Genomic DNA, 57,671 nt, shown 5'->3' with positions numbered 1-57,671 from the left:
TCGAGAACACGAAAATCTTCGTTCTCGACGGAAACATGCAGCAGGTGCCGATCGGCATGCCTGGAGAGATCTATCTCTCGGGAGCCGGCGTCACGCGCGGCTATCACGCTCGTCCAGGTCTCACGGCTGAGCGCTTTCTGCCCAATCCGTTCTCCCGCGATCCAGCGCATGCCGTTCTTTATCGCAGCGGCGATCGAGGGCGATATCGCTGCGACGGCAATATCGATTTTCTCGGGCGGGCCGATCGGCAGATCAAGGTAAGCGGATTTCGGATCGAACCGGGCGAGGTTGAATCGGTACTTCAGCAGCATCCGCAGATTTCTGCCGCTGTCGTCGATGCCTGGCGAGACGAGAGCAACCACGCGCGGCTCGCAGCCTGGGTAGAAACGCCGACATCCCTTTCGCGGCAGGAACTTGCCGCCCATGTCGCGGCAGGTCTTCCACATTATCTCGTACCGACGCTTTTCCTTTGTCTCGAGAAGATGCCGCGCCTGCCGAACGGCAAGCTTGATCGCAAGGCTTTACCCGATCCGATTCTTCAGACACCGCTCCACTCGGCCGAACCCGACGCGCGCCTGCCTTCAACAGACATTGAAAAACGCATGGCGGCGATCTGGCGCGATCTCCTCGGCCGCACGGAAATTTTCCGCGACGACAGCTTCTTCGCGCTTGGTGGCGACTCGATTCTCGCAATTCAGGTTGTGGCCCGCGCAAGGCGGGAGAATATCGCCATCTCACCGCGCCAGCTTTTTCAGTATCCGGTGCTCGATGCGCTTGCCGCGTCGATCGAGACCAGCGCGGAAAGTCCGGTCGATTTGGCCGACGCGCCTGAGAGGGCGCCGCTCGGCCCCGCCCAGCGATGGTTCTTCGAGCAGGATTTCGCTGCGCCGGCTCATTGGAACCAATCCGTCCTCCTCGTCCCCGCGCGGCGCCTGGGCGCTGAAATGGTTCAGGCCGCGATCGCGCAATTGCAGGATGCTCATCCGGTTCTCGGAAGCCGTTTCGAGAAGGAGGCCGGCGATTGGGTCCAGACCTGCCAAAAGGATGCCGCGAAGCCGACACTCAGAGAGATCGACTGCAGCACGTCGGATCTTGAGCAGGCGATCCAGTCCGCCATGGCCGAGCTTCAGCAAGGCTTCAATCTGTCGGACGGACCGCTCTGGGGCGCCGCGCTCATCGATATCGAAGGGGGAGAACAGCGCCTTGGCATCGCCGCTCATCATCTCGTCGTCGACGGCGTTTCCTGGCGCATTCTCCTCGATGATCTCGCTACGATCTTCGAAGCAGCGGAAAACGGGGAAACCTGGAACAGTCCGCAACCGAGTTCGGCTTTCGGCAACTGGTCGGAAGCGCTCGCGCGAACCAGCCGTTTCGATGGCGAACTCGCCTATTGGGCAGAACTTTGCGAAGCGGATGCCGACGCATTTCCGAGCGACTATCCCGGCGGCTCCAATCTGGTCGCCGATACGGAGCTTGTCGAAACTCGAATTGGTCCGGACCTGACGCGGACGCTGCTGTCCGACGCGCTGACGAATTATCCGGTGAGAATCGACGAACTCCTCGTCTGCGCGCTGCTCGGCGCGGCAAGCGATGTTTGGCGCATGCAGCGCCTGCGCATCATTCTCGAGGGTCACGGACGGATCCCATTGCCAGAAGCGAACGATCTTCATCGCACCGTTGGCTGGTTCACCGCCTTCTATCCGCTGCTGGTGGAAGCGCGGACGGATATCCGCACAATGCTTCTGGGCGTCAAGGAAAGCATGCGGCGGACGCCGCAGGAGGGCGGCGGCTACGGCGTGTTGCGCCATCTTCGCGGCGCGGCCTTGCCCAGTCTCGAGGAGATTTCGGACCTGAGGTTCAACTATCTCGGCCAGATCGACAATCTCTTCCCGGCAGGCGCGCCGTTTTCTCGTGCGCGTGAAAGGCCCGGGCCTGCGCGGGGGGCGGACAATGATCGCGGCGTGCTCATCGACGTCAATGCGATCATTGCCGACAAGGAATTGCGTTTGAGCTGGGCCTATTCCGGCGCACTGCATCGGCAAAGCACGATCAAGACGCTTTCCGAGCGCTTCGTCGACCGCCTTGGCGCACTAATCGAACTGGTGACCCGTTCCGACGAAGACGGACACACGCCGTCCGACTTCAGGCACATGGACATCGATGCGATCGAACTCGAAGACCTGTTGGGGAGGCTCTGACGTGACAGAACACAAATCCAGCTCGTCCTCCGTGACGGATCGCAGGAATATTGCGGATATCTATCCGCTTTCGCCCATGCAGAGCGGCATTCTCTATCACGCCCTCTCGGAAGGCGAGACAGGCGTCTACGTTCCGCAGACCGCACAGATGATCACCGGACCAGTCGACACCGACGCGCTTCGGCGCGCCTGGCAGAGCGCTGTGGACCGCCATCCGGTTCTCAGAACGGCATTCTTCTGGGAAGAGCGAGACGAGCCGTTCCAGATCGTCTTCAAGAAAGTGCCGCTCGAATGGCATCAACTCGACTGGTCCGATAGAACGCAAACTGAGAGCATGGCACTCCGCGAGCTGTTCGCAAGAACGCGCGAAATGCCGTTCGACCTGCGGCGGCCATCGCAACTGCGCGTGCAATGGATCAACCTCGGCGCCGAGCGATCCATCCTGCATGTGAGCTATCATCACATCATTCTGGACGGCTGGTCGGTGCGCCAGTTGCTCGACGAGATTATGCGGCTCTATTGCCGCGAGACCGGCATTGCCAATCTGCCGCTTACGTCTCCGCCGCCATATGCCGACTATATCGGCTGGCTGAAATCGCGTGACGGAAACACATCAAACCAGTTCTGGCAGGAGTACCTTGCAGGCTATGAGAAGAAGGCTGCGCTTGCCTCGAAGTCTGGCGGCGACGCGTTCGAACGGCGCTCATGGAGCTGCTCTGACAGCCTTCACGCGCGTTTGAAGCATCTTTGCTCCTGTCGTAGCCTGACCATTAGCACGCTTCTGCAGGGCGCGCTCGGTCTCGTGATGGCGCGGGCGGCCGGTCGGAACGACATTGTTTTCGGAACGACCGTATCCGGACGCCCTTCCGATCTTGCTGGCGCTACCACGATGATAGGCCTGTTCATCAACACGCTGCCCGTGCGCGTTCGTCTGGCTCCCGACCTGCCTGTTGGCGATTGGCTAACGGGGTTGCAGATGCAACAGGCCGAAACGCTCGATCACCATCATGTGCCGCTCTCGCAAATTCAGGGCCGTGGTGGCGGATTGTTCGATACGCTTCTGGTCGTCGAGAATTTTCATGGCGGCGGATCGCGGATCGACTCCCTCCCATTCCGGGTCGAGAATGTCGATTTCGACGAGCGGACGCATTTTTCTCTGACGATCTGGGCGCGACCGGAAGCAAACTCGCTTCATTTGCTGGCGGGGTCGGATTGCCTGCCGTGCTCCGACCTCGACGAACTCCTGAAGAGCATCGGAGCAGCTCTTGAACGCTTCGCGCAGGAGCCGGAAAGCAACCTTGCCGAACATATGAGGACCACTGCCGCACCCAAGGTGATAGCGGACACGATCGATGATCCGACCGAATGGTTTCTCCCGGCAAATGCCGCACCATCGGCAACGCCCATCGCCACCGACACGGAGGCCGCCGTCGCAAGGGCTTTTACGGAAGTTCTCAAATGCGGTCCCGTCAACCGTGCGACGGATTTCTTCGAACTCGGCGGTCATTCGCTGCTGGCTGCCCGGATCGTCAGTCGCCTGCGAAGCGAATTTAGCATCGCGATTCCGGTTCGCGCGGTTTTCGACCATCCACACCTTGCCGATCTGGCCTCTCATATCGATGAGCTGCGGGCGGCTAACGCGGCAGACACGAACTATGTCGACATAGAGATCTGAACGAGTGCATGTGATGACGACGCGCCCGGTCCTTCTCGCCCTGCCGCCTGCGGGTATCGGACCTGCCATGTTTCGACCGTGGCAGAAGGCGGTGAGAGATTTTGACGTTCATGCGGTCTCGCTACCGGGACGCGAAGCGCGCTTTTCCGAGCCTCCAGCCCAGGATATCGGCGAGCTTGCCGACAGGCTTTCGCGCGAACTGGAGGGATATGCGCATTCCCGCTATGCCGTCTTCGGATACTCGATGGGAGCCCTTCTCGGCTATGAGATCGCGCTCAGATGGCAAAGCCAGGGGCTGAGACCGCCCGAGCATTTCTTTATTCTTGGCTGCAACGCTCCCGACCGGATGGTTCTCGATCGCGAACCACTCCACACCATGGGCTATCGCGAATTCATTCGAGCCCTTCACGAACTCGGAGGACTTCACCCGGAGATCGTCGCAAATGAAGAAGCAATGGCGCTTTTCGAGCCGGGACTGCGCAATGATTTTCGCCTGTGTGAGACCTACAGGCCCGACGAATCCAGACCGCGGCTCGCTTGCAGCGTTGATGCCTACGTGGCGATGGACGATCATTTCGTAAATTGCGATGCGGCGTCCGCCTGGTCGCTTTTCGTGACGGGTACGGTGAGCACGCACTCTATCGAGGGACGGCACATACTGGATGAAAAGGCGCTTTCCGCCATCCCGGATTTGATAGCGAAGCATTGGCCCGGAAACCGGACGGGGGGGCACCAGAAGTCCCCAGCGCCACTGCTGAAGAGCGGTGCGGGCTTTGGGTAAGGACTGCCGAGCGCGCCGCCCCAGCCCGCGCGCCGCATGATGATTGGTGTCCGCCGCGCTCGTAAAAGCGAATGCCGAAAGGCCCTTCGGTCCCCGTTGGCTCGATGTGGCAGGGCTTCATCCTTGGCGTGATTCCTGTTTGCCAACTGGAGGTGCTTATTGTGGAGTCGTGAAATCAACTTTACGAAACGATCTGAAGCCTCGAACCTCGATGAAGCATTTCTGGTTCTCGGCTTCGGCGGAAGGAAGCACGAAGGACCCTCGAAACCATGTCTGATTACCGGAGTTCATATGGTCCGGTCTCCTGGCAACGGGCCGCGGACTGCCTGAGTATGTTCGGCGGTCGCGATAGGGGCTGCGCGAGCCCAAGAAACGCCGGGATCAGCGTTCCGATCGTTTTGGTCTTTCCGCATTCGGGCGGCGCTTTGACCGTCACGGGGCAGGGCTGATGCTGGGCCCCGGCATCGCATCCATCCAGGCGAGTGCTTCGCCGCTTTCGGAGGTTTTCGCGCTTGTACGGAAGCTGGGTTTCAAGGTTCCGATCGATGTCGGAGAGCAAGAACCCGGTTGGCGCAGTGCCGACGATCTGGCGGCAGATACCGCGCTTTTGGACGAGCTGCTGACGGCACAGGCGGCCTTTACCCCCGATCTCGATCGCAAGGGGCAGGCTGCCTATCTCATCGGCGCGCTCTCCGGTCTCCTGGCACGGGGTCTGGTCATCCCGTTCCTGCTTGCCGGGCTTCTCCCGCGTACGGGGCGCTCGCTGTCGGCATTTCGGTTCAGCTATGAGAGCGCGACACGGCGCGGCCGCACAGCCGACATGCTGAAAAGCGAATGGCGCATCCTGTCGTCATCCTTCGCGACGGATCGCCCCGAGTTTCATGACCATCCTAAGTGCCAAACTCTGACGGATCGCGACGGTCTGAGAGAAAGCATGCGGCTTTCCATCGAGAGCGAGATCGAGCCGCTCATCTCGGTCATTCACGCAAGAACCCACCTGCCAAGCGCAGCCATGTGGCGGCTGGTCGGCGATTCCGTTGCGGGCGTCTTCCTCGAGGCGGGGCGGCAACTGAAATGCGAGTCCATCGCCAGAGAGGACGCCCTGGCCGTCCTCAAACAGCATGGTTCGCCGCTTCGGAACTCGCAGATGCATTATTTCGAGGTCGTAATCCCTGACCCCGCCGATCCTGACCACACACTGGCAAGCCGGGCCTATCGTTCGCGCGGCGGTTGCTGCCGATACTACACCTCGAAGGAAGGCAGCAAATGTTCGACCTGCGTGCTCGTCGCACCGGATGAACAGCGCCGAAACCTCGAACTCGCCCTGCGTCGGCAGATCGGCATCGGCACGACCAATGCCGGGTGATATCCCGTGGCGCGGTTCGAAAAAGCTCGGGAAATAGCTGGCCTTCCTTGGGCTTGGGAATCGACGGGTCGATCCGTCCGTCTCGCCTGTCCCATGCCCGGTCTCGATAGCCGTTGCGATGGTTCGTTGAGTCGGGCGCTCGAACGCCGGCGGGCGCACCGGTGCGCGCTTCGATCTGCATCCCGATCATTCGCCTGGCTGCGAAGGCGGGCCTATCGCGGAGAGGATCGATATCGGCCTCTTGCTCGATGAGGGTCACGATCGCAGTTTTCGTAGCGGTCATCGTGGTCTTCCTGCCGGGGCAGGTTTGCGATCCCAACCCTGCCGAAGATCGACGATGACCACCGCAAAACCGCGAACTCGCTACAGCGCCATGAGAAGGGCGCTCGATCGCCGATTTGCTCAACTCCCGCACCACAAAACCGCCCTTATGTATCAGACGCACCAAGCCCGGAGACCGGGCTATGAGGGCGCGTGCATCTGATCGCCTGACTCCACAACCGCTAGGGGCGCGGGTAGGGTTAGGGGTATGCGGAATCTCACACGAAAAATCGCAACATGGTTTTTGGTCGCTGTCGTTTTGGCGATTATCATTACCGTACTCAGCGAGTTTTTTATCGAAGTGGCGAAAGACAAGGGCTTTTACGACAACGCTGGCAAGCGATGGGACCGCGTGATGGGTGCGGTCGCTGATCTCGTTACAACAGGATACGTTTTGTACCCCGTTACTGCGCTTTCCGGCTTAGTCGCTGGCGTGTGGCTGCATCATTGGGCGGGCAAGTGGGACGCAAAACGCAAAACCCCTCACCCGTGGGATCGGGCGGCATATGTTGATCCGATTACTAAATCTCGACTTGCTGAAATCAGCGCGACCAAAAGCATAGAGGTTGCCGAGGAGGCCGTCAGGATTGCGCAATTGACAGTCGGCCACGAAAGCAGCGCGGAGGACGTAAGGACTGCATTGGAAAGGCTGGCAACAAAAGCCTCACTGTTAGAAGGCGAGCCTAATTTCCGGTTTGCTTGGCGGCGATTCCATTTCCATGTAACCGCATGGACCCAAGGCAAAGCGCAGCTTGAGCGCATTTCGGGTAAGAAGCCGTTCGAATTGTTGTCGCCTTTGATGGCAAATCAAATGTCTGCAAAGGAGTTCGCGTCAGCGATCAGCTTTTGCGTAATGTCGAAGCCCTTTTCGCCAGAAACGCTGAACGCGCGCGTTGCAGAGTTCCACCAGATGGCAGACCGCGTTTTCCCGGTTGATCGCTAGTTTAAGCGCACCGAATCCGACCCGATCGCCTCATAGCACGCGGCCATAAACACCGCCGTCGACTTGCCCCCGCGATAGCTTGGTGCGTCTGATACATTAGGGCGCACAAAACCGGGACACGGGAAAATTGCGAAACGACCCGATCGGTAAACTCATTTTAAATGCGCGATGGAATAGCGATGCGGAGCACACCGGTTTTTCCTGCCCGCCTTCGCCTCTCCCACACGTTCGGCAGGGTGAAGCTTGCTCAAAAGATCGAAGAACGTTTGACCTCAGAAAGATAACGACATGCCGCAGGTTCAAAAATCCGGAGAGGAATTCCTCGTCGACTCAGTGACCGCCATCAATCGGGAGGAGCCGACGATCGCAGGCCTCAGCAATGGTGGCTTCGTCGTCAGCTGGCAGGATTACAGCAAAGACGGGCGAGAAATATGAAGGGCAGCTTTCCGCCAGCTTTGCTCCAAAGCCGACAATCTCCTTCCGGTCCATCTCGACAGATTCATGAATGGCTCCGACGGTTGGAACGCAGGCAAGCAGCATCTGACTGTCTTGGTCGCATGGCTGCCGTCGCCAGCGCTCATCACCGTTCGCGAATAGCTGGGTTCCACGGAAGGCCCACTCCTACAATCTTCGGCCTCGTCCAAGATTCCCGTAACGTTTTGATGAGATTGTCGGCCCATGTCACTCAAGTCGACGGATAAACGTTCGGAGAATGGCTTGCGCCCTAGTCCGATCGAAAATTGCAATGGCTGAACTACCGTCCTATCCCATACCTTCGAACGAGACCGAGCGCCTGGCCGCACTCAAATCCTACAAGTCGTCCAATAGTGGCCGCGAACGAAGTCTCGACGTCATTCTGCAGCATGTGAGACGGGTCTTTGGTGTTCCAATCGCCATCGTCTGCTTCGTGGAGGAGCACCACGAGCATTTCAGGGCATGCCTAGGCATAGACTCGTGTGGCTCAGACCGGGAAGGCTCCTTCTGCGCACATACGATCCTTGAGCGCGACGTCATGGTCGTTCCAGATGCGACGCTCGATGCGCGTTTCCGTGGTTCGCCGCTCGTCACGGGTCCGAGCGGCATCCGTTTCTATGCCGGCGCTCCCCTGATCACGCCCAACGGCTTGGTCATCGGTACGCTCTGCATCAAGAACACCGTTCCCCGGCCCCAAGGGCTGCAAATCGGCGAGCGGGAATCTCTGGCCGAGCTGGCTGAGCTGGTCATGGACAAGCTGGAGGCCCGTCGTCTTTCGACGGTCGAGGTTGACGGCCATCGTCGCTTCGACGCAGTGGCGGAATCAGCGGCCGACGCCATCATCTGCGGGGATGGCGACCACCACATTCTTTACTGGAACGGCGCTGCCGAGCGCATGTTCGGATACACGGCGGCCGAGGCCATCGGGCAATCGTTGGACATCATCGTGCCCGAGCGATACAGATCCATGCATGCGGCAGGGGTGCGCCGGGCAGCCGCCGGACTTCCCACCAAGTTGGTCGGTTCCCTGGTGACATTGCCCTCCGTTCACCGGGATGGCACCGAGTTTCCGATCGAGCTTTCCCTTTCGCATTGGATGGAGGCTGGCGAGCATCGCTTTGGAGCCATCATCCGGAACATCACCGAGCGGCTCAATCACGAAGCGGAGCTGAAGCACGCCGCTGAATACGACGCCCTGACGGAGCTTCCGAACCGCAGAGTCCTGCATGAACGCCTTGAAAGGGCCAGCGCCGAGAACCGATCCGTCTCGCTGATCATGCTTGACCTCGACGGCTTCAAGGACGTCAACGACAGCCTCGGGCATGCCGCCGGGGATGATGTCCTAAAGCTGGTCGCCGCTCGCCTTCAGAAAGGCCTTGGAACGGAAGGGCTCGCATGCCGCCTGGGCGGCGACGAGTTCGTCGTGTTGCTCGAGGACCGCGCGGATCCATTCCAGGCGGTCGAGCTGGCAAAGCGCCTGGTCAAGGCGATCGAGGCTCAGATGGAGATGGGGGAACGAGCCGTCTATGTCGGCGCCAGCGCCGGCGTGTCGATCATCACTGGAAGAGGGTGGGACACCAGCTTACCCATGGAGCGATCCGACCTCGCCCTCTACCGGGCGAAGTCCGATGGCCGTGGCACGGTGCGGCTGTTCACCCCAGACATGATGCCGACCCAACAGATGCGCGTTTCCGTGAGTTCCGGCCTGCGGCAGGCATTCGAACAGGGCGAGTTGGAGCTCTATTATCAGCCGCAGGTGCGCCTTTCGGACGGCACCATCGCTGGAGCTGAAGCGTTGATACGCTGGAACCACCCGGAGCGGGGACTCTTGGCGCCCGGAGCCTTTATCGAGACGCTTGAGGCCAGTCTGATCGCCGTACCAGTGTCCGAGTGGATCCTGCGGACCGCATGCAGCCAAGCGGCCGAATGGCGGCGCTCAGGTCATCCCGCTTTGCGGATCGGCGTAAACCTCTTTGCCGCTCAGATCAGAAACGGCGACCTCGCCACCGTGGTGGATGGCGTTCTCAGGAAAACCGGTCTCGCTCCCAGTGGTCTCGAGCTGGAGATCACGGAGAACACCATCCTTCGCAACGAGGCAAATATCGACAGGTCGCTCCGCGAATTGCGGGAAATGGGAGTGGGGATCGCGTTCGACGATTATGGTACGGGCTATGCGTCCTTGACCATGCTGAAGGATTTCCCGGTGACCCGGCTCAAGATCGACCGTTCCTTCGTCAGCGGTCCGGACATTGGTGATAGAAATCGGTTTATCGTCAAGACCATTTCCCAGCTCGCTCAGGGCTTCAAGCTCGATGTCATCGCCGAAGGCATCGAAACGGTCGAGCAAGAAGAACTCATGCGCTCCTATTGCGGGGAGGGCCAGGGCTATCTGTTCGGTAGGCCGATGCCAGCCGCAGCCTTCACATCGATCCTTGACGTTTCGGCGGCGGTGAATCACGGTTCAGTGGTTTCGACAGCTTTCGGGTAGCAGAAGGACCGGCGTTGACTGCTCCGATGGTCGAGAACGAAACGGCAGCTTTCCGACTGCTGTGCCCCAAGCCGGACGGACCGCTTTCGGCCCGTTTGATCTGCGCTGAGGATCGTCGATCATTTCTTCCGCCATTTCGGCGAAAGGAGAACGATAACGGGACATTCTCGGTATGATCCGGCGGGCAAGGCTCGTCGAGCATGTGAACTGATACGGTGAATGCCCACGCCGGTCGGCATCTTGTATGCCATGACGTGTGTGGATGGCCCCTGTTTGGCAATCAGAATCTTCTTCGGTTTGGCAGGGTTTTCGGTCGGACGTGTGTCGTGCCTCTCGATGTGGCCTTGATGATGCCACGGCTGGGTCAGCCGTTCGGAAAGCGGGGTTCGCATCGGTGCAGAGAGCTGCATGCGCTCGAGCCCCGGGTCTGAATGTCCACGCCTTGAACTTCGAAGTCCGTTTCGCCTACTTCTCGTAGATCGCTCACCCCGGTCTTTCGGCCATGTCGTGCCGTTTCACTCGAAGGGTTGCGGTCATGCCTTTTGACCATCTTCCTACTTAATGCTCAGCGCCCAGATATTCCGCGCGTTCGCGGTCCGCCCGTCCCGATGGCGCGTGGCCGCTCACTGATCGCGAGCGTGACCGCCAACATCTTGCTCTCGGTCATCAATGCACCCGCCGCTTGGTGCCTATAGAACCGTCATGGCAGACAAGATGCCGACGGGGGGATCCTCCGCATCAGTTCATTCCTGATCGCTCCGGCTTCGGCCAGGTGCTCGCGAAACAGCCAGATCGTCTTGGCGTCCGGCACTCTGTCCACGAGCCCGAGACCGATAAAGCGCATGAGCGACAACCGGTCTTGGATCTGAAATTCGGCCAGATCATTTGACAGACTGTAAAGCGTCTGCAGGACCAAAACTTTGAACATGAGGATCGGACCGTAGGACGGCCTCCGGCCCTTGGCGCCGTCGGACCGCTTCAGGGCCTTCGACAGTGGCTTGCGGAACACCTCCCGAAGCACGTGCGCGTCCAGCTTCTCCAGCGGGTCGCCGCCTTCGCTCAAACGGCCATAGCGCTGATCGATGTCGCAAAATCCCGAATGTCCGCGCATCGCTGCCTCCCGATTTCCGTCAGCTCGATGGAACCAAAAATTGGGCCGGAGGGGGAGGTTTTCAGAGGCGTCCATTTCGCAACTGCGAGGGCGTTAGATCTTTATCAACGGGTTTATACCAGAACGGGTACTAGGGTTGTGAAACGAGCGAGTGGGAATTGTGATTAGCAATGGACAGTATCAAACACTGAAACCTCCCGGTGCATCTCGCGATATCTCTCTTGTCGATGATTGCGGGATCCGGAACATCGTCGATTTGGCCGCCGGGTTCCAGCGCATCGGCTGCGAAGGTCCGATCCGGGTAGACGCGACCGGTCTGACATCCGTCGATGTCTCCGTGCTGCAACTCCTGGTTTCGGCGAAGCGGATGGTTTTGGCATCGAACGGCGAGTTCACGATCGTCGACAGACCAGAGGGCGTTCTTCGCTCCGCGCTCGAGAGGGCCGGTCTCGGCCATGAGTTCGAGGCGAGTTTAACTCTGCCCTGAGCCGAACCCGGGCGTTCGTACACTTCTTCATCGTCTGGACCCTGAGGATGATCCTGCAGGTCCAAGGAGCGCTTTGCCTTTGTGAAGCAGACGTTCCCCCTGTCCGTCTCCCTGCAGGGAAAACTTCAACACTTGTCTTTCCGGGAATTCGCATGAGCAAGACGATCCTTATGGTCGATGATTCTGCCTCCGTTCGACAGATGGTCGGCATGACCCTCAAACAGGCGGGATACAGCGTCGTCGAAGCCTCCGACGGTAGCGAAGCGCTGCAGAAGGCGACGGCGAGCCGCGTCGACGCCGTCATCACCGATCTGAACATGCCTGGCATGGACGGGCTGACCTTCATTCGCAAGTATCGGGCAAGCCCGTCTAGCAGCGGCGTGCCGATCGTCTTCCTGACGACAGAATCCGATGAGGGTCTGAAGGCGCAGGCCAAGCAGGCGGGCGCGACCGGCTGGATGGTGAAGCCCTTCAAGCCCGACCAGCTTCTCGCCGTCATGCGTAAAGTCGCTGGCGCATGAGCAATCTCGATCCGACCGAAGTCTTTCGCCAGGAGGCTGCCGATCTCATCGAGACGCTGGAGCAGGCGCTACTCGATCTGGAAAAACGGCCCGACGACGAAGAACTCGTCGGGCTGGCCTTTCGGGCACTGCACACCCTCAAGGGCTCGGGGGCGATGTTCGGCTTCACCGCCGTTTCGGAATTCATCCACGAGTTCGAGACCGCTTTCGACCGCGTCCGCAAGGGCGAGGCGAAGGCCGATTGCCGGCTGATCGCGACCGCACTCAAGGCGCGCGATCATGTCTCGCAGCTCATCGAAGACCCCGACTGCGATCCCGAGCGGGGCGCGGCGATTCTCGCGGCCTTGAAAGAGGCAGTCAGCGATATGGCGAGCGAGCCCGCGACTGCGGAGGCATTGGAAGTGGTTGTCTCAGCCGAAACGCCGTCGGCGGTCGGTTGGCGGATCACCTTCGCTCTGCCGTCCGACGCCTTGATGCTCGGCACCAATCCCCTGCTTCTGCTCGACGAGTTGCGCGATCTCGGCCCCTGCGAGGTGCGCGCGCTGACGGACAACGTGCCTCGGCTCGATCTCTTGGAGCCGCAGAACTGCTATCTGGCGTGGGACGTCAGCCTCCACGCGGCCGCACCGCAGGAGGCCGTCGACGACGTCTTCATGTTCGTGCGCGACGACATGGAACTCGTCATAGCGCCGCTTTCCGAAGACGAAGGGCACGAAAGTGCCGATAGCGCCTCGTCCGTGGGCCAGAGCGAAACGCCTGCCAAGGAGGAGCCGGCTGAGGTCGCCGCCGACACATTGACCCCTCGGGCGGACGGACGCACTGCAGGCCCGGCCCGCAAAACGCCGGCCACCGAGCGGGCAGGCGCGACGAAGGTCGAGCGCAATGCGACGCTGCGGGTCGCGGCGGAGCGGCTCGACGAACTGATGGACCGGGTGGGTGAACTTGTAATCGCCCAGGCGCGGCTGAGCCAGCTTGCCGAGACGATCCATGATCCGGCCCTGATCAATGTCGCCGAGGAGATCCAACGGCTGACGTCCAGCCTGCGCGATACCACCATGGGCACGCGTATGGTCCCGATCGGTTCGCTGTTCGGACGTTTCCGCCGGCTGGTCCACGACCTGTCCGAAGAGCTCGGAAAACCCATCAACTTCGTCACCGAGGGGGAAGAAACCGAACTCGACAAGACGGTCATCGAACAGCTCGCCGATCCGCTGATCCACCTGATCCGCAACTCGCTCGACCATGGTCTCGAAAGCCAGGAACGCCGCGTCGAAGCAGGCAAGTCAGCGACGGGCACGCTGCGCCTGTCGGCCAGCCATCGCGGCGCGGAGGTCGCGATCGTCGTTTCTGACGACGGGGCGGGTCTGAACCGGGATCGCATTCGCAAGAAGGCCGAAGACGCTGGGCTGCTTGCCGCAGGGCAGTCGATTCCCGACTCCGAACTCAACCGGATGATCTTCCAGCCGGGCTTTTCGACCGCCTCCGAGGTGACCTCGCTCTCGGGTCGCGGCGTCGGCATGGACGTGGTCAAACGCACCATAGACGGCCTGCGCGGCACCATCGACGTCGACACCGCACCGGGCACGGGAACGAGCGTCACCCTGCGCCTGCCGCTGACCCTTGCCATCATCGACGGCCTTCTCGTTCGGGTGGGTGAGGATCGCTACACGATCCCGCTGGCGGCCGTGGAGGAATGTCTGGAACTCACCGCCGGAGCCGATTCCGATGGTCGCGGACGCAGCTTCCTCAATCTGCGCGGCGAACTCGTGCCCTTCCTCAGGTTGCGGGAGCTCTTCAGAGCGGAAGGCGAGCCGGATCGTTTCCAGAAGGTCGTGGTGGTCTCGTCCGACGGAGTGCGCACGGGTCTCGTCGTCGACCAGATCATCGGCAACAACCAGACCGTCATCAAGCAGCTTTCGCGGCTTCATTCCGGGCTGAAGATCTTCTCCGGCGCGACGATCCTCGGGGACGGCACCGTCGCTCTCATTCTCGACATCCTCAACCTCGTCGCTTTCGGTCAGAGTATCGAGGCGGACAGGCGCGCCGAAGCGCTGGGGAGGGCGGCATGAGCGATGATCAGAAGACGAAGGGCATGCACGCCCTTACCATCCGGCTTCACGACGAGATCGTCGCGCTCGAGGCGACACAGGTGCGCGAAATTCTGGATCCGGTGCCGATCACCCGGGTCCCCAATGCCGGTGCGTTCGTCGGCGGGCTGATCAACGTTCGCGGGAGCGTCGTGCCCCTCGTCGATTTGCGGGTGAGCTTCGCGATGGATCGCCCGCCGCAGACGCCGGACACGCGTATCGTCGTCATAGAGATCGAATTGGACGACGAGCCGCTGGTCGCCGGCATCCTGGCCGACAAGGTTTACGATGTGACCGACATCGCCGCGGCATCGATCGAGGACGCGCCGAAAGTCGGCATGCGCTGGCCGGCCGAATTCGTCCGCGGCATCGGCCGACGCGACGAGGACTTCGTCATCATCCCCGACATGAATCGAATCTTCAAGGCTGAAGGGGGCCAAAACCCCTACCTGGCAGCAAATGAAAGGACAGAACGGTGAGACTCACATTAAAGGCAAAGCTGGGGGCGACCTTCGCGGTCATCGTGGCGCTGTCCGGCATCAGTATGTTCATTGCCATCGAGAATCTTGGCAAGATCGAAAATTCGATCGACGAGATCGTCAATGGCAGTACGGTCCGCACCGATCTCGCGGCCACGATCAACGCCCACTCGCTCCGCATTGCCCGGGACGAGAAGAACTACATCCTCGCCGAAACGCCCGACAAGCTTGAATTCTTCGGTAATCGCATCGAAACCGAGGAAGCGGCAATGCGCGACCGGATCGCGCGGCTCCGTGAGCTTTCTAGCGAAGAATTCGGCAAGCCTCGCGTCGATGCCTTCATTGCTGCCTGGAATGGCTTCATGGAGGAGCACAGAAAGGTTCGTGCCCTCGCCGACAAGAATTCGAGCTCCGAAGCCCGCAAAGCGGTGGAAGATGCGGGCAATCTCGCCACGGCTGTTCTCGCGTCCCACGGCGAGATCGTCGACAAGGTGCGCGCCTCCTCGATTGGTGGCAATCCGCGACGCAGCGACACCCTGGAGAAATTGGCCCTGATCGAGACGACCGCCAACCGGATCTCCGTCGAACTGCGCAACACATTGCTGACGATGGACAATCTGGAACTGCAGAAGCAGTATCTGGGGCGTCTCGATGGCCTGATCGCCGAACTCCGCCAGAAAACCGATGTCGTGGCGCCGCAGATGCCGGCTGGCGAGTCCGAGACCTTCGCGACCTTCAGGACGGATCTCGACAAATGGCTTGCGAAAGTGAATGAGGCTCGGGGTTTCGCCCTCGAGAACGGTGATTTTTACGCCTACGAACTGGCCAATGGCGCCGCTGCCACGGCGCGCCAGGAAGCAGTGGACGCCCTCAATGCGATCATCGATCTGAACGAGACGCAGAGGGCCGCCTCGGATCAAGCCGCCGGCGAGCTTTACAGCTTCTCCCGCAATCTTCTGATCGCTTTGATGATAGGCACGACGCTGATTGCCGCAGTGGCCGCGACCTGGATCATCCTCAGTATCAGCCGCGCCCTGTCGAGTGCCGTCGGTCTGGCTCGCTCGGTGGCGGATGGGGATCTCAACGCTACGGCCAAGGTCCGCTCCAATGACGAGATCAAGGATCTCGTCGATGCCCTCAACCAGATGGTCGCCAAGTTGAGGAGCGTCGTCGGCGAGGTAACCAGCGCCGCCCGCAACGTCTCGACGGGAAGCCAGGAGATGTCCTCGGCAGCCGAGCAGCTCAGCCAGGGCGCGACGGAACAGGCGTCGTCCACCGAGGAGGCTTCCTCCTCGATGGAAGAGATGGCTTCCAACATCAAGCAGAATGCCGAAAACGCTTCTCAGACGGAAACCATCGCACGCCAGTCCGCCAAGGATGCCCAGGCGAGCGGCGAAGCCGTCGACAAGGCCGTCAAGGCGATGGAGACGATCGCCGAGAAGATCCTGATCGTTCAGGAAATCGCGCGCCAGACCGATCTTCTCGCGCTCAACGCGGCTGTCGAGGCCGCCCGGGCGGGCGAACACGGTCGCGGCTTCGCGGTGGTTGCCTCGGAGGTTCGCAAGCTTGCCGAGCGCAGCCAGGCGGCGGCTCAGCAGATTTCCGGCTTGTCCGGCGACACCGTCAAGGCCTCCCAGCAGGCGGGCGAGATGTTGACCAGGCTGGTTCCGGACATTCAGCGCACGGCCGAACTGGTGGCTGAAATCTCCAATGCCAGCCGTGAGCAGAACGCCGGTTCCGCCCAGATCAACGTGGCGATCCAGCAGCTCGACAAGGTGACGCAGCAGAACACCTCTGCCGCCGAAGAGCTGGCCTCGACCTCCGAGGAACTGGAAAGCCAGGCCAATCAGCTGCAACAGGCGATCGCCTATTTCCGTGTCGATGGCTCGGTGCAGGTCGAGGCGGCGCTCCAGACGCAGCCGCGGCAGGCTGGTCAGGGCAAGGAGTCGACCGGTCGCGCGGTGGCCGAGATGCATAATGCCATCCGCGTCGCCGCACCCGGCTTCTCCAAGCCGCAGGCGTCCGCCCGCGGCGGCGGCTTCGATCTCCAGATGGACGGCGATGACGACGATCTGGACAGCCGCTTCGTGCGAAACGGCCGGGCCGCCTGAAGGCAAGCCCGTCCCGCCTCCCGGCTTATCGGCCGGGAGGCATGCCAACACCGCCATGATGAGATCCACGATGGCCGAAAAGACGCAATATGTGACCCTGGGTGTCGCCGACTCTTTGTTCGCGGTTCCGGTGACCCGGGTGCAGGCGATCCTTGAACCGCAGCCGCTCTCGAGGATGCCGCATGCCCCCGCCGATTTCCTCGGCATGATCGACGTTCGCGGGCGGGGCATCGCCGTTGTCGATCTGCGTCTGCGTCTTTCCCTGCCGGCGGCCGAAGACACACTCGATACCCGCATCATCGTTCTGGACGCCGTCTTTGAAGATGTGATGCGGGTGGTGGCGTTGCGGGCCGATCGGGTCTTCGAAGTCGCCGAACTCGACGGCCCCCTAGAGCCGCCGGCGGAGATCGGCACCCGCTGGCGCGCCGAATGTGTCGCCGGCATCGGCCGGCGCAACGGCAGCTTCGTCACGGTCTTCGACCTCGATCATCTGTTCTCGGCGGTCGACGTCGAGGTGGTTAAGTCCGTGGCCTGACCCGCGATCGGCGCTTTTTCGCCGAAGGAGTTCTGAATGAATATTCAACGGGCCGCGATCGCCCGATCGCATGAGGCCATCGGCCTGCTACCCATGCCCGACGAGATTGCCGGGGCAGATTTCGAGCGGCTCGCCAGCCTCGTCACCAACCAGACCGGCATCAAGCTGCCGCCCACGAAACGGATGATGATCGAGGGCCGGCTGCGCAAGCGGATGCGGGCCTGCAATCTGCCTAATCTCAATGCCTATTGCCGGTATCTGTTCGACCAGAACGGGCTCGAGAGCGAGATGATCCATGTCATCGACATGGTCACGACGAACAAGACCGACTTCTTCCGCGAGCCCGACCATCTGCACTTTCTCGAAAACCGCATGGTGGGCGAGCTTCTGGAGCGCAGCGGGCGCGGGCGAACGCTCAAGGTGTGGAGCGCGGCGAGCTCGAACGGCGCAGAGGCCTGGTCGATCGCGATGGTGCTTGAGGATATCGTCCGCAAACGCCGCGACTTTCGCTACGCCATTCTCGGAACCGACATCTCGACCGTCGTCCTTCAGCAGGCGCGCCGCGCCATCTATCCGGTCGAGGCGATGGAGCCGGTGCCGCAGGACAAGCGGCAGCGATACGTCATGGCAGCCGACGCCCAGGAGTTCTGCGGCGAGGTCCGGATCGTGCCGGAGCTTCGTCGGCAGGTGCGTTTCGAGCGCATGAACCTGATGGACGCGCGCTACCCCTACGACCGCGACGTCGACGTGATCTTCCTGCGCAACGTTCTGATCTATTTCGAAAAGTCTGACCAGGAGGCGGTGATCGCCCGGCTGGTCGGCCATCTCCGACCGGGTGGGTTCCTGGTGGTGGGGCACTCCGAATCGATGGTGGTGCGTGAAGAGAACATCCGCCAGGTCGGGCCAACCACCTTTCAGAAGGGCTAGAGCGACATGACTCAAGACCGCGCCCCGGAAAAGGCGAGCAAAATTCGAACCCTGATCGTCGACGACTCAGCTTCCGTGCGAACCACGCTGAGCACGATCCTTTCCGATGATCCGCAGATCGAGGTCATGGGAACGGCGGCCGACGCCTATCTCGCCGCCGAGAAGATCCGACGTGAAGTCCCGGACGTCCTGTTCCTCGATATCGAGATGCCGCGCATGGACGGGTTGACCTTCCTGAAGAAGATCATGGCCCAGCGTCCGATTCCGGTGGTTATCTGTTCCAGTCTTGCGAACGAAAAGTCCGACGTAATGATGGAGGCGCTCGCCGCTGGCGCTGTCGACGTCATTACCAAGCCGAGAGTGGACACGGCGCAGTTCCTCAACGAATCGCGCATGCTGATCTGCGACGTTGCCAAGGCCGCGGCTCACGCCCGGCTGCGCCGTGGACCGCGTCTCAACGTAAAGCCGGTCATCGAGGCGAAGCAGTTCGCCGATGCCGTCATTCCTGCGATTTCGGAAACCCGCGCCGCTTCGCTCAGGCGCTCGATTCCCCAGACCGAGCCGATTGTGTGCATCGGCGCTTCCACCGGCGGTACGGAGGCGCTGGCCGCCGTCCTGACGAAGCTGCCCGCGGAGACGCCTGCAATCATGATCGTCCAGCATATGCCGGAAGGTTTTACCGCGGCCTTTGCCCGCAGGCTCGATGGAATCTGTGCCGTCGCCGTGAAGGAAGCGGCGGACGGGGATCTCGTGATGCCGGGCCGGGTGCTGATCGCTCCGGGCAATCATCACATGCTTCTGCGACGATCCGGGGCGCGCTACACCGCTGCCGTCCAGGGCGGAGCCTATGTCTGTCGCCATCGCCCGTCCGTCGACGTACTCTTTCGCTCGGCGGCACAGAGCGCCGGAGCCAATGCCATGGGCGTTCTCCTCACCGGCATGGGCGACGATGGCGCCCGCGGTCTTCTGGAGATGAAAATGATGGGGTCTCATACCGTCGCCCAGGACGAAGAGACGAGCGTCGTCTTTGGCATGCCGCGCGAGGCAATCGAACTCAAGGCGGCGCAAAGGGTACTGCCGCTCAACAAGGTGGCGGAGGAGATCGGTCGCTATGCCACGACGGCCTCCAAAGGCAAGCGGATGGCCTCGTGAGCGCGCTCGCCCAATTCACCGCGTTCGATGAACTCGACGAGGCTCCGCAGATTTCTAGCGCTTCGAACCTCGACGGCTATCGGGATGAGTTGAACGCGACGATCGGCGGGATCGAGAAGATCTTCACCGCGATCGGCGAACGCCTCATCGGCTGTGCCGGCCTTCTCGGCGACATGCAGAGCGCCTTTGCGGCTGTGACCGAAGCCCACAACAGCCCGGAACTCGCTTCCGCGAACGACGCGATCCGTGCGCTCGTTGGCGAGTGCGCCCATCTGATCGCGCGTCTGCAGCAGGAGCGTGGCCTGACCCAGAGTCTGACCCGGACGGTCACGGCGGCCGCGCCGCAGATCGACGATCTGCGGCAGACCGTTTCGATGATCGCGGCGATCGCCGTCAATGCGCGGGTCATCGCGGCCGGGATGCGCAAGGAGGGCAATTCGGACCTCACCGTCTTCACCGACGACGTCCTCGAGCTGTCGCGGCGCGCCTCCAACGTGGTCGATCGTCTGCAGGCGGGACAGACGCAATTGCGCACCGTCCTGTTGGATGCAACGCAGCGCAACCAGAGCTTCGAGGAGAATTTCCGAAAGGCGGCGCAACGGCTTGAACAGCGCATCGAGGCGGACATCGTCGCCGCCGACGCCGAACGTGACAAGGCCGGTCAGGTGAGCACCTCGGCGGCAGACGCCACGGCTAGCCTTGCCCAGGAAGCTTCGAGCATCGTCGCCTCCATGCAGATCGGCGACAATACGCGCCAACGCCTGGAACACGTTTCGGCGGCTCTGGCTATGATTGCCGAGGAACCGGCCGCAAGGTCGGCGGTCCTCGGTCTCCAGGTTGCGCAGATCGGGAGCACCCGCGAAAAGCTCGCCGAAGAATTCGCTAGCATGCGCGAGGCAATCCTCGTTCTTTCGGGCGGGATCGACCGGACCTTCACTACGCTCAGCACCGAACTCGAAGGCGGCAGAAAGAAAGGCTCGAACGGCGCCGAGCGTCTTGCCGTCGGCGTCGAGCAGGCCGCTGCGGAACTGTCGCGCTCGGAGGTCGAACACCGGCATGTCGTCGCCCTTGCCGAACAGCTCCGCCGCGAACTTGAAACGTTCGGCGCCTGCTCGAACGAGATGCAGATGCTCGAATTCGAAATGCGTCTGGTCAGTCTCAACACTGCCATCACCTGCTCCAAGCTCGGTGAGGCAGGCAAAGCGCTCGGCGTGGTGTCGCAGCAGATGCGCGAGCTGGTGGCGGAGATGGTCGTGCGTTCAAAAGCCGTCGCAATGGCGCTTTCCGAACTCGGCACGATCGCCGATGAAATGGCGGAGATCCAGAAGCGGTCCGCCGAACGCAGTCTGGCGACGCTGGTCGAGGATGCAGAGCGCAGCCTCAAATCCCTTAGGGCAGCCGATGGCAAGCTGCAGGGGGCCGGGAATGTGCTTGGCAACCTTGGTACGCGGATCGCGGGCCTGACGCACGATGCCGGCGCGGTCCTCGATCGTCTGCAAGGACTCTCGGAGAAGCTGAGCGCGATCGAAACCGATCTCGCCACGCAATTGCCCGATGGGCGCAACCTCGGTGAGGACGACATGACGCGGCACGAGGACCTGCTTGCCCGGCTGCGCGCCGCCTACACTATGGAGGCCGAGCGTCAGATCCATGATTGCGTCCTTTCGGCCTTCATGCCGGATACGGGCGGTCATGGCGATGCGGCGCCAACTGAAGAAGCCAAGGCGGCGGACGATCTCGACTCCATCCTGTTCTGACCGTTCGAACAGCGCGGTGACCAGCGTCGGAGACCAAACCAGAGCGTCCTTTTTGCGTCTGGTTGGACGCGAGGGCGCTCTAGACATGGTCTCTCAATAGGTTGTCCATCCGATCTGAACCGAAGAGACTGAGGTTTGATTTGTGTTTCAAGATGCTGGCTGAGCGGAGACCAGCATCTGATGACAACACCTCTTTCCAATGATCTACGCGAGCGGGTGTAACGGCGATTATGGCTGGGGAGACATGCCGGTCGGCTGCGGCTCGGCTCGGCGTAGCAGTGTCGTCCGCGGTGAAGTGGTCGCAGCGACGATCGGTACGGACGACGCGGCACCGTTTCGATCGCCATTCGTTCCGCACATGAGGACGACTTTCTTCCGTGTGAACCGGTCCATTATGTCACACAGCATCTCCTGCAGGGGATGGAGAGGGATCATTGCCGGGTGAAGAAGGCGATGCCACGGATCGGCGGGTTCCGCTCCTTCAACACCACCCGGCGATCCATCAAGGGGTTTCAGGCCATGCTCCGGCTGAGAAAGGGCCTCGGCTTCCCCGGCGAGTGGGCGGTCCACAACCAGAATGATTTCGTCGCGCAGAGCTTCGGGCTTCAGAAAGTTAACAAAACCTGAAAATTCCCGCTAAGTCGGGGCTTTCGCCCGTCAGACGCAAAGTTCCGACAAGCCCGACTATCTTGAGGCTGCAAAAAGGGGGCAAGCATACCTTCGCGGTCCGCAACGTCACGATCTGCCATCAGGCACGGGGCCGCTAGACTGACGGGGGAGCAGGGTAACGCCCAGCCCGATGCGTTCAACTGGTGCTTCCCGGTCCTCGGCATGGTCGACGAGTGCCCCGATGGCGAGTGCTCCGAGACGGCGGCGGTCGACATGCATCGTCGTCAGGCTCGGCGATGAATGCGCGCCGATGGACAGCCCGTCGAAACCGACGACGGAAATATCATCGGGTGCGGTCAGTCCCATTGAACGCATCGCCTGTATGGCTGCCAAAGCCACCGCATCCGACATGCAGAAAAGTGCGCTGGGCAACGTCTCTCGCGACCTCAGATATGCCTCGATCACTGGCTTGGCCGACAGTCCGATCATGTCCGGGGACCCGAGATCCAGAAAATGGCGATCTGGATCGTAGGCCAGCCCGGCTTCGGTCATGGCATCGTGAAATCCTTCGAGTCGTCGGCGCAAGGATTCACGATACACATGGGTCAAGTGCACGATATCCTTGTGGCCCAGATCGATCAGATGCTTTGTCGCAGCCCACCCGCCGAAGTGGTAGTCGGGCGAGACGCTTGGGAAGCGCATCCGGCGGTCCATGCCGTTGACGATGACGGCAGGCAGACCGCTCGCCTCGACCATGTCGAGATAGGCGGGGCGGTCGACGCCCATCAAGATAACAGCGTCTGCCCCCTTCGCGGATATCGTGTCCTCGTGCGGTCCGTTCGTCTCGTCCAAGATCTGGATAACCACGGAGAGGCCGATCTTGGCGGCCTCGCCCGTGATTCCATCGACGATTTCTTGATAAAATGCATCATTGCTGACCATCGGGCCGAGCGTGACGAGAGACGCGCAGGTGAGGCCCGCAGTCCCTTTTTTCATGTTTCGGTCCAGGTAGCCAAGCTCTGCGGCGGCCTTCATGACAAGCGTGCGGCTGCGATCGCTGACACCTTCACGATTGTTCAGCGCCTTGGAGACGGCCGCGACGGATACGCCGGCTGCCCTCGCCACGTCTTTCAGCGTCGGACTGGCGACCGCGATGCCGGCATCAGAGAGCCCCGCCTGCACCTTTGGCAACGTCCCGACCTTGGCGGCGGAGAGCTGCTCGGAGGGCGGTTTCTTTGCGATTGCCATCGGTCGTTAAACTTTCGGGTTCGTTCGATCTCACCAGTTAAGTCACGCCGGACCCTTAGCCTTCAATAGCAGCCTGCTGAATTGCCGAAAATAGCACGCGGAAAGTTTCAGAGATTTCGAAATTTTCGAAAAAGTATTTGTTTTCCGGCTGCGGCGCCGTTATCGTGCCTCTATAATTTGCAGCCGCGGTTTCCCCGGATGCCAGACGCAACGACACGAGGCTTCAAGCGTGGACAAACTGTTTCAACGACGCGACGACGCGATCGCTTCCGCGCCGCCGAGGGACGATGAAGCCGCTTATCTGACGGAAATCCTCGATGACGTATTGTCGAGCATCGAACGCAATTCCCGGGTGATCGGACAGCGCAACCCGATGATCGGCGGCCATCAGGATGCGGTGTGGCGGTTCCCCGAGAACGGATATTTCTGGACGGACTCGTTCTGGACCGGAGAGCTTTGGCTCGCTTACATGATCACGGGTCGGTCGCAGTTCATGAACTGGGCGCGGATGCGCTACGATCACCTCGAAAGACTGCTTCAGACCCCGCTGTGGTTGAGCCACGATCTGGGTTTCCTGTATTCCCTGACCGCCGTCGCCGACCACAAGCTGACCCGCAATCCTCAGGCCCGCGACCTCGCGCTGCGCGCGGCGGAAGCTTTGCGCGCCCGGTTCAACTGGGCCGGCGGATATCTTCTGGCGTGGACGGCCGACGACAAGGATGACCGGGTCAGCCGCGTACAGGGCAAAATGATCATAGACTCGGTCCAGAACCTGCCGCTGCTGTTCTGGGCTCATGAAGAGACCGGTATTGCGTCGTTCCGGGACGTGGCGATACGCCATGCGGAAAATCTGGCGGAACACATCGTCCGTGCAGATTACAGCACCTTCCATACCTTCGATTTCGACCCCGCGAACGGCCTGCCTGTCGAGGGCAAGACATGGCAGGGTTACGCGGACGAATCATGCTGGAGCCGCGGGCAGGCGTGGGCGATCCACGGGTTCGCGCAGATGGCTGAGATCACAGGCAACCTCAACTATCTCGATCTTTCTGCGAACCTTGCGGACTTTGCGCTTGAGAAAATGGGCGACGATCACGTGCCGGTCTGGGATTACAGCCTGCCGCAGGGTGAGGAACGCCTGAAGGACACGTCGGCGGGCTCCATCACGGCAGCGGGCCTGTTCATGATCAGCGACATCTGCCACCGGATCGGCAAGTCCGATGCCGCGCTGCGCTACCGCACGGCCGCGATGAATATGATCAAGGGCTTGCGCGACAATCACGACATTTCCCGCAAGCCGCTGGCGCAGGGGCTGCTGTCCGACGGCGCTTGCGACGTGCCTCGCGCAAAACGGTGCGGGGAACCGTATCTCACCAGCGCGATGCTGCCTTACGGAGACTACTACTACGTCGAAGCCCTGCTTCGAGGATTGGGGCATCGGCAATTTTTCTGGCACTGACACGTGCCGTTCTACCCAAGGGAGGATACCATGAAACACATAGTCATACCGACGGCGACCGCTCTTGCCATCTGTCTGACCAGCACCGCGCTGCAGGCTGCGACCTACAAGATCGCGACGAACGGCCCGAGCGACGCAGGCCCCGGTCTGCTCTTGGAGCAGTTTGCAGACGCCGTCGAAGATCGCACGGACGGGCGCGTGGCATTCCAGATCTTCGCGAACGGAACGCTCGGCGATCAGAGCGAATACCTTCAGCAGATCCAGTCCGGCGTGATCGACATGGGCATCGTGAACAGCGCGACGCTCGAGAACATCTTGCCGGCGTTGGGCGTCATCAATCTGCCCTACATGTTCCGCGACCGGGAAGAATATGGTGAGGTCATGTCCGATCCCGAGGTTCTGGAGATGCTGTTCGACGGGGCCGAAGATCAGAACTTCCTGCCCCTGGGCTTCCTGTCGAACGGCTTCCGCAGCCTCTATACGATCGAACCCGTTGAATCGATCGAGGATCTTCAGGGCATGAAGATCCGCACCATGTCGAGCAACACCTATATCGAGATGCTCGAACTGTTCGGAGCCGCGCCGACGCCGATGTCCTTCGGGGACGTTTTCCCCGCCCTGCAGCAGGGCGTTATCGACGGCGCCGAAGGCACTTTGAGCACGCTGTACGATCTGAACTTCGGACAGGCGGCAAAATACGGCATCCTGACCGAACAGACGCGTCTGACGGACTTCGTCGTGACCAGCACGCGCTTCCAGGACGCACTGTCAGAAGAGGACCTTGCCGTCGTCAAGGAAGAGTTCGCCACCATCAGTGAGCGCTCCGTTGAAGAAATCGATCAAGCCTTCGCGGAAAGTGCCCAGCGGGCGGTGAAAGAGTTCGGTGTCGAAATCATCGAGATCGACAAGCAGCCGTTCATCGACGCGGTACAGCCGATGTATGTCGAAGCCGCTGAAAACGAGTATCAGCGCCCGGTGATCGAGAAGATCTTCTCGATGACGGATCGCGAGCTTCCGTAAGAATAGTGGCCCGATGCAGGGAATCCCTGCTTCGGGCCGTCTCCGCGCGCCGGCCTGTCGTCCGCGCCCGGCGAACACTCACGTTTCTGTTTAGCGCAATGGCAGCCGTGGCACGATCTGCAACGTTGTTCGGAAGCGCGCCGAAATCCGGCGGGAGGAGCCCATGTCGCAGATAGATACCGGACCCAAGCGCCCGGCGATGACGTTCTATGACACGATCCGGCGCAACTTCGAGTATGTGCTGGTCGCCTGGATCATGCTGATGGTCGTACTGATCGGCTATCAAGTCGCGTCGCGGTACTTTCTGAACGCACCGAGTATCCTTACCGAGGTTCTGCTTCGGTTCAGCTTCATCTGGGTGGGACTGCTTGGCGCCGGGCTATGTTTCATGGACAAGCGCCACCTGAACCTGCCCATCCTCCCCGACATACTGTCCGAGCGGAACGAGGCACGGCTTCAGATTCTCATCTGCATCATCGCGCTGGCCTTTGGGTGCGGACTCACCTGGGCGGGCTACGAGTTCTTCAGCCGCAACCTGTCGATGCACGTGCCGATTATCGACATCCCCATCGGATATCTGCAAAGCGTCCTGGCTCTTACCGGCGTGCTGATAATCCTGGCGCAAGTGATTGAGATCGTGCGCCTGATCATCGGGTCACCCAATCCTCTGTCCGATATCGGCATAGTTGCCGCCATACTCGCGGTGCTCGTCGGCGGAGCGTGGGTGCTGACCGGGACGCAAGTTTGGCAAGACTTCAACGCGGACCACCCGCAGCTGCTCGCAGTTCTGGTTCTGTTCGGTTCCTTCGCGGTGTTCCTGATCCTTGGCGTATCCATCGCGATCGCGCTGGCGATGGCCGGGGTGCTGACGTTGGCGCTGCAGATCGATCCGTTTCTGCTGGCTCCGACAATCGGATCAAAGGTTTTCAGCGGCCTCGACAACTTCGGCTTCCTGGCCCTGCCGTTCTTCGTCCTCGCCGGAAACATCATGAACCAGAGCGGAACCGCCAGACGCCTGGTCGATTTCGCCATGCTGCTGGGGCGGCGCATTCCAGGCAGCCTTTGGCAGACCAACGTCGTCTCGAACATCTTTTTCGGTGCGCTTTCGGGATCCGGCATCGCCTCTGCAACCGCAGTGGGCAGCATCATCACGCCGATCGCCAAGGACAAGAACTACGACATGCCGACTGGCACGGCGATCAACGCCGCCTCTGCTCCGGCCGGCATGCTGATCCCGCCGTCGGGTCCGGTCATCATCTACTCGCTCATCACAGGGGGCAGTGCGTCGATCATCGCGCTTTTCCTCGCGGGATATCTTCCCGGTCTGATCATGGCCGGCTCGGTGATGATCGCCGCCTTTTTCTACGCGCGGAAATTTGGCTACAAGGCTGACAGGTCGGATATTTCCATGTCCGAATTCGGAAGCCTGGTGTTCCGCGCGTTGCCCAGCCTTCTGCTGGTCGTCGCCGTCATCGGCGGCATCACCGGTGGCGTGTTCACTGCCGTCGAAGGCTCGGGTGTCGCGGTGATATACGCGCTGATCCTCGCCGCCTGCTATCGCAGCCTCACCTGGAGCCAATTGGTCCGCGCGACACGCGACACCTTGGTTACAACCGGCGTCATCGCTTTTCTCATCGCCTGTTCGGGGCTGATGAGCTGGAGCATGACGTTCGCGGGCATTCCCGCGACCATCGGGGACCTGTTGACGGCGGTGAGCGAGAACAAGATCATCATCCTGCTGATGATCAACATCACGCTGCTGGTGGTCGGCATCTTCATGGACATGACACCCGCCCTGCTGATCTTCACGCCGATCTTCTATCCAATCGTCACCGCAATGGGCGTCGATCCGGTGCATTTCGGCATGATCCTCATCTACAATCTGTGCATGGGCGTCGTAACTCCGCCGGTGGGTACGGTTCTCTTCGTCGCCTGCAGCGTCTCCGACGAACACCTGACCCGGGTCGTCAGGCCGTTGCTCCCGATCTTCGCGCTGCAGATCGTCGGGCTCATGCTTGTCACCTACGTGCCTGCAATCAGCCTGTTCATTCCCAGCCTGTTCGGGTTCTAGAGCACGACCATCGCGTGTCTTTCCACGTTACCGCAGGGCGAATCCGGCCAATTCCACGAGACTACGCGCGCATAGGAAAGCAATGACCTTCTATCCATCATTTCGGGACAACCCACTGGAGACGCGCGGCGATTTCCAAAGGGCGGTACGAGATCTGTTCGACCCCTTGCGCCCCTATTTCGAGGCCCAAGGTCCGCGTGTCGATTTCCACGAAGGCGGTGCTGCATTCGACATGGAGTCCAGCGCGCTCGAAGGGGTCGCTCGCCCCCTGTGGGGGCTCGTGCCGCTGTCGATGGGCGGAGGGGCTTTCGATCACTGGCCGCTGATGCGCAAGACAATCGCCGCGGGCTGCGATCCGGCACACCCAGGCTACTGGGGGCGCGCGCAGGACCGATCGCAACGTTGTGTCGAAATGGCGGCGATCGGCATGCTGTTGATGATGCTGCCCGAAGAGGGGTGGTATCCGCTGACCGAAAGCGAGAAGCAAAACCTGCTGACGTGGCTCGCGGATATCCAGACCGTCCAGCTGGTGGACAACAACTGGCTGTTTTTTGCGATCCTCGTGCAGGAGGGGCTGCGGAAGATCGGTCATGCGGACCTCATCGACGAGGATCTCCAGGCGCGGTACCTCGACCGGATCGACCAGTGGTATCTGGGCGACGGGTGGTATGGCGACGGGCCGGAACTCCCCATCGACCACTACAACGGCTTCGCGATGCACTTCTACGCGTTGCTCTATGCGCAATACGCCGTGAACCCCGACCCAGAGCGGGCCCGTAGATACAAGGCCCGCGCGGGCCACTTCGTGCAAGAGTTCATCCACTGGTTCGCCCGGACGGGCGAGACGGTCATGGTCGGCCGGTCGCTGATCTACCGCTTCGCCACGGCGGCGTTCTGGGGGGTGGCCCCGTTCGCCGACCAGGACAGCCTGTCGGTAGGGGCGATGAAGGGGATCTGGGCGCGCCAGATCAGAAGCTGGCGGTCCAAGCCGATCTTCACCAGTGACGGATTGCTCACACGAGGTTACGCCTACCCCAACCTTACCGTGTGCGAGGAATACAATTCGCCGACCTCGCCCTATTGGGCCATGAAGGCGTTCCTTCCCTTGGCCTACGGGAAGGACGGCGCATTCTGGCAGGCTGAGGAAGAACCCCTGCCTGACCTGCCCACGGTCCACCCGATGCCTCGCTCAAGCGGGCTCATCCAGCGATCCAGCGGACATGCGATCCTGCATTACGCGGCTCCGGTCCGATCAGCTTTGCAGCGGGACAAGTACAACAAGTTTGCCTATTCGACCAACTTCGGTCCCGACCTGAGCGCTTTGGTCTATTCCGAGCGGTTCAGCTTCGGTGACAACATACTGGCCTTCAGTTTCGACGATGGCGCGAACTGGCAATTCTGCAATGCGCGCAGTGCGGTCGAAATCGGGGACCGGTCGGTTCGCTCAACCTGGAAGTCCGGCTGCCAGAGCGTCGAAACGGATGTGCAGATCGACGGTGAGGCGTCCTTCCGACGGCGTCACAGGTTCACGTTGGAAAGACCGGCGATCGTCGTCGATACCGGCTTCGCGGTCGATAACTGGTACGCCGCGCCGGACATCCTGCATGCTGACGATCCGTCAGGCGTCCAGGCAAGCCCCGTAGATGATGCGGAATTCACGGCCCGGGCCCGGTTGGGTTCAACCCTTGTGGTGCGCGGTGAGAACGGCATTTCAGGCGTTCGCAGCCTGGATAAGACCGAAAAGATGATGCTGCTGTCCCAGCGGGTCAATTTCAACCTGACCTCGCCCAAGACGACGGTTCCGTTTGCCCTGACCTGGCTTGGTCGCGGCGATCATGACCTTGTTCATGGCTTCCTCGCCACACCGGACCCCAATGTGGACCTCTCTGAATTCCTGAGCTCAGGCTGCGGCAGCGATGGCGGCTGACATCCGCCAAGGCTGATCTCTTCCCAAGCCACCGCTTCTTCTCAGGAACAAATGCAAGCACCCAGATCCGAAAGGAAAATATGATGCTGACAGTCAAGACCATGCACGCCGTTCACCCGGAGCAGGCGCGGACCCTCGACACCGACGGCCTGCGCCGTCACTTCCTCGTCGAGGAGAGCTTCAAGTCCGGCGAGATCCGGCTGACCTACACCCATTATGACCGTTTTGTGCTGGGCGGTGCCGTGCCCGATGGCGGCAGCCTGACCTTGGGCGAGGTGAAGGAGGCCGGAACGCCCAGCTTCCTCGACCGGCGCGAGATGGGCATCGTGAACATCGGCGACACCGGAGACGTCGCGCGCGGTGGCGAAAGCTGGACCCTGAACCGCGGCGACGTGCTCTATCTCGGCATGGGACCGGGCGAGGTGACATTCTCCGGGAAGGGCCGGTTCTACATCGCCTCGGCTCCCGCGCACCGCACCTGTCCCAACCGGCTGGTCACGATCGACGACGCCAAGGAGGTCAAGCTGGGCGATGTCCAGAACTCGAACAAACGCACCATCCGGCAGTTCATCCACCCGGACGTGATGGAAAGCTGCCAGCTCACGCTGGGCTACACCTCGCTCGAGGACGGCTCGGTTTGGAACACTATTCCCAGCCATACCCATGACCGCCGCATGGAGGCCTATATGTACTGGGGCATGGATGATGGGGCGCGTGTGCTGCACCTGATGGGCGAGCCGCAGGAGACGCGGCACCTCGTGGTCGCGGGAGAACAGGGCGTGGTCTCGCCGCCATGGTCGATCCATTCGGGTGCGGGCATCGGGGCCTACACCTTCATCTGGGCCATGGCCGGCGACAACATGGACTTCACCGACATGGACTTCATCCAGCCCGGGGACATGCGTTGATGTCCGGGCTGTTCTCTCTCGAGGGCCGCAAGGCCCTCGTCACCGGGGCCAATACCGGCATCGGGCAGGCCATCTCGGTCAGCCTCGCCGGGCAGGGCGCTCACGTCGTCTGCGCGGGGCGCAGATCCTGCGCCGAGACGGTTCAGCAGATCCGGAAGGCGGGCGGCGCGGGCGAGGAGCTGATCCTCGATTTCGCCGACCCGATGGCGGCCACCAGCCTCTTCGATGGCGCGGGCTTCGATTTGCTGGTCAATAATGCCGGCATCATTCGCCGCGAGGACAGCACGGAGTTTTCCGAAGCCGACTGGGACGACGTGATCGACGTCAACCTCAAGGCGCTCTTTTTCACCTGCCAGGCCTTCGGCCGTGCACTGATCAAGCGCGGGGCCGAAGGGGCGATCGTCAACATCGCGTCGCTCCTGAGCTTCCAGGGCGGAATTCGCGTCCCGTCCTACACCGCGTCCAAACACGGTGTGGCGGGGCTGACCAAGATCCTTGCCAACGAATGGGCGCCGCACGGAATCACCGTAAATGCCATTGCACCGGGCTACATCGCCACGAACAACACCGAGGCATTGCGTGACGACCCCGAGCGGTCGAAGGCGATCTTGGACCGGATCCCAGCGGGGCGATGGGGCGAGCCGTCGGACATCGGCGGCACAGCGGCCTACCTGTGTTCGCGCGCCGCGCGTTATGTGACTGGCGCTGTGTTGAACGTGGACGGGGGATGGCTGGCGCGCTGAGCGCGTAGCTGACCGCTTACGGCGTTCTTTGGTGGGCGCGATGACAGCGTTTCCGCCTTGATCAGCGCCGGTGCCATCGCGCGTGCGGTCGTGGTCCAGCCGCGTGGTCCGGGGTAAAACTTAGTGCAGGGTCAGGACACCACCGCCCCGTACTGGTTGGTCGAGGGGCAAGCAAAGAGAGCGAGTTTTCGGCACTTTTCGAGCGCATTTGCGACTGAGGATGAAATTGAATCGCATTTTTCGCAGTTGAAGATAAAAGTTGCGTCCTCGTAGCAGCAGGTCATCTGTTTTTTGTCAGGGACTTACAGGTGGCCTATGGCCGATCCCGTCAATCGGCTCAAGATTCGAAAAATGCTCTTCGACGCTGACCCATAAGAGACAATTTCTGTAGAAAATGTCGAACCTGATCTCCAGGGCTGGGGATCAGATCACCCTTATTTGCGGGATGCGATCGTGGAGTTGCGCCCAAAAATTATTATTGAGGTTGATTCCTGGAAGGGAAGATCGGCGGTGCGCATGGGGACCGTTTGTCGAGAAAACGAAATCGAAGCAGAGATCGTTTGCGTCGACAAATGGTGGGCCCGGAGGGACTCGAACCCCCAACCAAGCGGTTATGAGCCGCCGGCTCTAACCAATTGAGCTACAGGCCCGGCCGAGCCAACCGCCTAAACCAAACACGCGCGGGCGACAAGCGCGAATGCGTCAGCGTGCGGCGGCCTTTTCGGAATAAACGGCCGGGGTGGCGTCAGGCAGCTGAGCGCTCCGCATCGCCGGTGCAGCGGGAGCGGCTTTTGCTTCACGGCTCTTCGCCACCGTCTTCTGATACGAGCCCCACCATTCGAGCCAGAGGACAAGAGCGAACTGCAGCGCAAGGCCGGCCAGCAGCAGGCCGGTGTCGAAGAAAAATTCCTGCTCGCGGCCGAATTTGATCACCTGGCAGATCAGCGACAGCATCGTACCGAAGGCGAAAACCGGCAGAGAGTGCCGCCCCATGGCCGCGACGATGTTGCTGCGATCAATATTCGCGAAGGGCGAGTGGCTTGCCGCATTGGCGAAGACATAGGCGAGCGCGAGCACGTGGAGCACCCGTGGCACGGCAGCGAAGGTCTTGTCGAGACTGGCGATCGCCGGGGGAAGGGGATCCAGCCCGTAGATCAGGAACCACAGGCCGTAACGCGTCGTCACGAAGGCAAACAGCAGATAGGCGAGGGCCAGTCCCAGAAGCCAGGGCTTGTAAGGTACCGAAGGCTTGCCGCTCGCCTTCCTCAATCCGCCGTAAAGGCCGGCTGCGAAGATCACCTGCCAGGCGATCGGATTGAAGAACCAGCCGCCGGGGTTCGGGAAGGCGGGAATGTTCAGATAGAACGCCCAGGATGCAGCCCAGAGCGCGATGGCCGAGCCCAGCATCAACTCGCGACTGATCGAGGCGAGCCAGAGATGGACCGGCGCCATGATGAGCAGCGCGATATACATCGGCAGGATATTCAAATAGCCGAACTGGTGGCCGAAACTCGCGAGGCCGAAATAGGCCTCCAGCGGCTCGTCAGACAGCGCGGCAAGGTTCATCCGCCGCATCAATTCGCCTTCGCCGAAGGCAAGCGCTGCCCAGGCGAAGAGGCCGATGGCGAGCACGGTCAGTGTCATCTGAACGAGAAGCAGCGTTCCCGCCCGGCGCAGCGCCTTTACGGTCGCAAACAGCTTCTGCCCGGCCAGGAAGGGCCGGCCATAGGCGAAGGCGGCGGCAAAACCGGCAAGGAAGACGAAAAGCTCGGCCGCGTCCGAAAAGCCGAAATTGCGCGAGGTGTATCGCTCCCAGAAATTACCGGGCACATGATTGATGAAGATCATGATCAGCGCGACGCCGCGCCAGAAGTCGATACGGTTGTCTCGGGAAGTGGCAGGCTTAGGGGCGACGATCGTCATGGTTTGTTCGATGCAGCAGGCGGTGAGGCGAGAGTGGATGCTCCCGCTTCGCTAGCGGCCTCGATCACGGCTTTTTTGGGAGCGGCCGGATCATCCGGGCCGGACAATGCCTCCCGCCAGCGATCGGCCGAGAGGATCACTGGATGGGGCTCGATCTCGAAAGGCGTCCGGAAAAGGCCGATCCGGTTCATGACGTCGCCGAGGAGCGGGCTCGCAGTGATCGAGATCAGGAGCGGCGCAATCACCAGCGGCATGGCTATCGGCAATGTCCAGAGGAGGATTTCCGGCGCGTAGTAATAGGCTGCGTAGAGAACCGCGGCGCCGGCGGTCACCATCCACCAGCTGGCGGCAAAGGCGGTTTTTAGTGGAACGCCCTGATCCTCGCGATCGGTTGCCGGCCAGCCTGAGTCGGCGCCGATCAGGATTTCCCCGATCGCTTTCGACTGCATCATCATGGTGATCGGCGCGAGAAGCGAAGTCAGAACCAGTTCGACGGTGGCACTGGCAACCACACGGATCGTTCCACCAAACGCCTTGCGCCTTCGCGAGAAGGCAGATGCGAAGGTGATCAGCGTCTTTGGCAGCAGCAGCAGAACGAAGATACCGAAGAGAAGCAGCAGCGCCTTTTGCGTTTCCGGCTTGGGAAAAACAGGGAAGAGCGAGTCGGCAGGGAAGTAATTTGGCTCGGGGGCAATGATCGGGTCGATCAGGCTGACGATCAGAAACATCAGCCAGATGGGGGATGCGAGATAGGCCATGATGCCGGCCGAAAGCTGGATCCGGTTCCAGGTCTTCAGCCCGCGTGCGGCAAGGAGACGGCCATGTTGGAGATTGCCCTGGCACCAGCGGCGGTCCCGTTTGGCATATTCGATGACATTAGCCGGGGCTTCCTCGAAAGAGCCCGGCAAATCCGGGTCGACGCGGACAATCAGCCCGGCCCGTGCAAGGAGAGCCGCCTCGACGTAGTCGTGACTTAAAATCTGACCGCCAAGAGGCGGTTTGCCCGGGAGGCCGGGCAGGCCGCAATGGGCTGCGAAGGCCCGCGTCCGGATGATTGCATTATGGCCCCAGAACGGTCCTTCCCGGCCCTGTAGCGAAGCCAGGCCGCGCGAAAAGATCGGCGAGAAGATTGCCGCCGAGAATTGGAGAGCCCGGCCGAACATGGTTCGGCGATTGATGATGAGCGGTTGGGACTGCAACAGGGCGAGGTCCGGCTCGTCGTCCATACGGGCGACCATTTCCAGGATTGTCTCTGGCACCATCAGGCTGTCGGCGTCGAGCACCAGCATGTACGAATAGGCGCCGCCGTGATTGGTGACGAAATCGGCGATATTGCCGGCCTTGCGCCCGGTATTTTTCGCACGATGGCGATAAAATAGCCGACCAGCGAGCTTCAGCTTGCGTAGAAGGAAGCGAAATGCCCGCTCCTCGTCATCAACGCATTCGGGTTTTGTGGAGTCGCTCAGGATGTAGAAATGAAAGGAGTCGAGGCGCCCGATCTTGCGAAGGCCTTCCGCCATTGCGGCGACTCGCGCGCACACCGAGTCGGCGTCCTCGTTATAGACCGGAACGAGAATGGCGGTGACCGAAATCGGTTGATATCGGCTGCGTATCCTGCCGGGGGGGCTCTTCATTGCGGCGATCATGCCGAAACATGCCGTCATGAAGCCCCAGGCGAGCCAGCCACAACAGATCAGCAGAAGCGCCGTCTGCAGAATGTGGAAGCTGGTCGTGCCGTTAGCGGTAATGACGGTGAAGAAGAGAAACGCTGCAACAAGGGAGAGGAGCGCCGCGCTGACACAGAATGCCGTACGGAGAATAGCGATCAAGTGGTCATCCACTCCCGACTGAAGGTGAGCCTCGATTGCTGCTCGCCCTGAAATGTCCCTTCAAAACGTGCTGCTTGACCGCTTTTAACGAGGGTTAGGGATCTTACGCAACTCCACCGACACAAAGCGTCTTTCCAGGCGGTTCATCTGTCAAAGGCGCGTTCGCTGCGGAGGGAACGCGCCCATAATCGGCGCATCTCATCTATCGAAGTATTGTTGCGCCCTACTGCGCTGCAATCGGCTTACGCGTGACGCCTTGAGGTCGGCACGAGCCTTGTGAAAAGGTTCGTTAGCCAAGCATGGAAACGACCCGTGCCGAAATCCTGCTCGGGCATCGGCAATCTTGCCGTCGGTGCGGGCAGTTCGACGGTCTCGATGATATCCGTTGCCCATTTCTCGCCGGCTCTGGCGTCGGAGATCACCTTGTCGACGGGCTGGTGTAGTTCGGATTCCGAGAGACGCTTGCCGATCGCGCGGTGCACATCGATCGTATCAGGCGAATACGAACCCAGGACGACATCCACTATGGAGAGCGGAGTTTCGTCGTTGTTCCAGGATAAGACACTCACGCTTCTGTAGTCCATTGATAAATCCATGTCTCGCTTATAGTGCGCCGCAACATGGTGAGTCTAACGCGAAGTTCGACAGGTCGTTCCTCGACACGTTCAAGTTCTAGTGAAACGCGCCAACCCCCGTCCGGAAGGCGCGAAACGGCACTGTTCACAAGCCTTCCCGCCGATGTCACTTCTATCTCCGGTTCGACCTTGGCGTTGTCCGGCAGATCAGCGGCGGGGCCGCCGGTGAAATTGACGACCAGACGCCGCGTCAGCTGCTGTTCGTCGGTGTCCGCTGCATTGCCGCCAACGCCCGACAGGGTCGAGGAAACGCGCGCTCGGTCCTGAGCGGGTTCGACGTCGAGACCCCAGCGCATGCGATAGGCGAACTCCATCGACGAGCCCGCCTCCGCGCGTTCCTCCGGTATCCAGAAGGCGACAATATTGTCATTCGTCTCGGTGGCAGTCGGAATTTCCACCAGCTCGACGGTTCCCGCGCCCCACTCGCCAATCGGCTCGATCAGAAGGGACGGCCGAAGTTCGTATCGCGATTCAGTGTCCTGATAGCTTTCGAAGGAACGATCGCGCTGCAGCAGCCCGAAACTTTTTGGATTGATCTCTCCGATGAAGGAGAGAGACAGCTGCTGCGGATTCTGGAGTGGTCGCCAGAACTGCTCGCCATTCGCCCGTTCGATGAAGAGCCCGTCGCTATCGTGAACCTCCGGACGGAAATCGTCATGGTCCGCGCGATCGTTCTCGCCGAAGGTAAACATGGAGGTCAGCGGCGCGATACCCAGTCGTGCGACGGTCTCCCGGAAATACAGTCTCTGCCGGCATGTCATCACCGTCTGCGGGCCGGGCGTGATGACGAATTCGTAGGCGCCGGCAACACTGGGGCTTTCAAGCTCAGCCATCAGCCGGATCGAATTCTCACCAGGCTTTGGAGCATCGATATAGAACGCGGTGAAGTGAGGAAATTCCTCGGTCTCTTCTGACGTCGCCGTATTGATGGCAAGCCCGCGTGCCGACAGGCCGTAGCGCGTTCCCATGCCAAGCGCCCGAAAATAGCTGGCGCCGAGGAACGTGACGAGTTCATCGAAGTAGTCAGGTCGCTCCAGCGGGGCATGGATGCGGAAACCGGCGACGCCCGGAAAGCTGATATCGTCGAAGTCGGCGGGATTCAGTGGGGGACGATATTCAAAATCGTCGGCCTGAAAGATGTGGGGTTCGTAGTGTCCATCCCGACCGATGGCGACAGTGGCGGTATCGTTGAAAACCCAGCCCGGATAGAAGGCCTGAAGGTGGAAATCGACCGGCTCGGCGCGCCAGAGCGCATGATCTGGACGGTATGCGATCGCCCGATGTTGATCGTAGGTGAGATCCTGAACGATTTCAGGAAGCGGGCTTTCCGGCTCGACGTAAGGCTGTTTCGCCTTCTCAGCCATTTTTTCGCTGAGCCGATCGAACGTCAGAGGTTCGGACGCTGCCGTCTCTGCCGAATTTCCAGCCTTGCTTGCAGCTTTTTCGTCATCTGCTGCGAAACTCGACGAAAACGGAAAAAGCATGGCGGCGAAACCGCCACCGAGTGCTTGGCGGCGCGTGATATGAAGTGGTCTGAGCACGTTGGCCTGTAGGTCCCTTGTTTGAGCTCTGCCGCCAAGATAGTCGGCAGTGAGTGCCGCGAAAAGTGCACCGCAGCACAAATGGATCGCATAATATGCAATCCTTGCTCAACAATTTTGCAGGGCTCAGAAGAGTCTTTTGCCGGCTTAAGGTTAGCGAAGCCGGCGCAGGCGCTGGGAGAGGAGAGTCTCGATTTTGCTGAGGGACTCGCCGAGCACAACACGCTCTTTTTCGTCGAGGGCACCGATCAGATCGACGTCGAGTTTGCGCCAGACCTCGTAGACCTTATCCCGTGCCTGCTCGCCCTTCGGCGTGAGCTGGACCATGGTGCGCCGCAGGTCGACCTTGTGCGCTCCGCGCTCCACGAGACCCTTCTCGATGAGTCGGTCGAGCATCTTCGAGATGGTCGAGGGGCGAACGCTCAGGTCTTCCGCGAGAACGGACACGCTGACGGGTTCGTTTGGCAGCAAACGGACGAGCAATTGATCCTGACCGGGATGCAGGTCAATGTCGGACAAAAGAAGCGCGATGAAGGCGCGCGTCGACTTGGCGATGGCGAGCAGCGAGGTTACCGTCTCGGTATCTGACGGTCGATCCTCGGTGGTCGCGATGAGGGGGTCGATGTTCAAATCCATGTCGCCACCTTCGCGCAGTTTTGCCGGGTACACATTAAACTAAGTTATATTCTCCAAACGATTTTTTCGGTCCGGAGGATGTGTGACAGACGCGGAAAACGTGTCGATTTTGGGGGAATGGCATGGCGGATATCCGCGTGATCTGCGCGATCGGGCAGAGCGGGCAACTCGGTCTCGACGGCGGAATGCCGTGGGAGGGAAACAGCGATCGCGCCTATGTCGAGGACGTCGAACGCTTCTTCGAAATCACGCGCGGCCATGTCCTGATCTGCGGCCCCAAGACAGTCGCGTCCTTTCCGGATTTTGCGCACGAACACCGGACGATCGTCACCATTCGCTCCTCCGACGACCCCGAGGAAGTTCTGTCGCGCTTCGGCGAGCGCGTCGTCTTCGTCGGTGGTGGTCCGTCAGTCTGGGATGCCTATGCGAAATACGTAAGACATTGGGATATCAATAGGTTACCCTATGACGGGGAGGCCGATACCTGGTTCGATCCGGCCTGGCTTCTTGCCGGAGGCAACCACTCCGTCAGGCGCTGAGATCGGGGATTTCGGCGCCGAGTTCGCGCGGATCGGTGCCGCAGGCCTCACGAATCGTGAGACATGTCCGATCCATCAGCGACCGGACAAACTCATTCTGCTCGGCGCTAAGCGGCGGCGATCCGGATACACGCGCTGGCGAGATCAAGCGGAGCGAATTCGTCAGCAGGAATCGGCCCGTTCTGGCTGCGTCCCAAACGATCGGCTCCACCCGGACAGCGCTCTCAACCTCCTCGATCGTCTCTATTAGAAATCTGCGCATCACGCCGTCCAACGTCCCCGATGTGAGTGGCGGTGTCACGATATCGTGTTCAGCCATTAGAAAGACATTCGCCAGTGCAGAGCACGCGATCTCGTTTTTCGTGTTCAGAAACAACGGCTCGTCGGCCCCGGCCTGCTTCGCCCGATTCGTTTCGAGGATCGCGTCGAGATAGGAGAGCGTCTTCAGCCGTGCCGTCGGCGACGTCTCGTTGCGCCGCGTTTCGGCCAGAACCAGCGTCATCGGCTTGAACATCAGCTGCGGTGCGAGCGGCGAGGCCGAGCCGAAGAGCGTCGGCTTCGGATCGGCGGGCAGGGCAAGGCCTCGCGCTCCAGTCCCGCGCGTCACGGTGAGCCGGATCGACCCGTGCACGATCTCGCCGGCAAGCGCGGATTGCGCAGCCTCCAACGTCTCGCGCGCCACCGGCAGCGAAAGCGCCGCACAGGTCGCCGCCAGCCGATCGAGGTGTTGGTCTGCCCGAAAAACCCGTCCGTCTATTGTCAGGGCGGTATCGAAGCATCCGTCGCCGAGTGTGAAGCCCCGATCGGTCGGATCGATCCATGCGTCCTCTGCCGCAACAAGCCGGTCGCCAAGCCAGACCGGCGCGCTCATGCCCGTTCCTTGGCGAAGGTCCGAGCGCGTTCGAGGAAGTTGGAAAGGATCTTTGTTCCGTCCTCCGTCAGGATCGACTCGGGATGAAACTGCACGCCGAAAGTCGGATGGCTGCGATGGGTCAGCGCCATGATCTCCCCATCCGGCGAGCGGGCATCCACACTCAGGTGCTCGTGCATCGCCTGCGTTTCTTCCACGATGAGTGAGTGATAGCGCCCCGCCTTCGTTTCGGGCGCGAGGCCTTGGAAGAGGTTCGCGCCTTCGTGCATCATGGCCGAAGCCCGACCATGCATCGGCCGCAGTGCCCGGGTCACATGACCCTCGAAGACGTCGCCGATCACCTGGTGACCGAGACAAACGCCGAGGATCGGCACCCGGCCGGAAAGTGTCCGCACGACATCGCAGGAGATGCCTGCCTCTTTCGGCGAGCAGGGACCCGGCGAGACCACGATCGCGTCCGCCTCCAGCGCTTCAGCCTCCGCCACGCTCACCTTGTCGTTCCGGCGCACCACGAGCTCGGCGCCGAGGCGCTCAAGATATCGTCCGACGTTGAAGACGAAGCTGTCATAGTTGTCGAGAACGAGAACCTTCATGCCTCTTCCTCGAAGGCGGCGAAGACGCGGGTGGCCTTGGTGAAGGTCTCTTCATACTCCGCCTTCGGATCGGAGAGGACGGTGATGCCGCCGCCAGCCGCCAGACGTGCGGTTCCATCCTCGAAGGTCACCGTCCGGATCGCGATGTTGAGATCCATCGCGCCGTCGAATCCGATATAGCCGATCGAGCCGCAATAGGGCCCACGCCGTGTCTTCTCGATCTCGGTGATGATGTCCATCGCCCGGATTTTCGGCGCTCCGGTAATCGATCCGCCGGGGAAGGTCGCGCCGATCAGCTCCGCCGGCCCGAGCTCCGCCTGAAGCTCTCCCGTCACCACCGAAACGAGATGATGGACCGCAGCATAGGTCTCGAGCCCGCACAGCACCGGCACTTCGACCGAGTCCGCCTTGCAGACCCGCGACAGGTCGTTGCGCATCAGATCGACGATCATCACGTTCTCGGCCCGGTCCTTTTCCGAGGCGAGCAATTCGGCCGAAAGCGCGGTGTCCTCGGCCTCATCGGCAGAGCGCTTCGCCGTTCCCTTGATTGGCCGCGTCTCCACATGGCCGTCGGCCGTGAGGCTCAGAAAGCGCTCCGGCGAAGAGCTGGCGACCACCATCTCTCCGCAATCGAGAAAGGCGCCGAACGGCGCTGCATTAGTTTGGCGAAGCCGAGCATAAAGTGCCAGCGGATCGAAGCCCTCGGGGAGACGGCTGGTGAACGTCTGGGCGATATTCGCCTGGAAGATGTCGCCCGCGAGAACGTATTCTCGCGTCGCCTCGATCGCCGCTTCGTAATCCCTGGCGAAGAAATTCGAGCGCCAGTCGAAGCCTTCCGGGATCGGCGGCAGGTCGGGGAGGGGGGACCCTAGAGCCGCGAGGATATCGTCTCGCCGCAGCTCCGCCTGCTTGCGCTGTTCCTCGCCTTTCGCCGGTTGGCCGTTTGAGAAACAGTAGGCTCTACTGGTTTCGTGATCGAAGGCGAGCACCACGTCGTAAAGCGGAAAGACCATGGTCGGCTTGGCTGGATCGAAATCCTGCGGCGGTTCAAGGTCCTCGAGGTGATGAGCGAATTCGTAAGCGATGAAGCCCATCGCACCGCCCTGGAACGGCGGATAGCCCTCGACCGTCGGCATTGCGAGGCGCGCGAGCACTCCTTTGAGGGCCTGAAGTGGAGCGGCGTCGATCCGCTCGCCGGAGAGCGCCGGGCCGTCGGCATCGACCGTAAAGACGGCAAAAGGGCGTGCTGCCACGAAAGAGTAGCGGCCCAGAGTCTCGTGCGCCATCGCACTGTCGAGGAAAGAGAGACCACCGAACGCGTAGAGCTTCCGCGCCGCTTCGAATGGGTCTTGCCAGGCAATTTCGGTCACGAGGGGCAGCGATGTTTCCATGACATCGCAGATGCCCCCTTCGATCGCTTTCGTCAAACGCGGCCGTCGCTCTACCATGGGCTACGGAGGCGGGTGCCGGAAAATGGATCGGATTCGCCGTGTACAGAGTTCTTCCCTCGAGTGTCAGAGTAAGTCGCTCTCCCGTTGTTTTGAATTGCAGGACGAGGCCCGGATCATGCCCATCCATTCGCTGAAATCGAAACAATGCCGATCGCGCCTGTTTCTTGCGCCGTTCGGTCTCCTCGCTCTCGCAGGCTGCAACACGGCGACACCCTATCCGCTCGAAAATCCGATCAGGGGAGCAGCGGTTTCGGCAAACCCCTATCGGCCGGGAACTCCGGAATACTGCCGACAATATGCGCGCCAGACGGCCGCGAATGCCTATGAGGGCCGCGTCGATCGCGGTGAGGATGGTTTCGGCGTCCGTGCGCTGACGGAACAAGACGCGCGGCGTGACGGTGCCCGCGCCTACGAGCGCTGCCTCAATCGCCGCTGACTGGTTTGACGAAACACAATGAAAATTCGGGAGCCGGTATGATCGACGAAACCGACCGCAAGCACTTGTCCCGTTGCGTGCAACTGGCGCGCCAAGCTGTGGAGGAGGGGCACAAGCCGTTCGGCTCGATCCTTGTCGCGGGCGACGGCACTGTACTGAAGGAAGACTTCAACCGCACCGGTACGGGCGACTCGACGGCCCACCCGGAATTTGCTCTCGCCCATTGGGCAGGGCTCAATATGGAGCCGTCCGAGCGCTCCAGCGCGACCGTCTATACATCCGGCGAACATTGCCCGATGTGCGCGACCGCTCACGGCATCGTCGGCCTCGGGCGCATCGTCTATGCGAGTTCGACCGAACAGCTTCTCGCCTGGCTCGACGATCTCGGGGTCGACGGTTTTCCGTTCAAGGCGATACGGGCGCACGAGGTTTTGCCGAACCATAAAGTCGCGGGTCCGGACGAGACGTTTGCCGATGAAATCTACGCGCTCCACGAGCGGGTTCACCGGCGCTGACCGTCGACTTCATGTATTCCGCCGATCTCAAATTTTCAGCCGATTTCGATGGCTGGCGCGATGCTGCGCGTGCTGCGTTCTCGAACGGAGTTCGACCGGAAGATCTGTCTTTCACGATAGAAGGCGAGGGCGCCGGCCTCTTTTCCGGACCGTTGCCGCCTCACGATCCGAGCGGTCCGCAGCCGACTGTCCCCAGAGCCTTCGTGGATCTCGCTCGCAAGATCGTCTGCCATGCGGCCACGGACCGCTTCGTCTTCGCCTATAGCCTGCTCTGGCGCCTCCAGAGCGAAAAGCGACTTCTCGGCATCGCGTCCGATGCCGATGTGATCCGCGCAAACGAGATGGAAAAGGCCGTTCGGCGCGACGCCCACAAGATGAAGGCCTTCGTTCGCTTCCGCGAGATCGAGGGTGACGAGGGCAACAAGCACTATGTCGCGTGGTTTGAGCCCTTCCATCATGTCGTCGAGGCGACCGCTCCCTTCTTTGCGCGCCGTTTTACCGGCATGACCTGGACGATTCTCACGCCCGAACGGACGGCGCACTGGAACGGCGCCGAGCTCACCTTTCTCCCAGGTGCGAGCCGCGAGATGGCTCCATCAGGCGACGACATGGAAGACCTCTGGCTCACCTACTACGCTTCGATCTTCAATCCGGCCCGCCTGAAAGTGAAGGCCATGCAGGCGGAAATGCCGAAGAAATACTGGGCGAACATGCCGGAAACGGCGCTTGTCAAACCACTCGTCGCCGGCGCCGAAGCGGCGCAGCGCCGCATGATCGAAACTGCTCCGACCCTTCCGAGTTTGCGCCACGAGAAGATGAGCGAACGCCGGGAGATCGACATGGGACGGGAAAGCGCGGAAGAGCCGATGCTCGAGCTCGGTGCAGGTCTTGCCGAGCCGGGCTCCAACCTGCCGAAGACGATCGAAGATGCGCGCCGGGCGGCGGCAAGCTGTCAGGCCTGTCCGCTGTGGGAGCCGGCGACGCAGACGGTTTTCGGCAAGGGGCCGGAGAACGCGCCGGTCATATTCGTCGGCGAGCAGCCCGGTGATCAGGAGGATATTGCTGGCGAGCCCTTTGTCGGACCGGCCGGCAAGGTCTTCGACGAGGCGCTTTTGGCGGCAGGCGTCGATCGCTCTCAAGCTTATGTCACGAATGCCGTCAAACACTTCAAGTTCACGCCGCGTGGCAAGCGGCGTATCCACGCGAAACCGAATTCAGGAGAAATCCAGACGTGCCGCTGGTGGCTCGATATCGAACGAGAAGTCGTCAAACCGAAGTTGATCGTGGCTTTAGGGGCAACGGCGGCTCACGCCATTCTCGGCAAGACGGTGACGATCCGCGATACGCGCTCGAAACTGATCGACCTGACCGAGGAGACGCGGTTTCTCGTCACTGTGCATCCGTCCTACATTCTGCGTCTCCCGGATGCGACTGCTCAGGAGCGGGAACGTGAAGCCTTTCACGCCGATATGGAATTGGTGCTGAAGACGGTGCCGGAACTGGCTCTTTCTGGAAACGTCTGAAAATCAGTAATTCTGGGACCCGGCCATAGATGGCGTAGTGGGTTGGAATTTAGGCCATCCGCTTGCGGGCGGTTTCTTTCTCGGCCGCCGGCGCGATGCGATTCCGCCGGAAATGGGCGAGTGCTTCGACAGCGATTTCCGATGCGGGAGCAGGACGTCCGAAATAATAGCCCTGAATCTGGTCGCAGCCGCAGTCGCGCAGCAACTCCACCTGCTCGGCCTCTTCGACGCCTTCGGTCACCACCTTCATTCCCATGTGATGACCCATTGCGACGATCGTGCGCACGAGCTGATCGACCTTCTCCTCACCGCGCGCCATCGCGAACATGAAGCTTTGGTCGATCTTGAGCTTGTCGAACGGGAAGCGCCAGACATAGCTGAGAGAAGAGTAGCCCGTTCCGAAATCATCCATGGCGACGGAAATGCCAAGGGCTTTCAGGCTCTTGAGCTGCTCCAGAACATCGTCGGAACGGTCCAGAACGAGGGACTCCACCACTTCGAGTTCGAGCTGCTTTCCTTTGATGCCGGCCGCGGCGAGCGCGTCCGTGACGATCGAGACGAGATCGCCATCGGCGAACTGAACTGTCGAAAGGTTGACCGAGACAAAGCAGTCTTCCGGCCAATTTGCGGCCTGACGGGCGGCTTCCTGAATGACCCAGGTCCCGATCCGCTTGATATAGCCGCGTGCTTCCGCGATCGGGACGAACTCGCCTGGCGAGATCAGATTGCCGTCTGTGTCGCGCAGGCGGATGAGCGCTTCGAAGCCGAGAATCTGGTGTGTCGAGCCGCAGACGAGCGGTTGATAATGAAGCTCGAAGCCGTCGTTTTCGACGGCGTAGCGGACCTGCGCCTCGACAAGCCGTCGGCGATGGTTGTCCTCGTCCATCCAGGCTTCGAAGAAGACCAGATCGTCCTGTTTCGACGACTTGTGCCGGAAATGAGCGAGCTCGGCATGCTTTACGAGTTCGGTATGGCTGCGTCCGTCGGTCGGAACCATCGCGCAACCGATCGAAATAGAAGGCTCGATCCGCTCGCCGCATTGTTCGATCGGTTCGCCAAGCGCATTTGTGAGCCGGCGGGCGAAGGACCTGACATCGTTGGCGCTCGAAACGCGACGCTTCAAAATCGCGAAATCGTCCGGTCCGATACGGGCGACGAGATCGTCCTTCTGGGCAATGAAGCGGATCCGCTTGCCAAGAACCTTGAGAATTTCGTCGCCGTTCGCCTGCCCCAATCGAGCATTGATCTCCCCGAGCTCGTCGAGATCGATATAAATGTAGGCCATGCGCTCGCGCGTTGCGCGCGCTGTCACCATCACCCGGTCCGTCTCTTCCTGCATGCGTCGGCGATTGAGAAGCTGGGTGAGGCTGTCGTGATTGGCGAGAAACTCGATGCGTGCGTCGGCTTCGGCAATTTTCCGGCGGCGGAAGAGATAGGCGGCGAAAGGCACCCCGGTTGCAATGAGCAGAATGAGGGCGGTCAGCGAGAACGCCTTGTAAAGCGTGCCCGTGTAGAGACCGCGATCAGCCGTCACATCGGCCTGCACCGAAAGGAATCCGATGCGCTCGCCATCGCGGAACAACGGCTTGATCACCGACGGCGGCTGGTCGCCGTTCTTGACGAAGACACGCCACTGACCTTTGCGAGCGATCGTGCTTTCGGCAAGGGAGTCCCCGTTCGACATCCCGCCCGGCCTGTCTCGCATCAACCAGCCATAGCGTTCGGAGCGGGACTGATAGATTTCGTGGCCGTCGCGGTCGAAAAGTGAAAAGCGCTCAATTCCGGATAGGTTCGAAACCTTGCGGATCGTCGCTTCGATGTCGGGGGTGCGGCTGATGCCCGTCATGAAGGCATCGAGTGCGCCGGGTTCGGTGAGAAGGAGCTCGGAGAAATTATCGGCTCTGCCGGAAATCTCGGTTTCGACGATGTCGCCGACGGCAATCGATCCGACGAACAAGACGCTGACGATGACGAAGCCCGCGATCGCAAGTGCTCCGGCAAAAACAGCAGCATGTTGTCTTAGCGTGTGAAGCACGTCCTGCCCGCTTGCTCTCCGTTGAATACCGAGAACTACCGGCAAGAAGTAAACAAATCGAAGCCTCGTGAGCAAAAGACCGGGGGATTGGCACTGGATTGCTTAGCGGTTGCGCGATTCATCCGCTCTTGGAAATAAGTGCTATCCAAGATTGCATCTGTGCTGGATTCGAACAGCTTCGGCTTAGCCTGCGGCATATGGCCGAGCAGGATGGTTCACAAAGAATCGCGAAGTGTGGAATCAGTCTAGACTTTGGCAAAAATTAGGCCATTATACGTCAGAAAAGCGGCGGCAAGTCGGTCCAAACACTAATGGCTGGAGGCCTTCATGAAACATTTTGCTGTCTGTCTTGCGTTTGCGCTCGGAATTCTGACATTCGGTTTGACTAACGCTGCGGAAGCTCGCCTGGTCGCGAAGATCGATCTATCCTCACAGCGCATGACGGTGATCAACAACGGCAAGGTGCTCTACAACTGGCCGGTCTCGACGGCGCGCAAGGGTTACCGCACGCCGACCGGCACCTGGAGGCCGAAGCGCCTGCACCGCATGTGGTATTCCCGCAAATACGACATGAGCCCGATGCCCTATTCGGTCTTCTATAGCGGCGGCTATGCGATCCACGGCACCGGCGCGATCTCGCGGCTCGGCCGTCCCGCCTCGCATGGCTGCGTGCGTCTGCATCCGGCCAACGCCAAGCGCTTCTACAACCTCGTTCGCCGCCACGGCATGGGCAATACCCGTGTCGTCGTCCAGCGCTGAACTGCCGTCTCGCTCGAAAGCCAAGCAGACACTGTAGGCCGTCGGATTTCCGGATCCGGCGGCTCGATGCATTGTGGCACGGACAGCTTACTCCGCGGATAACCGAGGTATCATGGTCGAAAATTTAATACCCCATTAGCCATGTACGATTACGCTCTGGTCGCACTAGCAGCGACGGCGGGCCATGCAGCAGACAGTCTATCCTTCCCAGCCAATAGGGCTTTCGCTGGAAGAGCGCGCGCTATCGGCGGGACGAACCCTGCTTGCCGTCGGCCTGATGACCGCCCTCGTCATGACGCTGATGCCGTTCCCCGCAGGCTATGCGACATTTGCGGCTGTCGACGGAAATCCCGTCAACAAATACGGTTACAGCGCACTCGCGATGCTGGCGCTGCTCGGCCACTTCATGTTTGCCGACCGGCGCGTTGCTTTGACGTTGCTGCGGCCGGCCTGGCTGATCCTCGCCGCGTGGCTCGTCCTTTCCTCCGTCAACTCGATCATGCCGGAACTCGCCTTTCGCGCGGCGCTGTTCACGATCGCGGCGATGATCGCGGCGACGGGCGCGCTGTCGCTGCCGGCCAATGCTTCGGCGTTCCGGCTCTGCCTTACCGTGATGGCGCTTGTCGTGCTCGGCCTCTGCTATTTCGGCGTCGTCGCGATGCCGAGCCTTGCGATCCATCAGGCCTTCGAGACGGAGAGCCAGCATTCCGGGCTCTGGCGCGGTATTTACAGCCACAAGAACGTGACGGGTCAGGTGATGGCCCCGCTGTTCTTCATCGGGTTCTATCTCTGGCGCGCGGGCCACTGGAAGGCCGGCGTGCTGATCGCGGTTCTCAGCTTCATCTTGGCCTACAAGACCGGCTCGAAGACGACGCTGGCGCTGATGCCGGCGGTGATGCTTTTGGTCCTTTCGGGCCGCATCTTCGGCGGTCGGATCCTGCCGGTTCTTCTCGTCTTCGGCGCGGTGACGGCGGTTGGCATGATGACGCTCGGCACGGTGTTGAGCGATACGCTGAATTCGATCCTGCAACTCGTGCTGCCCGGCACGACCTTTACCGGACGGACCGATCTCTGGCGCTTCACGCTCGACCTGATGGGCCCGCAGCAGTGGATCGGCTACGGCGTCGACACCTTCTGGTCGACCCCGATCGTGATGACGGCCGAGGCGCCGTTCGAGCTCACCTGGGACCCGCGCGGCATCGTGAACGCCCATAACGGCTATCTCGACATCGCGATCACCATCGGCTGGCCCGGCCTGTTGATGGCGATGATCGTGCTCTTCGTCCTGCCGCTGGTCGACTATGTGAAGTGCCGGGAGACCCGCGAGAACCATCTCGCGGCCGATCTCTTCCTGATGATCCTCACCTTCATGCTGATGAATTCGTTCCTGGAATCCTTCTTCTTCGCGCGCGGGCACCCCGGATGGATGCTGACCTGGATCGCGGTGGTGGGCTTGAGGCTCACGGCGCGCCATCAGCTGAAACCGGCCGGCTGACCGCGCCGCCAGCCGCTTCGTCGGGCGTCTCGCCCAGGCCGAACCGTTCCTTCGCCCGTCGCATCACCTGCCGCTCCAGCGCCTGAAAGTTGTTGCGCTCGCGAAAGACCTGCGGCGCGTTCTGGCGCACCATCATGAGATGGAGGGCGTGGGCGACGTCGGCGGGCAGCTGCTGAAGGCAGGGGAGGCCGGTGCGCCCCCAGGTCTTGGCGGTGAGGGGCGTCTCGCCGGCGCGGGAGCCGAAGCGGCACTGGAAGGCGCGGCGGCATTCGGGCCGCTTGCAGTAGTGAAAGAACCTCTGCGCGAGCTCCGACAGGCACTGGTCGAAATCGTTGGGATCGTGCGGCAGGGCGCGGCGGCTTTCGTCGCCATCGCCGATCTTTCCGGCAGGCCGGCGACGGCGGGGCGGATGAACGGTGCGGCCGGCCTCTTCGAGAAGGTGAAGGATGTGGCGGAAGTGCTGGTGGGCGATGCGCTTGCCCTCGGCGAGTTCCGCCGGCGTCGGCGGCAGGTCGCCCACGGGATTTGCGTTGGGGGCCGGATGCTTCGCCATGGTCCGTCTCCTTGTCTCAAGCGGTCCGGCGATGGGACCTCGGCACCGGACGCGGGTTCGCGTTCCCGCGCTCGTTCGAGCCGGGGTTTGAAGGTCTTTCCTGATCCTCCCTCAAGTGGCAGGCCACCGGGACGATCCCTGTCTGGCTTTGCCCTTGAGCCTCTGAAGCCGCTGGCAAAGCCGGGTCGCTGCCATGAAGGGCGGCAGCGGAGCGCCGGAGGCAAACCCTCCGAGTATGCAATTCTATCCGGTTCGCCTCCGGCGCACCGCGCGGGATTTATCGTCCACGCTTCACCCAAGGTTCCTGCCGCGCCCGTTCCGCCGGCCCCGCCGTCCGCTACGTCTTGCCCGAAGGATCGGGTTTGACGGCGCGCGCGGGCGGCAGCGGTCGGGGCGAAGCCCAAACCTTCGGTGGCTGCCGGCGCTTCACGCTGGCCTTGGCGGCCATGCGTTCAAGGGGACCAATCCGCACCCGTGCCGTAGTACACGAGGGGCCGGCGGAGCCGCGGGACGTCCGGAGCGTGAGGGACTCCGGAAAAAGCCCCCGCACTGCAGACACCGCCCGCACCCCCGAACGATCCCGGCGATCGTCCTTGCCATTCGGTGGCGCGGTGAGGGGATGATAGGAGAGGGTGTCGGGGTGGGGATAAGATTTTAGCGGGTTAGCGATGGCTGCTGGTCTACTAAAGACGTGTGGCGCTTTGCCGAAATTGTTTGGGGGTCGTAACGTATATTCAAATGCCCCTCTCGTTCGAGGATCGTACTACGAAAAGGCTGCATCTCTTCGAAATTTGCCGATCCGAAGAGTATTGCACTAGCGACGAACAGTGTGGGATATGTCAACCGACTCTATCGATCGACGATCTACATGGAACGTAAAATCAATTTGCATACAGAAATAGCGCACCGAATAGAGGTTCTATTAGGCCAGAATGTAGCCATTCGTGGGAATCAGAATGGGCCGGGGTTTGCTATCTCAAGCGTCCAAGGCCCTCGCGAGGAGAACCAGGATAGGGCGGCGGTCGCACAGGTTTCTCTCCCGAACGGAGAGCGTTATCTCATAGCCATCGTATGCGATGGAATGGGAGGTATGTCTAAGGGCGGAATAGCAGCCGACTGCGCCTTAAGTCATTTCGTCGCCAGTGTTATTAATTTTAACCGCAGGAATGTGAAGCACAGTATTCTCCTTGGGATGCGCACGGCAAATTCGGCGGTATACAAACGTTTCGGTGGAAGTGGCGGCACTACGCTAAGTGCCGTCATTATGTCGGAACATAATGAGATTTGGATCGCGAATGCAGGTGATAGTCGGGTATACGGTCAAGATGAACTAAATGGTTTAACCCTTCTCACTCGTGACGATACCATTGGCGGTCAACTAAAAACCGAACCCGAAGACGCTATGCTCGATAATAGACTTATACAGTTCATAGGAATCGGAGATGTGCTTGAGCCGCATATAATCAGGGTCTGTAAGGAGCATTTCTCTTCAGTTTTGATTACTTCAGATGGAGCCCATAGTATAGGTCGCCAGGTGTTGTCTGGAATATTTAAATTTGGAGCGACTCCTGCTCAATTCTCAAGGCGAATTGTTTCAGTTGCCGAAAGCATAGGTATTGAAGATAACGCTTCTGCGATTTCGATCGATCCGGCTCAAATGAGATTCAATGCTAGTTATGGGTCGGCGATAGAGCTTTCGATTGTCTCGCCTTATGACCGCTTGGAGTTGTGGATCGATCCGGCATACGCATCTAGCGAACGTACATCGAAGGCATCCGCCGTTGAAAAAGAGCTTTCTAAGTCGGAGATCGAGCGAGATAAGAAGCCCAAAAGGAAGCCAAAAGGTAATATGAAAAAGCGGAATACAAAAGTGGAACCAGACGCTGAAGTTAGGCCGCAATTAAATATTGAATTTCAGAACACGTCAGAAGACAAGTCATGATTAATCTACCAGACCGGTATTTAGACGTAATACAATATTTAACCGGCGGGGGAATGTCGGATACATTTATCTGCAAAGATAAGAATCTTTCACGTCGTGTCGTGATAAAATCTTTAAAGCATGGAATTGAAAAATATCGTCTTATAGATGAGTTGACGGCTCTTGCAAATATTAGATCGCAATATGTGGTTCAAGTCCTTGATGTGATAAAGGATGGCGACGATGTCGTTGGTTTTGTCGAAGAATACATAGATGGAACGGACCTTAAGCCATTACGGTCTGGTGTCTCTGAAATAGATATATTGAAGTTTTTATATCCAATAGCAGCTGGTATTTGCGATATTCATAATAGCGGAAGGCTTCATCGTGATCTAAAGCCTGACAACATGAAACTCGATATCGAAGGAGTTTTAAAGATATTTGATTTTGGTCTTGCTAAAATGGCCAACGGAGCAAAAACTAAGCAGTTTTTCTACACGCAAGGATATACGGCACCAGAGGCATTTCAGCAGGACGCTTTCGGTGTTCATCATTTCACCGAAGCAGTCGACGTTTATGCGTTCGGCATGATCGCTTTATGGGCTTTGAGCGATGGGGTTCTGCCATCAGCGCTCTGTGAGGTGCCGCCAAAAACTGTAAAGGTGCCAAAAAATTTTCAGCAAAGTCATGTCGCGTTAGGCGCTGACTTAGTTCAGCTACTCGACAGTACCCTTAGCAGTGACCCGTCGCTGCGGCCTTCTATGTTTGAAGTAAAAGAGCAGTTGGGAGCTCGGCTCCTCCGAGATCGGCACCGTATGCTAATAACTCACCAGGGCACTACATATGTTGTCGAAGCATCAAACCGAACAGTGAAGCTAAGTGCTGGTCAAGATGTAGTGACGATATACTATGATGGTGTGAAATTTTTTGTTACGAGCGTTACTGGTCACGTGCGACACAATAATCAACAGATGTCCAATGGCTACGTGCTTGAGGGCTCTTCAGTTATCGTCCTAGGTGACCCAAGTGCCGGTTATCGTACTTCGATTACAGCAGATATTTCTCATCCGGAGGTGACTTTATGAAGGGGCCGTTGGGAACTCAAGAATTGGCGGTGAACGGCAGATATGCTGCGACTAATTGGATTGGCGCAGGCGGAATGCAGCACGTCTATTCTGCTAGAGATACATTATTTGAAAGACGCGTTGCGCTTAAGACACCTAAAGACGATGCTGGTAGCAAACGATTCAGGATGTCAGCTGAAGTAAGTGCAAAAATAAATCATCAGAATGTTGCAAAAACTTTGGACTATTTTGATGACGGTGATAGGCAGTATATAGTTGAGGAGCTAGTTGAGGGTTTAGACTTATTTGAGGTAATGAGCCGCAGCTTGCCGTATCTACCGCCGTCGGTTTGTGCCAAAATTCTTCATCGATTAGCAAAAGGCCTCGCTGCTTCGCACACCGTTGGTGTCGTTCATCGAGATCTAAAGCCAAGCAACATCATGGTTGTGGGGGGCTCCCTTTTCGTAGACGTCAAAATTACCGACTTTGGAATTGCGAAAATGGCCGAAAATGAGATCGGACAATGGGCAGAAGTTGGGGGGGCTACATCTTCAAAGACCGTCTTAGGTGCGATCCCGTATATGTCGCCGGAAGCGATAAACGACTTCAAAGAGCCGAAAAAGTCATCGGACGTATGGGCAATAGCCGCCATCGTTTATGAGTTGCTGTCGGGGGCACCTCCTTTTGGAACTGGGCTTAAGTGTATCCCCAAGATTGTTGATGCAAAGCCCCCAAAGAAGCCAACACAAATTGCCGTAGCCCAATTTCGGGCTCTAGGTGACGAGCTGTACGATATTATCGTTAGTTGCCTGGAAAAAAACCCAGAGGACCGGCCGACGGCTAACGTATTGGTCTCAATGTGCGAAAGGCTCTGTTACGGTGATAGTAATTATAGCTTTGGGACAATTAGTAGCTTTGGGGCGCACACTGGCCGTATATTAGACTCGAACGGTGTGCAGCTTATGTGGCACCCGAATAGTTTTTACGGCACTAGAAGCAAAAAGATCGGAGCGAAAGTTTGGTTCGGGCGCGATCCCGGCCAGCCTTACGAGCGTGCGTTTCCGCTAGTGCTCGCTAGATGAAAAAAATTCGTAAAGATTACATGGCCTGTCATTGTGGCCTCTAACTAGTTTTGCGTCTTTCGCATCCGGTCTCAACACCCCTATCATTCCCGCCGCAATTCGCTTATATGCCGCCGCGTGCGGGCTCGGCGCTGCCGTGGCTCGCAACATTCAAGGCCGTCGCTGGACGACATCCCGGCGACCGGCGTCCCGAGCTCAAGATCCTCATTCTGAACGATCGTTGAGACCCCATCATCTCCGGGCCCATTCGGCTTGGCGTTTCGCTTGGATGAGCGGACGCGGGCAGGGCTCCGGATACACGAACAGAAAGGCATATCCGATGTCGATTACCGCCGAACGCAAGGCAGAGCTCCTGAAGGAGTATGGCACCAAGGAGAACGACACCGGCTCGCCGGAAGTTCAGGTTGCCCTTCTCACCGAGCGGATCACCAATCTGACCGAGCACTTCAAGGGCCACCACAAGGACAACCACTCCCGTCGTGGTCTTCTGAAGATGGTTTCGACCCGCCGCCGCCTTCTCGACTATGTGAAGGGCAAGGATCAGCAGCGCTACCAGACGCTGATCGAGCGGCTCGGTATCCGCCGCTAAAGGCTGGATCATAAGTTTCCCGGCGGGCATCGCTTGAAGCGGCGCCCGCCGGTTTCACATTCGCCGGATGATCCTTTATAAGGTCAGGCGGCGGACAAACCGCTGAATTTTGATGTCATGGGGCAGGATCATAAAGGGCTCGCGCCCGGCTGCGATTTAGCCGGATAGCCGGCCGCATTTTCAGAAAAAGTTGCACGACTTTTTCGCCAGGAAAATGCGCCCACCAAGAGAGCCTTTCATCGTCTTGCCCGTGGATCAAGGTTCGCACCCGATGTGCGATCCGTTCCGATGTGAAGCGCCGATTTGAAACTGGTGACAGACCAGGCGGCGCTGAAGGTGAAGGGGAGGGAATCTCCCCCGGATCGCCTGACAGAACAAAGGCAATGACATGTTCAATTCCCACAAGGTGGAAATCGACTGGGCCGGCCGCCGGCTGACTCTCGAAACCGGCAAGATCGCCCGGCAGGCCGACGGCGCGGTGCTCGCGACCTATGGCGAGACCGTGGTGATGGCGACGGTCGTCTCCGAAAAGCAGCCCAAGGCCGGCTTCGACTTCTTCCCCCTGACCGTCAACTACCAGGAAAAGACCTTCGCGGCGGGCAAGATCCCCGGCGGGTTCTTCAAGCGCGAGGGACGCCCGAGCGAGAAGGAGACGCTGACCTCGCGTCTCATCGACCGGCCGATCCGCCCGCTCTTCGCCGAAGGCTACAAGAACGACACGCAGGTCGTGCTCACGGTTCTGCAGCATGACCTGGAGAACGATCCAGACGTCGTCGCGATGGTTGCGGCGTCTGCCGCGCTGACGCTTTCGGGCGTGCCCTTCATGGGCCCGATCGGCGGCGCGCGCGTCGGCTATATCAACGGCGAGTACAAGGTGAACCCGCATGTGGACGAGATGCCGGAATCGGCGCTCGACCTCGTCGTCGCGGGCACCAAGGACGCCGTCCTGATGGTGGAATCGGAAGCCCACGAGCTTTCCGAAGACGTGATGCTGGGCGCGGTGATGGAAGGCCATCGCTCGTTCCAGCCGGTGATCGACGCGATCATCAAGCTTGCGGAAGTCGCTGCCAAGGAGCCGCGCGAGCACAATGCGCCGGATCATTCGGCTCTCGAAGGCGAGATGCTGAAGGTGATCGAGGACGACCTCCGGGCCGCCTACAAGATCACCGACAAGCAGGAGCGCACCAGCGCCGTCGCCACCGTCAAGGAGAAGGTGGTCGCCCACTTCCTTCCCGAGGGCGAGGACGAGCCGAAGTTCACCAAGGAAGAGGTGAACGCGGTCTTCAAGAGCCTGCAGGCGAAGATCGTGCGCTGGAACATCCTCGATACGCAGTCGCGTATCGACGGGCGTTCGCTGGACACGGTCCGCAAGATCGTCTCGGAAGTCGGCATCCTGCCGCGCACCCACGGTTCGGCGCTGTTCACGCGCGGCGAGACCCAGGCGCTGGTGGTGGCGACGCTCGGCACGGGCGAGGACGAGCAGTTCGTCGACGCGCTGACCGGCACCTACAAGGAGCGCTTCCTGCTCCATTACAACTTCCCGCCCTATTCGGTGGGTGAGACGGGCCGCATGGGTTCGCCCGGACGCCGCGAGATCGGCCACGGCAAGCTCGCCTGGCGCGCGATCCGTCCGATGCTGCCGGCACCGGAGCAGTTCCCGTACACGCTGCGGGCGGTCTCGGAGATCACCGAGTCCAACGGTTCGTCCTCGATGGCGACGGTCTGCGGCACCTCGCTCGCATTCATGGATGCCGGCGTTCCGCTGAAGCGTCCGGTGGCGGGCATCGCCATGGGCCTCATCAAGGAAGGCGATCGCTTCGCGGTGCTGTCGGATATTCTCGGCGACGAGGACCATCTCGGCGACATGGACTTCAAGGTGGCCGGCACGGAGGAGGGCATCACCTCGCTCCAGATGGACATCAAGATCCAGGGCATCACCGAAGAGATCATGAAGGTGGCGCTCGACCAGGCGAAGGGCGGCCGCGTTCATATCCTCGGCGAGATGAACTCGGCGCTGGGTGAAGCCCGCTCCGAGCTCGGCGAGTTCGCGCCGCGCATCGAGGTGATGCAGATCCCGACCGACAAGATCCGCGACGTGATCGGCTCGGGCGGCAAGGTCATCCGCGAGATCGTGGAAAAGACCGGCGCCAAGATCAACATCGACGACGAGGGCACGATCAAGATCGCCTCGTCTTCGGGCAAGGAGATCGAGGCGGCCCGCAAGTGGATCCACTCGATCGTGGCCGAGCCGGAAGTCGGAGAGGTCTACGAGGGCACGGTCGTGAAGACGGTGGAGTTCGGCGCGTTCGTCAACTTCTTCGGCTCGCGCGACGGCCTCGTCCACATCTCCCAGCTCGGCGAAGGCCGCGTCGCCAAGACGACGGACGTCGTCAAGGAAGGCGACAAGGTCTGGGTCAAGCTCATGGGCTTCGACGAGCGCGGCAAGGTGCGCCTGTCGATGAAGGTCGTCGACCAGGAGTCCGGCGAAGAGATCAAGAAGAGCAAGGAAGACGACGCGGCCTAAGCTGCGCCTGTTTCAAAACTCGCAAAATTCGAAGCGCGTCGGGGGTGACCCCGGCGCGCTTTTCGTTTGAGGGCGGCTGCCCGGATTGGTCGCCTCGTTGCAGGTTCCTGCAAGCTGAGATGGTATCCACTGGGGCACGGATAGATCTGCATTTATGTCTCTCGGGTTGTGGATTCGCTCGTTTTGGTGCAGGGAAAGCCGTAGAGCAGCACGCGATGTTTTCGCGAACGTCCCGCCAAGTTGGAGATGGAAAATGCCGCCAGCCCATCGCAAGGGAGACATCGGCTCCGGCCACGAATGCCACTTCCCGCCTACGCCCGCTTCCGGCGGAAGCCCGAACGTTTTCGTCAACGGGCGGCCGCTGATGCGTGTCGGCGATGCCTATGTTCCCCATGCCTGCGTCGTCGGCCATGCGGGTCCGCATGGTCGGGCTCTCGCAGAAGGTTCGGCGACGGTTTTCGTGAACGGTCAGAAAGCGGGCCGCAAAGGCGATGCGATCGACTGTGGCGGGCAGGCGCAGACGGCGTCTCCCAATGTATTCATTGGAGACAAGGGAGCCGATGGCAAAGCCGGCGGGCCGGCAGGGTGCCAGAAAGCGATGGCCGGGCAATCGATGCCATTCGTCAAGGGCTGATAGAGTGCCCCCAGCGAAAGAGGAAACGTCTAACAATCCTGGACCTGCAGATAGCGGTTCGCAGCGGCGCGAAGATAAGTCCAAGCCTTTTGCCGATGCCTTCGCTCGCTTGGTGTCAGAAGCCCGGCGGCTTCTAGCTGAACCAAAATTGCGGCTACGCCTCGTGGTGGACGGAGCCGGTTTCGAGGATGCGCCGGAATTGCTGGACGAGGCAGGTGTTTATCATCGGCCTCTCTATCTCGGCTCTGACAAGCTGCTTATCGCTGCGGGTCCGCACCTTGTCGATCTCTACCGCGAGCGGCGGCACGCGAACTCTATGGCTGAACCCGAATCCGACGTGGCCGGCGATCTTTCAGACGCAGCTTTGGAGGCCGAGGCAAACCGCGTCGCGCAGCGGATGAAGGACGCTCTTGCCGCCGGAGATGAGACGGGCGGCGGTCTTCTGCCATCTGATCAGTCGGAGTTGGAGAACGCGGATAGCGGTGCCGATCCGCGGACCCACGAAGCGGCGCAAGACCGTCTCGACCGGGTTGTCGCCGCGCTGGGGCCGACACCCTTTGTAGTATTTTGGGTCGGCGAACGGGAGATGTCGGACGCGGTTTTGTTCAAGCATCTGCGAACCTTGAACAAGGTTCTGATCCCCAACTCGAATGTTGAGGATGGCGAGGACGCACCCTTTTCCGATGAGACCCCACCGATCGGCGAGGAGAAGGCGAGCGTTCCAGAACCTGCCGAAAGAGCCGGTTACGAGGCGGTTCTCTTCCGCCATGCAGATGGCAACGCTCTCGCCCAGGTTCTTCCGGCTCTGGAGCCGACCAATCTGTCACGGATCTTTGGGCCGTCCGATATTCTGCTCTACGCCTCGCCGGATTATCCAAGCCCGTCGGGCCAGCGCTTGACGCGGGCTGCCCGCGCCGCCGATCTGCCGCCCGCCCCGCCGGGCATGATGAAGCTGTCGAAAGCCGAGATCGAGAGAATTGAGTTACGCCGGCTGGAGAGGATGGTGGATTCCAGGGTGAAGTGCAACGTGATCATGAGAAGCGGATTTGGACGTCTTTGCCAAGTTCTTTGAGCATGGCTTGGAGAGGCGTGACGAAGCCGAGGCATTTTCTCGGTGTCGTATTG

The 57,671-nt window shown here is 60.4% G+C and carries 46 protein-coding genes, 1 tRNA gene and 4 pseudogenes (1 of these 51 running past the window's edge); 37 read left to right on the top strand and 14 right to left on the bottom strand.

Annotated features, from left to right (window positions below; genetic code table 11):
• The 4 genes from ABRA89_RS15650 to ABRA89_RS15635 all read left to right on the top strand — a co-directional run.
• A protein-coding gene (locus ABRA89_RS15650; protein WP_349942424.1) for an amino acid adenylation domain-containing protein crosses the window boundary here: on the top strand, positions 1 to 2,198 show its end. It extends 5,548 nt beyond the left edge of the window; only the last 2,198 of its 7,746 coding nucleotides appear in the window; its start codon lies off the left edge, out of view; it ends in the stop codon at positions 2,196 to 2,198.
• A gap of 1 nt (position 2,199) precedes the next feature.
• The gene (locus ABRA89_RS15645; protein ID WP_349942423.1) at positions 2,200 to 3,873 is read left to right on the top strand and encodes a condensation domain-containing protein; all 1,674 of its coding nucleotides are present in this window, start codon (positions 2,200 to 2,202) and stop codon (positions 3,871 to 3,873) included.
• A gap of 13 nt (positions 3,874 to 3,886) precedes the next feature.
• Positions 3,887 to 4,654 (top strand): thioesterase II family protein, encoded by a 768-nt coding sequence (locus ABRA89_RS15640; protein ID WP_349942422.1) that lies wholly within the window; start codon positions 3,887 to 3,889, stop codon positions 4,652 to 4,654.
• Between the two features lie 448 nt (positions 4,655 to 5,102).
• A complete protein-coding gene (locus tag ABRA89_RS15635; RefSeq protein WP_349942470.1) occupies positions 5,103 to 6,020 on the top strand; it encodes a (2Fe-2S)-binding protein in 918 nt (305 codons plus the stop codon).
• Between the two features lie 16 nt (positions 6,021 to 6,036).
• Here ABRA89_RS15635 and ABRA89_RS15630 read toward each other — a convergent pair.
• A pseudogene (locus ABRA89_RS15630) lies at positions 6,037 to 6,303 on the bottom strand (transposase); the annotation flags it as partial.
• A gap of 246 nt (positions 6,304 to 6,549) precedes the next feature.
• On the opposite strand from ABRA89_RS15630, the gene ABRA89_RS15625 reads away from it, so the two are divergent.
• The 3 genes from ABRA89_RS15625 to ABRA89_RS15615 all read left to right on the top strand — a co-directional run bounded on the left by ABRA89_RS15625 (position 6,550) and on the right by ABRA89_RS15615 (position 10,246).
• Entirely contained in the window at positions 6,550 to 7,284 is a 735-nt protein-coding gene (locus ABRA89_RS15625) for a hypothetical protein (protein ID WP_349942421.1), read from the top strand.
• A 288-nt stretch (positions 7,285 to 7,572) separates the two neighbouring features.
• Positions 7,573 to 7,719 carry a hypothetical protein gene (locus ABRA89_RS15620; protein WP_349942420.1) on the top strand — a complete coding sequence of 49 codons (147 nt, stop codon included), beginning with the start codon at positions 7,573 to 7,575 and terminating at the stop codon, positions 7,717 to 7,719.
• 310 nt (positions 7,720 to 8,029) lie between these two features.
• Positions 8,030 to 10,246, top strand: coding sequence for a sensor domain-containing phosphodiesterase (locus ABRA89_RS15615; protein WP_349942419.1), 2,217 nt, complete (start codon positions 8,030 to 8,032; stop codon positions 10,244 to 10,246).
• 700 nt (positions 10,247 to 10,946) lie between these two features.
• Here ABRA89_RS15615 and ABRA89_RS15610 read toward each other — a convergent pair.
• Positions 10,947 to 11,432 carry a transposase gene (locus ABRA89_RS15610; protein ID WP_349942418.1) on the bottom strand — a complete coding sequence of 162 codons (486 nt, stop codon included), beginning with the start codon at positions 11,430 to 11,432 and terminating at the stop codon, positions 10,947 to 10,949.
• Between the two features lie 76 nt (positions 11,433 to 11,508).
• Between ABRA89_RS15610 and ABRA89_RS15605 the strand changes: the two genes are divergently transcribed.
• The 11 genes and pseudogenes from ABRA89_RS15605 to ABRA89_RS15555 form a co-directional block, all read left to right on the top strand.
• Positions 11,509 to 11,844, top strand: coding sequence for an STAS domain-containing protein (locus ABRA89_RS15605; RefSeq protein ID WP_349942417.1), 336 nt, complete (start codon positions 11,509 to 11,511; stop codon positions 11,842 to 11,844).
• A 152-nt stretch (positions 11,845 to 11,996) separates the two neighbouring features.
• Positions 11,997 to 12,365, top strand: a complete 369-nt coding sequence (locus ABRA89_RS15600; RefSeq protein ID WP_349942416.1) for a response regulator — start codon at positions 11,997 to 11,999, stop codon at positions 12,363 to 12,365.
• A complete protein-coding gene (locus tag ABRA89_RS15595) occupies positions 12,362 to 14,434 on the top strand; it encodes a chemotaxis protein CheA (RefSeq protein WP_349942415.1) in 2,073 nt (690 codons plus the stop codon). Before ABRA89_RS15600 ends, ABRA89_RS15595 begins: the two co-directional genes overlap by 4 nt.
• Positions 14,431 to 14,931: a chemotaxis protein CheW gene (locus ABRA89_RS15590; protein ID WP_349942414.1), complete on the top strand. Its 501-nt coding sequence runs from the start codon at positions 14,431 to 14,433 to the stop codon at positions 14,929 to 14,931. The genes ABRA89_RS15595 and ABRA89_RS15590 overlap by 4 nt, the downstream gene beginning before the upstream one ends.
• Positions 14,928 to 17,042: a HAMP domain-containing methyl-accepting chemotaxis protein gene (locus ABRA89_RS15585; RefSeq protein WP_349942413.1), complete on the top strand. Its 2,115-nt coding sequence runs from the start codon at positions 14,928 to 14,930 to the stop codon at positions 17,040 to 17,042. The genes ABRA89_RS15590 and ABRA89_RS15585 overlap by 4 nt, the downstream gene beginning before the upstream one ends.
• Before the next feature lie 70 nt (positions 17,043 to 17,112).
• The gene (locus ABRA89_RS15580; RefSeq protein ID WP_349942412.1) at positions 17,113 to 17,577 is read left to right on the top strand and encodes a chemotaxis protein CheW; all 465 of its coding nucleotides are present in this window, start codon (positions 17,113 to 17,115) and stop codon (positions 17,575 to 17,577) included.
• Between the two features lie 36 nt (positions 17,578 to 17,613).
• On the top strand, positions 17,614 to 18,504 hold the full coding sequence (locus ABRA89_RS15575) for a CheR family methyltransferase (RefSeq protein ID WP_349942411.1): 891 nt from the start codon (positions 17,614 to 17,616) through the stop codon (positions 18,502 to 18,504).
• Positions 18,505 to 18,510: 6 nt separating this feature from the next.
• Positions 18,511 to 19,656, top strand: coding sequence for a protein-glutamate methylesterase/protein-glutamine glutaminase (locus ABRA89_RS15570; RefSeq protein WP_349942410.1), 1,146 nt, complete (start codon positions 18,511 to 18,513; stop codon positions 19,654 to 19,656).
• Positions 19,653 to 21,413: a coiled-coil domain-containing protein gene (locus tag ABRA89_RS15565; protein ID WP_349942409.1), complete on the top strand. Its 1,761-nt coding sequence runs from the start codon at positions 19,653 to 19,655 to the stop codon at positions 21,411 to 21,413. The genes ABRA89_RS15570 and ABRA89_RS15565 overlap by 4 nt, the downstream gene beginning before the upstream one ends.
• A 180-nt stretch (positions 21,414 to 21,593) precedes the next feature.
• Positions 21,594 to 21,721 (top strand): annotated as a pseudogene (locus ABRA89_RS15560) (IS630 family transposase); the annotation flags it as partial.
• 2 nt (positions 21,722 to 21,723) lie between these two features.
• Positions 21,724 to 22,040, top strand: a pseudogene (locus ABRA89_RS15555) (DDE-type integrase/transposase/recombinase); the annotation flags it as partial.
• Positions 22,041 to 22,148: 108 nt separating this feature from the next.
• Here the strand turns inward: ABRA89_RS15555 and ABRA89_RS15550 are convergent.
• Positions 22,149 to 23,270 carry a LacI family DNA-binding transcriptional regulator gene (locus tag ABRA89_RS15550; RefSeq protein ID WP_349942408.1) on the bottom strand — a complete coding sequence of 374 codons (1,122 nt, stop codon included), beginning with the start codon at positions 23,268 to 23,270 and terminating at the stop codon, positions 22,149 to 22,151.
• Positions 23,271 to 23,499: 229 nt separating this feature from the next.
• Between ABRA89_RS15550 and ABRA89_RS15545 the strand changes: the two genes are divergently transcribed.
• From ABRA89_RS15545 to kduD, 6 genes are all read left to right on the top strand, one after another.
• Positions 23,500 to 24,729, top strand: coding sequence for a YyaL domain-containing protein (locus ABRA89_RS15545; protein WP_349942407.1), 1,230 nt, complete (start codon positions 23,500 to 23,502; stop codon positions 24,727 to 24,729).
• Positions 24,730 to 24,759: 30 nt separating this feature from the next.
• A complete protein-coding gene (locus tag ABRA89_RS15540) occupies positions 24,760 to 25,749 on the top strand; it encodes a TRAP transporter substrate-binding protein (RefSeq protein WP_349942406.1) in 990 nt (329 codons plus the stop codon).
• A 163-nt stretch (positions 25,750 to 25,912) separates the two neighbouring features.
• A complete protein-coding gene (locus ABRA89_RS15535; RefSeq protein ID WP_349942405.1) occupies positions 25,913 to 27,820 on the top strand; it encodes a TRAP transporter large permease in 1,908 nt (635 codons plus the stop codon).
• Between the two features lie 82 nt (positions 27,821 to 27,902).
• Positions 27,903 to 29,747: a DUF2264 domain-containing protein gene (locus tag ABRA89_RS15530; protein ID WP_349942404.1), complete on the top strand. Its 1,845-nt coding sequence runs from the start codon at positions 27,903 to 27,905 to the stop codon at positions 29,745 to 29,747.
• Between the two features lie 83 nt (positions 29,748 to 29,830).
• On the top strand, positions 29,831 to 30,655 hold the full coding sequence (kduI, locus tag ABRA89_RS15525) for a 5-dehydro-4-deoxy-D-glucuronate isomerase (protein ID WP_349942469.1): 825 nt from the start codon (positions 29,831 to 29,833) through the stop codon (positions 30,653 to 30,655).
• A complete protein-coding gene (gene kduD, locus ABRA89_RS15520) occupies positions 30,655 to 31,398 on the top strand; it encodes a 2-dehydro-3-deoxy-D-gluconate 5-dehydrogenase KduD (protein ID WP_349942402.1) in 744 nt (247 codons plus the stop codon). Before kduI ends, kduD begins: the two co-directional genes overlap by 1 nt.
• A gap of 573 nt (positions 31,399 to 31,971) precedes the next feature.
• Here kduD and ABRA89_RS15515 read toward each other — a convergent pair.
• The 6 genes from ABRA89_RS15515 to ABRA89_RS15490 all read right to left on the bottom strand — a co-directional run bounded on the left by ABRA89_RS15515 (position 31,972) and on the right by ABRA89_RS15490 (position 37,962).
• Positions 31,972 to 32,048 (bottom strand) — tRNA-Ile (locus ABRA89_RS15515).
• Between the two features lie 52 nt (positions 32,049 to 32,100).
• Positions 32,101 to 33,321, bottom strand: coding sequence for an OpgC family protein (locus ABRA89_RS15510; protein WP_349942401.1), 1,221 nt, complete (start codon positions 33,319 to 33,321; stop codon positions 32,101 to 32,103).
• Positions 33,318 to 35,150, bottom strand: a complete 1,833-nt coding sequence (gene mdoH, locus ABRA89_RS15505; RefSeq protein ID WP_349942400.1) for a glucans biosynthesis glucosyltransferase MdoH — start codon at positions 35,148 to 35,150, stop codon at positions 33,318 to 33,320. Before mdoH ends, ABRA89_RS15510 begins: the two co-directional genes overlap by 4 nt.
• A 242-nt stretch (positions 35,151 to 35,392) precedes the next feature.
• Entirely contained in the window at positions 35,393 to 35,719 is a 327-nt protein-coding gene (locus ABRA89_RS15500) for a hypothetical protein (protein ID WP_349942399.1), read from the bottom strand.
• On the bottom strand, positions 35,716 to 37,269 hold the full coding sequence (locus ABRA89_RS15495) for an OpgD/OpgG family glucan biosynthesis protein (RefSeq protein WP_349942468.1): 1,554 nt from the start codon (positions 37,267 to 37,269) through the stop codon (positions 35,716 to 35,718). The genes ABRA89_RS15500 and ABRA89_RS15495 overlap by 4 nt, the downstream gene beginning before the upstream one ends.
• Positions 37,270 to 37,479: 210 nt before the next feature.
• The gene (locus tag ABRA89_RS15490; RefSeq protein ID WP_349942398.1) at positions 37,480 to 37,962 is read right to left on the bottom strand and encodes a MarR family winged helix-turn-helix transcriptional regulator; all 483 of its coding nucleotides are present in this window, start codon (positions 37,960 to 37,962) and stop codon (positions 37,480 to 37,482) included.
• Between the two features lie 122 nt (positions 37,963 to 38,084).
• On the opposite strand from ABRA89_RS15490, the gene ABRA89_RS15485 reads away from it, so the two are divergent.
• Positions 38,085 to 38,501, top strand: a complete 417-nt coding sequence (locus ABRA89_RS15485; RefSeq protein ID WP_349942397.1) for a dihydrofolate reductase — start codon at positions 38,085 to 38,087, stop codon at positions 38,499 to 38,501.
• Here the strand turns inward: ABRA89_RS15485 and ABRA89_RS15480 are convergent.
• From ABRA89_RS15480 to pabB, 3 genes are read right to left on the bottom strand one after another with little or no spacing between them, the layout of a single operon-like run.
• On the bottom strand, positions 38,491 to 39,372 hold the full coding sequence (locus ABRA89_RS15480; protein ID WP_349942396.1) for an aminotransferase class IV: 882 nt from the start codon (positions 39,370 to 39,372) through the stop codon (positions 38,491 to 38,493). The genes ABRA89_RS15485 and ABRA89_RS15480 overlap by 11 nt on opposite strands.
• Complete coding sequence (locus ABRA89_RS15475) at positions 39,369 to 39,965, bottom strand: anthranilate synthase component II (RefSeq protein WP_349942395.1); 597 nt, start codon at positions 39,963 to 39,965, stop codon at positions 39,369 to 39,371. Before ABRA89_RS15475 ends, ABRA89_RS15480 begins: the two co-directional genes overlap by 4 nt.
• Complete coding sequence (gene pabB, locus ABRA89_RS15470; RefSeq protein ID WP_349942394.1) at positions 39,962 to 41,356, bottom strand: aminodeoxychorismate synthase component I; 1,395 nt, start codon at positions 41,354 to 41,356, stop codon at positions 39,962 to 39,964. The genes ABRA89_RS15475 and pabB overlap by 4 nt, the downstream gene beginning before the upstream one ends.
• 175 nt (positions 41,357 to 41,531) lie before the next feature.
• Here pabB and ABRA89_RS15465 point away from each other — a divergent pair, with 175 nt between their 5' ends.
• The 3 genes from ABRA89_RS15465 to ABRA89_RS15455 are packed head-to-tail and all read left to right on the top strand — an operon-like array spanning position 41,532 to position 43,890.
• On the top strand, positions 41,532 to 41,852 hold the full coding sequence (locus tag ABRA89_RS15465) for a hypothetical protein (RefSeq protein WP_349942393.1): 321 nt from the start codon (positions 41,532 to 41,534) through the stop codon (positions 41,850 to 41,852).
• Positions 41,853 to 41,890: 38 nt separating this feature from the next.
• The gene (locus ABRA89_RS15460; protein WP_349942392.1) at positions 41,891 to 42,367 is read left to right on the top strand and encodes a nucleoside deaminase; all 477 of its coding nucleotides are present in this window, start codon (positions 41,891 to 41,893) and stop codon (positions 42,365 to 42,367) included.
• A gap of 11 nt (positions 42,368 to 42,378) precedes the next feature.
• A complete protein-coding gene (locus tag ABRA89_RS15455) occupies positions 42,379 to 43,890 on the top strand; it encodes a UdgX family uracil-DNA binding protein (RefSeq protein WP_349942391.1) in 1,512 nt (503 codons plus the stop codon).
• Positions 43,891 to 43,939: 49 nt separating this feature from the next.
• On the opposite strand, the gene ABRA89_RS15450 is transcribed toward ABRA89_RS15455, so the two are convergent.
• A complete protein-coding gene (locus ABRA89_RS15450) occupies positions 43,940 to 45,925 on the bottom strand; it encodes a putative bifunctional diguanylate cyclase/phosphodiesterase (RefSeq protein WP_349942390.1) in 1,986 nt (661 codons plus the stop codon).
• A gap of 327 nt (positions 45,926 to 46,252) precedes the next feature.
• Between ABRA89_RS15450 and ABRA89_RS15445 the strand changes: the two genes are divergently transcribed.
• Entirely contained in the window at positions 46,253 to 46,684 is a 432-nt protein-coding gene (locus ABRA89_RS15445) for a L,D-transpeptidase (protein ID WP_349942389.1), read from the top strand.
• A gap of 184 nt (positions 46,685 to 46,868) precedes the next feature.
• Positions 46,869 to 48,179, top strand: a complete 1,311-nt coding sequence (locus ABRA89_RS15440; RefSeq protein ID WP_349942387.1) for an O-antigen ligase family protein — start codon at positions 46,869 to 46,871, stop codon at positions 48,177 to 48,179.
• Here ABRA89_RS15440 and ABRA89_RS15435 read toward each other — a convergent pair.
• Positions 48,145 to 48,732 carry a hypothetical protein gene (locus tag ABRA89_RS15435; protein ID WP_349942386.1) on the bottom strand — a complete coding sequence of 196 codons (588 nt, stop codon included), beginning with the start codon at positions 48,730 to 48,732 and terminating at the stop codon, positions 48,145 to 48,147. The two genes, ABRA89_RS15440 and ABRA89_RS15435, sit on opposite strands and share 35 nt — an antisense overlap.
• 868 nt (positions 48,733 to 49,600) lie before the next feature.
• Here ABRA89_RS15435 and ABRA89_RS15430 point away from each other — a divergent pair.
• The 7 genes and pseudogenes from ABRA89_RS15430 (at position 49,601) to ABRA89_RS15400 (ending at position 57,618) form a co-directional block, all read left to right on the top strand.
• Positions 49,601 to 50,674 carry a PP2C family protein-serine/threonine phosphatase gene (locus tag ABRA89_RS15430; protein WP_349942385.1) on the top strand — a complete coding sequence of 358 codons (1,074 nt, stop codon included), beginning with the start codon at positions 49,601 to 49,603 and terminating at the stop codon, positions 50,672 to 50,674.
• On the top strand, positions 50,671 to 51,738 hold the full coding sequence (locus ABRA89_RS15425) for a serine/threonine protein kinase (protein ID WP_349942384.1): 1,068 nt from the start codon (positions 50,671 to 50,673) through the stop codon (positions 51,736 to 51,738). Before ABRA89_RS15430 ends, ABRA89_RS15425 begins: the two co-directional genes overlap by 4 nt.
• Positions 51,735 to 52,799 (top strand): serine/threonine-protein kinase, encoded by a 1,065-nt coding sequence (locus tag ABRA89_RS15420; RefSeq protein WP_349942383.1) that lies wholly within the window; start codon positions 51,735 to 51,737, stop codon positions 52,797 to 52,799. The genes ABRA89_RS15425 and ABRA89_RS15420 overlap by 4 nt, the downstream gene beginning before the upstream one ends.
• 304 nt (positions 52,800 to 53,103) lie before the next feature.
• A pseudogene (gene rpsO, locus ABRA89_RS15415) lies at positions 53,104 to 53,388 on the top strand (30S ribosomal protein S15); the annotation flags it as partial.
• Between the two features lie 388 nt (positions 53,389 to 53,776).
• The gene (gene pnp / locus ABRA89_RS15410) at positions 53,777 to 55,912 is read left to right on the top strand and encodes a polyribonucleotide nucleotidyltransferase (protein ID WP_349942381.1); all 2,136 of its coding nucleotides are present in this window, start codon (positions 53,777 to 53,779) and stop codon (positions 55,910 to 55,912) included.
• 253 nt (positions 55,913 to 56,165) lie between these two features.
• Positions 56,166 to 56,546, top strand: coding sequence for a PAAR domain-containing protein (locus ABRA89_RS15405; RefSeq protein ID WP_349942380.1), 381 nt, complete (start codon positions 56,166 to 56,168; stop codon positions 56,544 to 56,546).
• A gap of 148 nt (positions 56,547 to 56,694) precedes the next feature.
• Positions 56,695 to 57,618, top strand: coding sequence for a hypothetical protein (locus tag ABRA89_RS15400; protein WP_349942379.1), 924 nt, complete (start codon positions 56,695 to 56,697; stop codon positions 57,616 to 57,618).
• Positions 57,619 to 57,671 lie beyond the last annotated feature (53 nt).

The organism is Fulvimarina thalattae (assembly GCF_040239565.1).
Classification (GTDB): Bacteria; Pseudomonadota; Alphaproteobacteria; order Rhizobiales; family Rhizobiaceae; genus Fulvimarina.
Note: the sequence above shows the minus strand (reverse complement) of the source record. Positions and strands in the feature narration are given on the sequence as shown.

What these genes read in the sequence shown, in the direction of transcription:
- ABRA89_RS15640 (WP_349942422.1), top strand. Translation starts at nt 3,887, where the DNA reads ATGACGACGCGCCCGGTCCTTCTCGCCCTGCCGCCTGCGGGTATCGGA.
- ABRA89_RS15635 (WP_349942470.1), top strand. Translation starts at nt 5,103, where the DNA reads ATGCTGGGCCCCGGCATCGCATCCATCCAGGCGAGTGCTTCGCCGCTT.
- ABRA89_RS15625 (WP_349942421.1), top strand. Translation starts at nt 6,550, where the DNA reads ATGCGGAATCTCACACGAAAAATCGCAACATGGTTTTTGGTCGCTGTC.
- ABRA89_RS15620 (WP_349942420.1), top strand. Translation starts at nt 7,573, where the DNA reads ATGCCGCAGGTTCAAAAATCCGGAGAGGAATTCCTCGTCGACTCAGTG.
- ABRA89_RS15615 (WP_349942419.1), top strand. Translation starts at nt 8,030, where the DNA reads ATGGCTGAACTACCGTCCTATCCCATACCTTCGAACGAGACCGAGCGC.
- ABRA89_RS15610 (WP_349942418.1), bottom strand. Translation starts at nt 11,432, where the DNA reads ATGGACGCCTCTGAAAACCTCCCCCTCCGGCCCAATTTTTGGTTCCAT.
- ABRA89_RS15600 (WP_349942416.1), top strand. Translation starts at nt 11,997, where the DNA reads ATGAGCAAGACGATCCTTATGGTCGATGATTCTGCCTCCGTTCGACAG.
- ABRA89_RS15595 (WP_349942415.1), top strand. Translation starts at nt 12,362, where the DNA reads ATGAGCAATCTCGATCCGACCGAAGTCTTTCGCCAGGAGGCTGCCGAT.
- ABRA89_RS15590 (WP_349942414.1), top strand. Translation starts at nt 14,431, where the DNA reads ATGAGCGATGATCAGAAGACGAAGGGCATGCACGCCCTTACCATCCGG.
- ABRA89_RS15580 (WP_349942412.1), top strand. Translation starts at nt 17,113, where the DNA reads ATGGCCGAAAAGACGCAATATGTGACCCTGGGTGTCGCCGACTCTTTG.
- ABRA89_RS15575 (WP_349942411.1), top strand. Translation starts at nt 17,614, where the DNA reads ATGAATATTCAACGGGCCGCGATCGCCCGATCGCATGAGGCCATCGGC.
- ABRA89_RS15570 (WP_349942410.1), top strand. Translation starts at nt 18,511, where the DNA reads ATGACTCAAGACCGCGCCCCGGAAAAGGCGAGCAAAATTCGAACCCTG.
- ABRA89_RS15550 (WP_349942408.1), bottom strand. Translation starts at nt 23,270, where the DNA reads ATGGCAATCGCAAAGAAACCGCCCTCCGAGCAGCTCTCCGCCGCCAAG.
- ABRA89_RS15540 (WP_349942406.1), top strand. Translation starts at nt 24,760, where the DNA reads ATGAAACACATAGTCATACCGACGGCGACCGCTCTTGCCATCTGTCTG.
- ABRA89_RS15535 (WP_349942405.1), top strand. Translation starts at nt 25,913, where the DNA reads ATGTCGCAGATAGATACCGGACCCAAGCGCCCGGCGATGACGTTCTAT.
- ABRA89_RS15530 (WP_349942404.1), top strand. Translation starts at nt 27,903, where the DNA reads ATGACCTTCTATCCATCATTTCGGGACAACCCACTGGAGACGCGCGGC.
- kduI (WP_349942469.1), top strand. Translation starts at nt 29,831, where the DNA reads ATGCTGACAGTCAAGACCATGCACGCCGTTCACCCGGAGCAGGCGCGG.
- kduD (WP_349942402.1), top strand. Translation starts at nt 30,655, where the DNA reads ATGTCCGGGCTGTTCTCTCTCGAGGGCCGCAAGGCCCTCGTCACCGGG.
- ABRA89_RS15510 (WP_349942401.1), bottom strand. Translation starts at nt 33,321, where the DNA reads ATGACGATCGTCGCCCCTAAGCCTGCCACTTCCCGAGACAACCGTATC.
- ABRA89_RS15495 (WP_349942468.1), bottom strand. Translation starts at nt 37,269, where the DNA reads ATGCTTTTTCCGTTTTCGTCGAGTTTCGCAGCAGATGACGAAAAAGCT.
- ABRA89_RS15490 (WP_349942398.1), bottom strand. Translation starts at nt 37,962, where the DNA reads ATGGATTTGAACATCGACCCCCTCATCGCGACCACCGAGGATCGACCG.
- ABRA89_RS15485 (WP_349942397.1), top strand. Translation starts at nt 38,085, where the DNA reads ATGGCGGATATCCGCGTGATCTGCGCGATCGGGCAGAGCGGGCAACTC.
- ABRA89_RS15480 (WP_349942396.1), bottom strand. Translation starts at nt 39,372, where the DNA reads ATGAGCGCGCCGGTCTGGCTTGGCGACCGGCTTGTTGCGGCAGAGGAC.
- ABRA89_RS15475 (WP_349942395.1), bottom strand. Translation starts at nt 39,965, where the DNA reads ATGAAGGTTCTCGTTCTCGACAACTATGACAGCTTCGTCTTCAACGTC.
- pabB (WP_349942394.1), bottom strand. Translation starts at nt 41,356, where the DNA reads ATGGAAACATCGCTGCCCCTCGTGACCGAAATTGCCTGGCAAGACCCA.
- ABRA89_RS15465 (WP_349942393.1), top strand. Translation starts at nt 41,532, where the DNA reads ATGCCCATCCATTCGCTGAAATCGAAACAATGCCGATCGCGCCTGTTT.
- ABRA89_RS15460 (WP_349942392.1), top strand. Translation starts at nt 41,891, where the DNA reads ATGATCGACGAAACCGACCGCAAGCACTTGTCCCGTTGCGTGCAACTG.
- ABRA89_RS15455 (WP_349942391.1), top strand. Translation starts at nt 42,379, where the DNA reads ATGTATTCCGCCGATCTCAAATTTTCAGCCGATTTCGATGGCTGGCGC.
- ABRA89_RS15445 (WP_349942389.1), top strand. Translation starts at nt 46,253, where the DNA reads ATGAAACATTTTGCTGTCTGTCTTGCGTTTGCGCTCGGAATTCTGACA.
- ABRA89_RS15440 (WP_349942387.1), top strand. Translation starts at nt 46,869, where the DNA reads ATGCAGCAGACAGTCTATCCTTCCCAGCCAATAGGGCTTTCGCTGGAA.
- ABRA89_RS15435 (WP_349942386.1), bottom strand. Translation starts at nt 48,732, where the DNA reads ATGGCGAAGCATCCGGCCCCCAACGCAAATCCCGTGGGCGACCTGCCG.
- ABRA89_RS15430 (WP_349942385.1), top strand. Translation starts at nt 49,601, where the DNA reads ATGGAACGTAAAATCAATTTGCATACAGAAATAGCGCACCGAATAGAG.
- ABRA89_RS15425 (WP_349942384.1), top strand. Translation starts at nt 50,671, where the DNA reads ATGATTAATCTACCAGACCGGTATTTAGACGTAATACAATATTTAACC.
- ABRA89_RS15420 (WP_349942383.1), top strand. Translation starts at nt 51,735, where the DNA reads ATGAAGGGGCCGTTGGGAACTCAAGAATTGGCGGTGAACGGCAGATAT.
- pnp (WP_349942381.1), top strand. Translation starts at nt 53,777, where the DNA reads ATGTTCAATTCCCACAAGGTGGAAATCGACTGGGCCGGCCGCCGGCTG.
- ABRA89_RS15405 (WP_349942380.1), top strand. Translation starts at nt 56,166, where the DNA reads ATGCCGCCAGCCCATCGCAAGGGAGACATCGGCTCCGGCCACGAATGC.